This window comes from Comamonas sp. NyZ500 (assembly GCF_016772095.1).
In the GTDB taxonomy this organism is placed as follows: domain Bacteria; phylum Pseudomonadota; class Gammaproteobacteria; order Burkholderiales; family Burkholderiaceae_C; genus Comamonas; species Comamonas thiooxydans.
Genome location: NZ_JAEIJE010000003.1, coordinates 396254 through 450840, shown reverse-complemented (window position 1 = coordinate 450840; position 54587 = coordinate 396254). Strand labels below are relative to the sequence as shown.

Below are 54587 nucleotides of genomic sequence, written 5' to 3'. Positions count from 1 at the left end.
AGCTGCGTCTGCAGGCGATCGCGCTCGGCCAGCAGGGCTGCGTTCTTGGGGGCCAGATCGGCCACGATGGCGTCGAAGCCCTTCCAGTAGGTGTCCTGGTCCACGCCCGTGCCAGGCAGCACTTGCGTGTTCACAAAGTTGTACAGCTCGGTGGCGACTTGCAGGCCGTGGACTTGGGTGCGATCAGTCATTGGAAACCTCTGGTTGTGATGTCTCGGGATTCAGGAGTCGTTGCCCATCACGGGCAGCATGTGTGGAGACTGTATTTGAATTTTTTGAGTACATAAATAGCCTAAATAGTTCAGAACTCATGATGTTTTTATATGGAGTCCCCGGGGTTTATGCGTTTTACGTACCAAAGGCGCCAGAGTTCGTCAGTTCTGACCGGTATGCGCGGCGGCTGCGGCGGTGACGGGCTCCGCAATGGATGGCAGAGCCTGAAGGAGGCGGCGCGAGGTTTCTCCCGAAGCAATAGCTTCAATCGCTTGCCAGGCCTGAGCTGGCGGCAGATTGGACGGTGTTTTTACGCGTCTTATCTTTGCTTTTGAAGTAAGTGCGCGCCATCAAATGACAAGGCTTTGTCTGTCATAAGTCGATATCCGCGCTCAGAAATGATTTGTTAATCTTGAAACAAATTGAGCATCTTCCGATATCGGCCAGCCAATCTTTACCAAGGAGCTCCTGATGGCGAATCTGAACGAAAGCCTGCAAGATCTGATGACCCTGGATGGCGCCATGTGCGCGGCAGTGGTGGATTACAACAGCGGCATGCTGCTGGGCAGCATAGGTTCCGGCGTGGACCTGGAGCTGGCTGCCGCCGGCAATACCGAAGTGGTGCGCGCCAAGATGAAGACCATGAAGTCCCTGGGTCTGAACGACAGCATCGAAGACATTCTGATCACCCTGGGCAAGCAGTATCACATCCTGCGCCCTGCCGAGAAGATCAACGGCATCTTCATCTACTACGTGCTGGACAACGGCCGTGCCAACCTGGCACTGGCCAGGCGCAAGGTTTCGGATGTGGAGTCCAAGTTCGTCATGTGATTCAGCCGGACTGAAGACACGCAACGGGCCTGGAGGCCCGTTCTTGTTTTTCGCGCCGGATTGATCAGGCCGCGATCAAGGGGGCGCGGAACTGGTAGCCCACTTTCTGCTGGGACTGCAGCGGCACGGCCACGGGCGTCGCCCTTTCGATGCGGCGGCGCAGGCGGTAGATGGTGGCGTGCAGGTTGTTGTCGGACTCGGCTGCGCTGGTATGGGCCAGCAGGCTGCGGATATGGTCGCGGCTGACGGTTTCGCCCTGGGCCTGCAAAAAGCACTCCATCAGCATCAGGTCGGTGGCGCCCAGCTCCACGCTCTGGCCATCGGGGGCGGTCAGCAGACTGCGGCGACTGTCCAGCTTCCAGGCCGTGGCCGTCCGGGCCGTGGTCATGATGCGCCGGTGCACGGCGCGCACGGCCAGTTCCACCTGCTCGAAGGTCACGGGCTTGGTCAGATACATATCTGCACCGGCGTTGATGACCTCGGCAAATACTTCGGGCCCCAGGCGCCCCGAGACAATCAGCACGCCGGCCTGGCTGCGCTTGCGGATGATGCGCAGCAGCTCGGTGCCAGCCACCCCGGGCAGCATCAGGTCCAGTACATAGAAATCAAAGCGATAGGGTGCGTCGTCGGTCAGCAGGTCGCTGCTGTCGCTGTATGCCGTGACCTCCACGCCCTGGCCGCGCAGATGCTGGGCCAGAAATTCGCAGTACTCGGTGTCGTCGTCGACCAGGGCAAGAGTGGCAGGCAGCATGGGCGGCGGACCTCATTCGGCAAGACCTTGGGGAATGACCAGGCGCATGATCGTGCCATGCGGGCTGTGCGGCAGAGCTTGTACTGTACCTTGGTGCAACTGCAAGACCGAATGCACGATGAACAGGCCCAGGCCGGCCCCGGGGCGGCTGTGGTTGCCGCGCGAGCCTTTTTCGAACAGACGCGGGAGCAGCTCCTCGGAAATGCCGGGGCCCTGGTCCACGACTTCCAGAATCAGCGCCAGCGGCTCGTCGGACTCGGAGATGCGCAGCTGCACCCGGGTATCTGCGGGCGCATAGGCCAGGGCGTTGTTGAGCAGATTGCGAAGCGTCAGCCGCATCAGCGCCGGATGCAGCTGTACGGTGCGTGCCGTGGTCAGCCATTGCACATCGATGCGCGGGCGCAGGTCGGCCGCAATATCGTGCAGCACCAGCTTGATCAAGGTCGGCAGATCGGTTTCGCTGGAGGCTCCGGCCTTGCCGCCAGCGGCCAAAATCGTGCCGGCGGTCAGGGTGTTGTCCAGTGTGCCTATCACCTGCTGCAGCACATGCTCGGCGCGCAGCAAGGCCCTGGCGGCGGGCGCGGCATCGGCCAGATGCAGATCTTCGATGGCCTTGAGCGTGGCCTGCATGGCAGCGGAGGCATTGTTCAGCGGCTGGCGGATTTCATGGGAGAGCAGCTGCAGCATTTCGTTGTGTTCGCTCAGCATGGCCGTGCGCCAGTCCAGCAGGGTACGCAACCTGTCGAGCTCGCCCGCGTCCTGGCGGCTGCTGCGCAGTTGCTCGTGCAAGGCCTGCAACTGCTCGCGCTGGCGTGCAATGACTTCACCACACGCATATTCACGTCCTATGTCGCTGAGCTGCATCAGCACCTCGTGCCGCCCCTGGGCATCGGCTGAGCCGGGCGTGAGCTGTATGCGGCGGTGGTGCTGAGAACCGGAATCACCGGGCCGTATGTCGTCATATTCCTGGTGCAAGCCCTGGGCGGCGGCGGTAAAGCGCGGGCCGTGGACTTGCCAGATCTGGGCTGGCAGCAGACCCTGCAGCGGCTGGCCGATGGGACTTGCGTCCTCTGGCATATCCAGCCATTGGCACCAGGCGGGAGTGGCCATGAGCAGCAGCCCTTCGGCATTCCAGAGCGCACAGCCCTGGCCGGAGCGGCCCAGCAGATCGGCCAGATGGGCGGCAGAAACGGGTGAAAAGCTCATGACGGCGGGCGGCAGCGGATTTGTAAATGTGTTTTGCAAATCATAGGTTTAACGTCTGGCTCTGCCCAAGAGCTCATGGCGCCGGCGAATAAGCGATATTCCTGCCTCAGGGAAAACGGTAAATTTTGATATAAACATATATAAACATCAAAGATTCACTGTCAACTTGTGACTTCTAAGTAAGATATATCGCAATGAAGTCGCATGCGGGACAGGCATGCAGCGCTGATTGATGACTTTTGTAGTGATAGCAGTCAGCGCTCTTGTTTAAAGAACTTTCGATAAAAACATTTGAGAAATCAAGACTGCTTGTGCGGTATGTGCTCTTGTATTAATAGTGCACGCTACCGCAGCAGGAGACAACACGGACCAGACAGGAGCAGCGGTCATGGACAAACTCAAGGCATTTGAGTCTTTTGTATCGGTAGCGACCAGGGGCAGCTTGACGGCTGCCGCCAAGGCCGAAGGTGTGGCGCCCGCCATCATGGGGCGCCGTCTGGACGCTCTGGAAGAGCATCTGGGCGTCAAGCTCATGGTGCGCACCACGCGTCGCATCTCGCTGACCCATGAAGGCAGCGCCTTCCTTGAGGATTGCCAGCGCCTGCTCTCCGATGTGTGCAATGCCGAGGCCAGCGTGTCGGCCGGCGGCGTCAAGGCCACGGGCCATCTGCGCATCACGGCGCCTGCCGGTTTCGGCCGCCGCCATGTGGCGCCGCTGGTGCCGCGCTTCCGCGACCTGCACCCCGATGTCACCATCTCGCTGAACCTCAGCGACCGCGTGGTCGATCTGGCGGGCGAGGGCTTCGATTGCGCGGTGCGCGTGGGGGATCTGCCGGACTCGGCCCTGGTCAGCGTGCGCATTGCCGACAATCGCCGCCTGTGCGTGGCCACGCCCGGCTATCTGGAGCGCCGTGGCACGCCCAAGCACCCCAGCGAACTGACCCAGCATGACTGCCTGACGCTGTCGTCCGACGCCTCGCAGACGCGGGGTTGGGCCTTCCGCATCCCGCATCCCGAAAGCGGCACCAGCGAGGTCGTGCACTTCAAGCCGGGTGGCCCGCTGGACTGCTCCGATGGTCAGGTGCTGCACGACTGGTGCCTGGGGGGCTGGGGCATTGCCTGGCGCAGCACCTGGGAGGTGGAGGCCGAGATCGCCGCCGGCCGCCTCGTGCCCGTGCTGGAAGAGTTTGCTGCGCCGCCCAACGGAATCTTCGTGGTCTTCCCCCAGCGCAAGCACATGCCGCTGCGCGTGCGCATGTGGATCGACTACCTCAAGCATCACTACAACCAGCCGGACTTCTTTCGTCTCGGCGTGGATCTCTGAGCGGGCCTGAAACGGTAGACAATGGACCGGTCGCCGTGGCCTGATAGGGGCCGCTGAACCCGTCCTTTTTTCTACTGTGAAGCCATGACCTTTGAAGCTGTTCTTGCCAGCGCCCATCTGCTGGCGATTCTGACCCTGGTGGTGTTTCTGACCAGCCAGGCCGCCCTGTGCCGTGTGGAATGGATGAATGCCGCCGTGGTGCAGCGTCTGGCCAGGCTGGACATGATTTACGGCATTGCCGCCATCGTCCTGCTGCTGACCGGCATTGCGCGCCTGCTCTGGGGCGTCAAAGGCATGGGAGCCTATACGGCCTCGCCGCTGTTCCATCTCAAGATGACATTGTTCGTCATCGCCTTTTTGCTCTCGCTCAAGCCCACGCTGACCTTCCGCCGCTGGAAGAAGACGCTGGATGCCAGCGGTCAGCTGCCGGCGCCCGAGGAAATCAAGCAGACTCGTAAATGGGTGATGTGGCAGGGCCATGTGGTGCCGGTGATCGCCGTGGTTGCCATCTTCTGGGCGCGCGGTATGTAGGCCTGTGCCAAGCTGTGCGAAAGGTAAAGGCCGCCGCAAAGCGGCCTTTCTCACGTCTGCAGCATTCAGAAGCTGCCGCGCAGCTTGAGCATCACATTGCGCGGATCGCCATAGTGGCTGTCGTTGACCAGGTTGCCAATCAAGGAGCAGCAGCGCTTGTCGAAGGTATGGCCGGCGAAACATGCGGATACCGCCCTGCAGCCTGTGAACCGGCCCTGGAACAAGGGTGTGGCGCCAGCGATTCGGCAGGACTTGAATCCGGCACGTAAAATCCCGCGATGCTCTCCGTCAAACAGGAATTGCTCGCAGCCCTGGCTGCTGAGCTCGAAACACTCTCGCCCGGCGCCGGCGCACGCGCTGCGTTTGAAAACCCCAAAGTGGCAGCCCATGGCGATTTCGCCTGCACGGCGGCCATGCAGCTGGCCAAGCCTCTAAAGGCCAACCCGCGCGCCCTGGGCGAGCAGCTCAAGACCGCGCTGGAGGCTACAGCCGCCTTCCAGCAGTGGGTGGATGCGATTGAAATCGCGGGTCCGGGCTTTCTCAACATTCGCCTCAAGCCTGCTGCCAAGCAGGAGGTGGTGCGCGAAGTGCTGGCGCAAGCCCAGAAGTTCGGCTACCAGGCCGATCGCGGTGAAAACATCCTCGTCGAGTTCGTCTCCGCCAACCCCACCGGCCCTCTGCATGTGGGCCATGGCCGCCAGGCTGCGATCGGCGACGCCATCAGCAACCTCTATTCCACCCAGGGCTGGAAGGTTCACCGCGAGTTCTATTACAACGACGCGGGCGTGCAGATCGACACCCTGACCAAGAGCACCCAGCTGCGCGCCAAAGGCTTCAAGCCTGGTGACGAATGCTGGCCCACCGACAGCGAAAACCCGCTGGCCAAGAATTTCTACAACGGCGACTACATTGCCGACATCGCCAAGGCTTTCCTGGCCAAGGAAACCATCAAGGCCGATGACCGCGAGTTCACCGCCAACGGCGATGTCGAGGATTACGACAACATCCGCCAGTTCGCCGTGGCCTATCTGCGCAACGAGCAGGACAAGGACCTGCAGGCCTTCAACCTCAAGTTCGACGAGTACTACCTCGAGTCCAGCCTCTATGAAAACGGTCATGTCGAGGCGACGGTCAACCGCCTGATCGCCAACGGCAAGACTTATGAGCAGGACGGCGCGCTGTGGCTCAGGTCCACCGACTACGGCGACGACAAAGACCGCGTGATGCGCAAGACTGACGGCGGCTACACCTACTTTGTGCCCGATGTGGCCTATCACATCCAGAAGTTCAAGCGCGGCTTCACCAAGGTGGTGAACATTCAGGGTACGGACCACCACGGCACCATTGCCCGCGTGCGTGCCGGCCTGCAGGCTGCCGATGTGGGCATCCCCGAGGGCTACCCCGACTACGTGCTGCACACCATGGTGCGCGTGGTGCGCAACGGCGAAGAGGTCAAGATCAGCAAGCGCGCCGGCTCCTACGTCACGCTGCGCGATCTGATCGAGTGGACCAGCAAGGATGCCGTGCGCTTCTTCCTGCTCTCGCGCAAGCCCGACACCGAGTACACCTTCGACGTGGATCTGGCCGTGGCCCAGAACAACGACAACCCCGTGTACTACGTGCAGTATGCCCATGCGCGCATCCAGTCCGTGCTGCGCGCCTGGCAGGAGGCCGGCGGTGCAGGTCTGGCGGCACTCAAGGATGTGGACCTGTCCGCTCTGGAAGGCCCGCAGGCCCAGGCGCTGATGCTGCTGCTGGCCAAGTACCCCGAGATGCTGACTGCTGCTGCCGAAGGCAACGCACCGCACGACGTGACCTTCTATCTGCGCGATCTGGCCTCCAGCTATCACAGCTACTACGACGCAGAGCGCATTCTGGTGGACGACGAAAAGGTCAAGCTCGCACGTCTGGCCCTGGTCGCTGCCACGGCCCAGGTGTTGCACAATGGTCTGGCGGTGCTGGGTGTGAGCGCACCCGAGCGCATGTAATCCCAGTTTCCTGTCCATCGATCACCTTGCCGGCCTTGCCTGTCAGGGGGCGATGGATCTGAGAATGGAATAACTGAAGCAGAAAGCGTTAAGCGACTGATATGAAGAACCAGCAACGCGGTGGAACCATCCTGGGGCTTATCTTTGGCATGGTCATCGGTCTGGCTGCGGCCCTGGCCGTGGCCATCTATGTGACCAAGGTGCCGGTGCCCTTCCTCAACAAGGGTGGAAACAACACTCAGCGCGATGCGGCCGAGGCCGAGCGCAACAAGAACTGGGACCCCAACGCACCGCTGCAGAGCCGCCAGCCTGCACCGCCCCCGGTGACACCACCAGTTCCCCCGAGCGACGTGACGGTGTCGCCGCCCACACCTGCGGTACAACCTACTGCAACCGGCGGAGTCACCACGCCGCCGCCACCCTCTACGCCGGAGAAGCCTGCCAAGCCTGCATCGGGTGATCCGCTGGGTGACCTGGTCAAGGAGCGCTCCGCCGCCGCCGACAAGGCAGACAAGGCGCGTGCAGACAAGGAAAAGGCGGCCGCGCAAACGGCATCCTCTTCGGACTCTGCGTTCAACTACTTTGTGCAGGCCGGTGCTTTCCGCGGCCAGAGCGAAGCGGAAGCGCAGCGTGCCAAGCTGGCCATGCTGGGCTGGGAGTCGCGCATCAGCGAGCGTGAGCAGAATGGCATCACCGTTTTCCGCGTGCGCGTGGGGCCGTTCAGCAAGCGTGACGATGCCGAGCAGCTCAAGGGCAAGCTCGACGGTGCGGGCGTGGACTCGACTCTGGTGCGCGCGGCCAGATAACAAGACCCCTGAGGCGCTGCGCGCCGGGGGACTGCAGCGTAGCTGCGGGGCGGCCCTTGCTTGAGGCCTCTGGCTTGTGCCATTGGTAGTTTTGACAAAGCTGAACTTTTTTGGGCCTGTTGGCTCTGATACTGCAGACCTGATACAGGAGTTTGTTTAGATGAAACGTCGCGAATTCTCTCTGGCTGCCTCGGCAGCTGCTGCCGGTGCCCTGAGTCTGGGTGCCTCCTCCAGCTGGGCCCAGGGCGCTGCGCCCAAGGAAGGCAAGGACTACATCAAGCTCGGCAAGCCCGCCAGCGTGAGCGCGCCGGCCGGCAAGGTCGAGGTGGTCGAGTTCTTCTGGTACAGCTGCCCTCATTGCAATGCCTTCGAGCCCCAGTTCGAAGCCTGGGCAAAGAGCCAGCCTGCCGATGTGGTAGTGCGCCGCGTGCCCGTGGCCTTCAATGCCTCTTTCGTGCCTCAGCAAAAGCTGTACTACGCTCTGGAGGGCATGAACCTGCTGCCCCAGCTGCACGCCAAGGTGTTCCGCACCATCCACGTGGATCGCAATCTGCTCAAGACCGACGACGCCATCTTTGACTGGGTCGGAAAGCAGGGCGTGGATCTGGCCAAGTTCAAGGAAGTCTACAACTCCTTCACCGTGGCCAACCAGGCGCGCAAGGCCGCTCAGCTGCAAAACGAATATGACGTGGAAGGCGTGCCCGCCATGGGTGTGGCCGGCCGCTACTACACGGACGGCACCAAGGCCGGCAATATGGACAATGTGCTGCGCGTGGTCAATGCGCTGGTCGCCTCCAGCCGCAAGGCCTGAGATCAGGCAGCAGACGTCAGTGACGTTTGACGCCCAGCAAGCCCGCCGTCGTGCGGGCTTTTTTGTGGGTGTTTTTTACGCAAGTTGCAAAAAGGGAATGACTACAATGGATGCAAGAAACGTGCCTTCCATGAAAAAAACACTCCTACCTCTTGCGCTGGCCTGCGCCCTGGCAGCAGCGACCGGCATTGTCCATGCCGAAAAAGCCGACAGCGCCAAGCCCATGAATATCGAGGCGGATGCGTTGCGTCATGACGAGCTGCAGCAGACCAGTGTCTTTACTGGCAATGTGGTGATGACCAAGGGCTCCATCGTGCTGCGCGGTGCTCAGCTCGATGTGCGGCAGGACGCCGAGGGCTATCAGTACGGTGTGATCAAGGCCGAGGCCGGCAAGCGAGCGTTCTTCCGTCAGAAGCGCGATACCGTGGCCGGTCAGCCCGAGGAGTTCATCGAGGGCGAAGGCGAAGTCATCGAGTACGACGGCAAGGCCGATATCGTCAAGTTCATCCGTCGTGGCGAGATGCGCCGCTACCGTGGCGGTCAGCTCAGCGATCAGGTCACGGGCTCCATCATCGTCTACAACAACATCACCGACGTCTATACCGTCGATGGCCAGAAGACCAGCGGCGGCCTGCCGAGCTCCTCCGTGGGACAGGGTGGCCGTGTGCGCGCCATCATGGCGCCCAAGGACGGCACCCCGGGGGCACAGCCCAAGCCTGCAACACCTGCCACGCAGCTGCGCCAGAGCATGACGCTGGGCGGTGAGAAAGCCGACGAGAAGAAATGAGCGAGCCGACTTTCTCCAGCAGCCGCAGCGGCGAGTCCGACAGCCGCCTGGAGGCCAAGCATCTGGCCAAGTCCTACGGCAGCCGCAAGGTGGTCAAGGATGTGTCCCTGTCCGTGCAAAAAGGCGAGGTGGTCGGTTTGCTCGGCCCCAACGGTGCGGGCAAGACCACATCGTTCTACATGATCGTGGGCCTGGTGCGCAGCGACGGCGGCGAGATTTTCATCGACGGCCAGCCGGTGGGCGGCATGCCGATTCACCAGCGTTCGCGCCTGGGCCTGTCCTATCTGCCCCAGGAAGCCTCCATCTTTCGCAAGCTCAGCGTGGAAGACAATGTGCGCGCCGTGCTGGAGCTGCAAAAGGACGAGCAGGGCAAGACGCTGACGCGCGACGAGATCGAAAAGCGCCTCACGGGCTTGCTGCAGGAGCTGCGCGTAGAGCATCTGCGCCAGTCACCGGCGCTGGCGCTGTCCGGCGGTGAGCGCCGTCGCGTGGAAATTGCCCGCGCCCTGGCCACGCAACCGCGCTTCATTCTGCTTGACGAGCCGTTTGCCGGCATCGACCCGATCGCGGTGATCGAGATCCAGCGCATCATCGGCTTCCTCAAGGAGCGCGGCATCGGCGTGCTGATCACCGACCACAACGTGCGCGAGACGCTGGGCATCTGCGACCACGCCTTCATCATCAGCGACGGCCATGTGCTGGCCGAAGGCACGCCCGAGGAGATCGTGGAGAACGCCGATGTGCGCCGCGTCTATCTGGGCGAACATTTCAGAATGTGATGACCCCCACGCTCCCTCACTTTGTGTGGTCGCTGTCCCCGGAAGGGGCCCTGACCGGCTGCGCCGGGGTTTGCCCTGGGGCGGCCCGGCGGCAAGTCCATAGCACTGCGCGCGTTTGCGATGATTGTCTGGGAGCCGCGCCTCGATGAAGCCAGGTCTCTCGCTACGCGTTTCGCAGCATTTATCGCTTACGCCGCAGCTGCAGCAATCCATTCAGCTGCTGCAGCTCTCCACCCTGGAGCTGGCGCAGGAAGTCGAGCAGATGCTGGTCGACAACCCTTTTCTGGAACGTGCGGGCGATGAGGCAGAAACTGCGGGGGATGCTCCTGTAGATGTAGCTGCTAGCGCCAGTGAATACAGCACTTCAGATGGTATTCATGCTGAAAGAGATGCATCGCAAGCGCAACAAGCTACTGAAACGGTAGCGGAGACATCAAACCCCGAAACCCCGGAAACGCTGAACTGGGAGGCCGACGGCATGGACGGCCAGGACGGGGAATGGGGCGGCGAATCCAGCAGCGAGTGGGATACGCCCTCGGCCAGCAGCTCCACGCGCAACCGCGACGGCGATGACGAAACCGATGCCATCGATCTGGCGCGCGAGCACCAGAGCCTGACCGACTTTCTGCACCGTCAGGCGCTGAGCCTGCATCTTGGTGCGGCGGACATGGCTGCACTGCGCTTTCTCATCGAGTCGCTCAGCGACGACGGCTATCTCGAGGATTCCCTGCAGGAGTTGGCGCAGAGCCTGGCTGGCGACGACTTGGAGGAGCGCGAGGAGCTGGAGCAGCACTTTGCCATTGCGCTGAAGCTGCTGCAAAGCCTGGAGCCCGTGGGTGTGGGCGCGCGCGATCTGGCCGAGTGCCTGCAGCTGCAGCTGCGCGATCTGATCCGCACGGCCGAGGACGAGGGCACGACCGAGGCGCATATGAGCCGGCTGCTGCTGGCGCAGGCCATCTGTGCCCAGCCCATGGACCTGCTGGCGCGGCGCGATCTGCGCAAGCTCACCAGCCTGTGCGGTGCGCGAGAGGAGCAACTGCGCGAAGCCATGGCCCTGATCGCCAGGCTGGAGCCGCGTCCGGGGCGCCGCTTTGTCGACGTGGAACGCCATATCGTGGTGCCCGATGTCATCGTGCGCCCGGTGCGGTCCGGCTCGGGCCGGGTGGACTTCTCCGTGCAGCTCAACCCCGAGGTCATGCCGCGTCTGCGCGTGCACGACATCTATGCCGGCGTGCTGCGCCGCCACAAGAACAGCGACGGCCATGCGGCGCTGCAGCAGCAGCTGCAGGAGGCGCGCTGGTTCATCAAGAACATCCAGCAGCGCTTCGACACCATCTTGCGTGTTTCCGAAGCCATCGTGGAGCGGCAGAAGAACTTCTTTGTGCATGGCGAGCTGGCCATGCGCCCGCTGGTGCTGCGCGATATCGCCGACACCCTGGGCCTGCACGAGTCCACCATCAGCCGCGTGACCACGGCCAAGTACATGGCCACGCCCCAGGGCACTTTCGAGCTCAAGTATTTCTTCGGTTCGGGCCTGGGCACGGAAACCGGCGGCAGTGCTTCCAGCACGGCCGTGCGTGCGCTGATCAAGCAGTTTGTCGATGCCGAAGATGCCAGAAAGCCGCTGTCGGACGCCAAGCTGGCCGATATGCTCAAGGAGCAGGGCATCGAGTGCGCGCGCCGCACCGTTGCCAAATACCGCGAGCAGCTCAAGATACCGACGACCACGCTGCGCAAGGCGCTGTAGGGCACCGCAGAAACAAGAAAGCCGCTGATGCATCGCACAGCGGCTTTCTTGTTCTGCATTTAGGGCGGGAGCCTTGATAAGGCATTCCTCAAGCAAGGGGCAGCGAGCAAGAGCCGCCCTTGCGGCGATGCTGCCGTCCCCCTTGGGGGCGCCCGGCCAGGGGAAGGCGCGTAGCGCCTCAGGGGGTTATCAAGAAACCAACCACCAGATAAACCAGACCAGCACGCCGATCATCAGGCCGAACTTGAGGATCTTGTAGAAGGTCGGATTCCAGTCACGGAAGGCACGGCGGTACTTGCCCGCATAGAACGAGATCTTGAACAGCTTGCTGATCATGCCGCGCGGATCGCCCTCGTTGTTGGGCGAGCTGGCGGCGGCCACCACGTTCTTGCCCAGCCAGTGATTGAGCCACTGGGCAAAGCCATTGGTCATGGGGCGCTCCACATCGCAGAACAGCACGATGCGATTGCCTTCCGAGCGGTTCTCGGCCCAGTGCATAAAGGTCTCGTCGAAGATCACGCCTTCGCCTTCGCGCCAGCTATAGGGCTGGCCGTCGACCTCGATCATGCAGCGGTCGTCGTTGGGCGCCAGCACGGCCAGGTGATAGCGCAGCGAGCCCGCATAGGGGTCGCGGTGCAGATTGAGCTTGGCGCCGGGCGGCAGCTCGGCAAACATGGCGGCCTTGACGCTGGGAATCGATTTCACCAGGGCCGTGGTCTTGGGGCAAAGCTCCATGGCCGAAGGGTGAGCGTCGCCGTACCACTTGAGGTAGAAGCGCTTCCAGCCGGTCTTGAAGAAGGAGTTGAAGCCTGCGTCATCGTTATTGGCGGCGGCCTTGATCTGCATGTTCTTTTGCAGATTGACGGCTTCCTCGCGGATCTCGCGCCAGTTGGCCTGCAGCGGCGCCAGCTCGGGGAAGGTGCTGGTGGGCAGATAGGGCGTGCGCGGCACCTTGCTGAACATCAGCATGAAGACGTTGAACGGCGCTGTGAACGTGGAGTGGTCAAACAATTGCTTGACCACCTTGTGGCGCACCTTGCCGCGCAGATGCATGTACAGCCCGCAGCCAAAGAAGAGCAGCACCAGTGCCAGAACGATAATTTTTGCCATAAGGGCCAATTTTACCGGGGGCACCCCGGCGGCCACCATGGGGGCAGGTCAAACAGAACCGGGGTAGGGGAATATCAAAAGCAATAGCTGCCGGCGCTTGACGGCCAGGCGCAGCAGCCGGTCGGGATCAGATACTCAAGGCAGGGCCAGCACGGCGCAGTTGCACAGATCCGCGCTCTCGAACGCCGTTGTGTCGCCCGCTTTGAGCCCCGGCACGGGGAACAGGCGCACCGTCAGCGGCTTGTTGAGGCGAAACGCCATGGTGCCCGTATCGCGCATGACGGCGGCGATCTGCTCGGCGCTGCTGTCGCCCGGCACAGGCACGGTATCGAGGCCGATGCCGCAGACGCTGCTGTAGGTCAGCAGGGCGCGGATATCGAATTCGTCATTCAGACTGGCCTGGGCCAGGCCTTGGTCCTCGGTCACGGCCAGCATCAGGCCGCTGAAGCCGATCTGTGTCACGCCGTTGACCGATTTGAAGACGCGGGTCAGCAGGGCCGAGGCTTCCACCGTGCCGCTGGCGCCGAAATAGGGCACGCCCAGCAGTTGGTAGACATCGACCATGGAGGCGCAGGATTTGGACGGCGCGGCCGAGGTGTCCATGCCCGCGATATGCCAGCCCTCGGCCAGTTTCACGCCGTCGGCACAGCGCTGGATGGCAGTGGCATGCTCGTTCAGGGCCTGGCTCAGGCGCTCGAATGCGAGCCTGAACCACGCCGCGTGATCGAGCTGCAGGCGCTGCTGCTGCAGCTTCTGCAGTTCAGCCACCATGAGGTCTGGCGTTTCCAGACCCAGCACCAGAGCGCCGTGGTGCTGGCCGCGGTGGTAGCTGGCCGGGAAATAGGGAATGCCGGGCGCGCAGTTGAAGTTGACCGTGAAGTTGAAATTGCCTTCGCCGCGCGGCGTGGTGCACGCGATCTGCTGAATTGCCTGCACGCTGCTGGCCAGCAAGCCGGTCTGCAGAAAGCCATGTTCATCCAGATCGATGTTCACGCAGGCGTTGCACAGGTCGCCATAGGCGGCAATCAGCTGCGGCAGCAGGGCCACTTCCTGCGCATTGCGCGCCTCGCCCACGGCAAAGCGGATGCGGCGTTTGCCGGTGTTGATGGCCTTGAGCGTTTCGGCAATGCGCTGCAGGCCGGCGAGGGCGCTGTCTGCGCTGGAGACATCCAGATATTCGCCGAACGGGTTGCTCACGATGCGGATGGACTGCACCTGATAGCCCCGGGCCTCGATGGCATCGGCCACGGCATCGCATTGCTGCTTGGCCTGGGTCAGGCCGGCCTGCCACTGTGCCTCATCGGCGCTCAGGTTGACAAAGGCGGTGACGGTGCGCACGCGCACCAGTGGGTTGAAGCTGATATTCATAGCAGTATCCGTAGGCGGGAGAATGGCTGGCGGCCATTTTGCCTCTGAATATGCCGATCACAGCAGGCGCGTGCCCAGCGGCACCTGCTTGTCGGGCACGCACAGGGCCACGGCTCCCGTGGCATCGTGAAAACCGGTCACAAGACATTCGCTCATCAAGGGACCAATCTGCTTCTTCGGAAAGTTGACCACGGCCACCACCAGCCGTCCTATCAGCTCCTCGGGCCGGTAGTGTGCCGTGATCTGCGCGCTGGACTTGCGCTGGCCCAGCTCGGGACCCAGGTCCACCAGCAGCTTGTAGGCGGGTTTGCGGGCCTCGGCAAATACCTCGGCCTGCAGCACGCGGCCCACGCGCAGCTCCACCTTCATAAAGTCGTTCCAGCTGATTTCTTCCATGTCGTCATTGCTCCTTGGCCTGGCATCATGCCTTGGGTCCTGCGAGCATCTGTAGAGCAACGCTTATCGTGCGCGGGCACCGGAAAAGGCCTAGCGCGTATGCTTATGCCCTGTAAAGCGCACAACAGGCTCCCGTGAGCGTCCGGCGCCTGCGCCGTTGCTGGCGCGCACTGATTTCTATGAACCAACTGCATTTGTTTCTGCCCTGCGCCGCCGGCGTCGAGGGCTTTCTGGCCGACGAGGTCCACGCCATCACCGGCGCCAGCGGGCAGGATCTGCTCGTGGGCCGGGGCGGCGTCATGCTGCGCGGCATGTGGCGCGATGCCATGCTGCTCAATCTGCACAGCCGTCTGGCCCAGCGCGTGCTGATCGAGCTGTCGCACACCATGTACCGCAGCGAGAACGATCTGTACCGTGCCGCCAGCGAGGTGGCCTGGGAGATCTGGTTCACGCCCAAGGAAACCTTCAAGATCGAGGTCACGGCCCAGCACAGCCCGCTGACCAGCCTGAACTTTGCGGCGCTCAAGGTCAAGGACGCGATCGCCGACCGTTTTCGCGCCAAGCGCAACGGCGTGCGTCCCAGCGTGGAGACCCACCACCCCGATGTGCGCGTACATCTGCACCTGACGACCGACGGCGCCACCATCTATATCGACACCTCGGGCGAGGCGCTGTTCAAGCGCGGCTGGCGCGAGGACAAGGGCGATGCCCCGCTCAAGGAAACCCTGGCCGCGGCCATGATTGCTGCCTCGGGCTGGAACCCGCATGGCGACAATCCCCAGCCGCTGTACGACCCCTGCTGCGGCAGCGGTACCCTGGTGATCGAGGCCGCGCAGATCGCACGCAGGATTCCGGCCGGCATTCTGCGTCGCTTTGCGTTCGAGAAGCTCGTGCCTTTTCAGCGCCATGTCTGGGAAGCCATGCTGGATGAGGCAGAGAGCCAGATCCTGCCCGAATCGCCGGTGGGCATTTACGGCTCGGACATCGCTTTCCGCATGGTGGACTTTGCCCAGCGCAATGCCGAGCGTGCGGGTGTGTCCGATACCGTCAGCCTGCGCGGTGGTGATGCCTTGCAGCGCATGCCGCCCAGCGAGCAGCCCGGCATGATGCTGCTGAACCCGCCCTACGGCGAGCGTATCGCGGCCGCCGGCAGCGCAGGCCGCAATGCGGCCGAGCGCATGGGCCAGGTCGAACGCGCAGGCCGTGAAACCGCGCAGACCGAGGACGGCGGCGAATTCTTCAACCAACTGGCCAGCCACTGGAAGAAGAACTACAGCGGCTGGAGTGCCTGGATGCTGACGCCCGACCTCAAGCTGCCCAGCAAGATGCGCCTCAAGGAGTCGCGCCGCACGCCCATGTGGAACGGTCCTATCGAGTGCCGTCTGTTCCGCTTCGACATGGTCAAGGGCGCGGTCAAGCCACGCAAGCCCGCGGACGATGCTGCTCAGAGCGGCAAGCCGGAAGGCCGGCCTCAATGAAGATCGCTCCCCTGCGCTGGCCGGCCTGCAACGCCGGCTACGACGGCCCTTTGCCGCGTCCCATGATTCTGGACACCAATGTGGTGCTGGACATGCTGATCTTTGACGACCCGGATATTCCCGCCATCCGCGAGCTGGTTGCCCGTGGCGAGGTGCGCTGGATTGCCGACGAGGCCCAGCGCATCGAGCTGGGTCGTGTGCTGCACTACAGCCAGATCGCGCCGCGCGTCAGCTACTACGGCAAGACGCCCGAAGGCGTGATGGCGGCGTTTGATGCAGCCGTCGAATATGTGTCCGCCGCACCCAAGATTCGCTTCACCTGCACCGATCCCGACGACCAGCATTTCCTCGATCTGGCCAGCCAGCACAAGGCCTTGCTGGTCAGCAAGGACAGGGCCGTGCTCAAGCAGCGCAAGCGCGTGGCAACGCACTATGGCGCGACGGTGGGCAATGTGGTGGTGATGGAAGAGGAGCGGCTGGCCGCCTAGTGTGGCGAAGCAAGGCGTGCACCCCGGTATTGACTGGCAGCGCTACTTGGAGCTGCTGTGTCAAACAGGCTCTTGCACCTGTTTTGGCCTGAGTATTGCCTCCGTTGCCTGCTTGTTGGCTCAGTCGAAAAACCGCATGCCCGCATAAGGCCGCAAGCGGCATTGCGCCAGGCGGCTTTCCAGCGAACCAACATGGGCTTCGAGCTGGTGGCCGTCCGGGTCCAGAAAGTAGAAGGAATCGCCTTCGCTGTGGTTGCTCTTCCACTCCCGGACCCCGCATGACCTGGCATGCTCCACAAAGTGCGCGAAGTCCTGCTGAGCAAGGGTGAATGCGTAATGGGTGTAGTCAGAGCTGCAGGCCTGTCTTCGCTGTTCGTCTGACGACAGGCACAGCCACAGATTGCCGAGTCCCAGATAGGCACCCGTATCCCACTGCGCGCGTAGACGAAATCCCGGCACCTGCACGTAGAAGTCAACGCTGCGCTGCAGGTCCGCGACGGCAAGCGTGAGGTGATTCAATCCGGTAAGCATGGTGGCGATGGGCAGGCTTGGAACAAGCCACCCAGTGTGCCATTGCCTTGCATCCGCTCTGTCCCTGCATGGCGCAGTCCTCGCGGGCCAGCAGGAGCTGCGCACCGCCTGTGTTGCGCCCACGGCATCCAAGGCGCCGCTCCTGTCGGCATCGGGCCTGCCGAATCCGTCGCAGTCCGTCAAACCTTGCATTGCCCCATGGAATCCGCAGGCGTTGACGGCCGGAGCCAACGAAGCGCCGGCCCATGGTGTGGCGGCCGAACCACCCATGGCTGGCCCGGATTTGCCCATGCGGATTAGGATTCATGCCGCAGGGACGACCTTGCCGGACCATGCGATGCATGGCCTGTATTCCTGCCGGGACGGCCTGGCCATTTGATCTTCAAAGAGGTTTTCTATGGCTTGGGTTTATCTGCTGGTGGCCGGCGTTCTGGAAGTGGTCTGGGCCTTCACCATGAAGCAGTCCCATGGTTTCACCAACCTCAAGTACAGCGCCATCACCATCGTGGCCATGATCGCCAGCTTCGGTCTGCTGTCGGTGGCCATGCGCACGCTGCCCCTGGGCACGGCGTATACGATCTGGACCGGAATCGGCGCCGTGGGTGCATTCCTGGTGGGCGTCACGGTGCTGGGCGAGCAGCTCAGCGCCATGCGCGTGGGAGCGGCCGTCCTGATCGTCAGCGGTCTGGTGCTGATGAAGCTGTCAGCGGAGTGAATGCCCGGGCTTCGTCCCGGACAGTGCTGCAGTTCCATGCGGAACTCGCTCTCGATCTCCTGGTGTGAATGGATGCGGGGGACGAACGCGTGGGGTGAAGCGCATGGCGCGACAATAACGGGATGACATCCTCCACGACGCCCCTGCATCCCAGCGCAGCTTCGGCCCGCAAGGCCCAGCCCAAACTGACCACGCTGGACAAGACCCGCATTGACGACACACGCATCAAGATCGTGCGCCCGCTGCTGACTCCGGCACTGCTGGAAGAGTGGCTACCCGTGACCGAAGAGGCGCAGCAGCTGGTCGAATCCAGCCGTGCCGCCATCTCGCGCGTGCTGCATGGCCAGGATGACCGGCTGGTGGTGGTGGTCGGACCCTGCTCCATTCACGATCACGATCAGGCCATGGATTACGCGCGCCAGCTCAAGGTCCAGGCCGATGCGCTCAAGGACGATCTGCTGATCGTGATGCGGGTCTACTTCGAGAAGCCGCGCACCACCGTGGGCTGGAAGGGCTATATCAACGATCCGTACCGCGACGGCAGCTTTGCCGTCAATGAAGGTCTGGAGCTGGCGCGCCGCCTGCTGCTCGATGTGCTGGCGCTGGGCCTGCCTGCGGGCACGGAATTCCTGGATCTGCTGTCGCCGCAGTTCATCAGCGACCTGGTCAGCTGGGGCGCGATTGGCGCGCGCACCACGGAGAGCCAGAGCCATCGCCAGCTGGCCAGCGGTCTGAGCTGCCCCGTGGGCTTCAAGAACGGCACCGACGGTGGCGTGAAGGTGGCCAGCGATGCCATTTTGGCCGCCCAGTCCTCGCATGCTTTCATGGGCATGACCAAGATGGGCCAGAGCGCGATCTTCGAGACACGCGGCAATCAGGACTGCCACATCATCCTGCGCGGCGGCAAGGCTCCCAACTACGACGCGGCCCATGTTCAGGCTGCATGCGAAGTGCTGGAAAAAGCGGGCTTGCACCCGCAGGTGATGATCGACTTCTCGCATGCCAACAGCAGCAAGCAGCACCGTCGCCAGATCGATGTATCAGCGGATGTGGCCGAGCAGATTGCCGGGGGCGACACACGCATCACCGGCGTGATGATCGAAAGCCATATTCACGAAGGCCGTCAGGACATTGTCGAAGGGCAGGAGCTGCAATACGGTGTCTCGCTCACCGATGCCTGCATCAGCATGGAGCAGACCACTCCGGTGCTGGAACAACTGGCAGCCGCCGTGCGCGCACGGCGCCTCAAGGCGGCCTGAGGCCGGGCACACGAAGCTGGATGAACAAGAGGCGCCGTGGCGCCTCCTGTTCTTTTCAAGGGGAGAGTCCTTTTGGACATCGGGCGGAATGCCCGTATCTTCAAAGCTCCAGCGTCAGCTTGAGCATATCCTTGTGCTGCACGCCGCGCTCCCACAGCGGGGTGGTGTAGTTCTGCAAAAAGAAGTCGCGCTCGATGTCGGTGACGCGAAACCCCAGGCGTTGATAGAACAGCAGCTGGTCGCCAAAGCTGCCAGTTCCCACTTCCAGCTGTTGGACGCCGCGTTCGCGCATCTCACGGATGGCGCGCTGCAGCAGGGCCGAACCTATGCCCTTGCTCTGCCAGGCCGTGGATACGGCCATATTCATCAGCTCCCATCGGTGAAGGCCGTCGCCCTCGGGGACCAGCACGCATACGCCGATCAGGGCGCCGAGGCCGCTGGGCGTGAACTGGGTCGTCTGGCGCGCTCCAAAACAGGTGGAGCCGGGCAGATAGCGCTTGACGCGCTCGCGCGAGGGGTCGGCCAGCAGCAGCAGATGCCAGGGGGCTTCTGCGGGGTTCATGGTGGTGATATGCCAGGAGTCGGTCGTGCCCGGGCCGGCCAGCGTGGAGCTCATGCGCGCACTCCCTTGCGGCGGAAGGCGGGCGCTGCATATCGGCCGGGCTGGATGTCGGCATTCACTCGATGGGACGCAAGCCCGTCCATCTGCTGCAAACCACAATCTCGCGCCATTTCCACTTTCCACCTGCGGGAGTTGTGAGCCCGCCACAAATATTGTCAACAGGCCATAGCGTAGCAGTCGGAGGGCAAATTCGGTGACGTACTGGTGAAAAGTACAGCGTTCTGCGGCAATTTTGATGCAGGAATCTCGCAAATATTGATCTGCACAGGCCTTGCAACTGCGTGAGCAGGTACTTCAAGGCAGTGCATTGACGAGGCTGACGCCCTTTGCGCAGGACGGGCTTTGCAAAAGCGGAGATAGTGGTTTATACTTAGCTTCAAGGGTTAACCCTTAAGGTTTAACCCGCGAATGACAGCACATGAGATGCGTGCTGTCCATCGCTTGAAGTGCATCTCTTGATTTCATAGAAAGCTCATCATGCGCCAAGCTATCAACTCCCTGATCGAATTCATCCAGGAAGCTCGCGAGTTCCATCTGGATCTGGCCAACCAGTAATCACGCACTGGTTCGAGAAACAGCCGCCGCTCAAGGCGGCTTTTTTTCGTCCCGAAAGAGATGATCAGGCCGCCAACAGGCCCTGTTTCTCTATGAAGGCGACCACCTCGTCCAGACCTTCCAGTGTCTTGAGGTTGGTCATCACAAAAGGCTTGAGCCCCTTGGGCGTGGTGCGCTGCTTGATGGTGTCGCTGCGCATGATGTCCAGATTGGCGCCCACATGGGGGGCCAGGTCGGTCTTGTTGATGACGAAGAGATCGCTCTTGGTGATGCCGGGGCCGCCCTTGCGCGGAATCTTCTCGCCTGCTGCCACGTCGATCACGTAGATGGTCAGATCGGACAGCTCGGGGCTGAAGGTGGCAGCCAGGTTGTCGCCGCCCGATTCGATGAAGACGATGTCGGCATCGGGGAAGTCCTTGAGCATGCGGTCAATGGCTTCCAGGTTGATGGAGGCGTCCTCGCGAATCGCCGTGTGCGGGCAGCCGCCGGTTTCCACCCCCATGATGCGCTCGGCAGGCAGGGCACCGCTGATGGTCAGCAGGCGCTGATCCTCCTTGGTGTAGATGTCGTTGGTGATGGCAACCAGGTCCCATTTGCCGCGCATGGCCTTGCAGAGCATCTCCAGAATCGTGGTCTTGCCCGAGCCCACGGGCCCGCCTATGCCCACGCGCAGCGGCGGCAGCTTCTTGGTGCGGTTGGGGATATGGTGCAGTGCGGTCGACATGGTGAGTTCTTTAGTGAATGAGAGGGTTGCGATCAGCGGGCCTTGCCGTAGGCACGCTCCACCTTGGCAATGCGCAGCTCGAAATGCTGGTACCACGTGGTGTGACCTTTTTCCTGGGCGATCTGGTGTTCGGCGTTGTGCTTCCATTGACGGATGGCTTCCTCGCTTTCCCAGTAAGACACGGTGATGCCGAAGCCTTCGGCATCGCGGGTGCTTTCAGCGCCCAGATAGCCTGCTTGCTGGCTGGCCAGCTCCACCATGCGGTCGGCCATCTCGCCATAGCCCTGGTCCGCCGGGGTGCGCAGGGAGGTGAAGATGGCGGCGTAGTACGGTGGCTGGGGTGTGGCGGCAAACAGTGCAGACATGGCGGACGAAGGTTCAGCTACGGAAAAGTCGAGAATACTGGTGTTCATGCTGGGCCGAGAGAATGGCCAGCATGGGCGAAAAAGCCTGTCTTGCGTTGTCCGGCAACGCCAGCGCGTATTCGACGGCGGCGGGAATCTCGGAAGTCAGTCGCGCCAGGATGCGCTGGCCGGCGCTCTGGCCCAGGGGCACGGCTTTGATGGCGGCCTGAACCATGTTCTCGGCCCAGCCAAAGGCATAGGCCAGCAGCGCATCGCGCGGCGTGGCTCCGGTGCATTGGGCCGCCAGCGAGAAGGCGATGGGGTAGCTGGCATCCTGCGCGGCCAGCCAGTGGACGCAGGCCAGCGGGACTGCTTCATCGGCGTAGCGGTTTTTCAGCCACTCGGTCAGCGAGCGGCCCATCTGCTCGGTCTGCAGGCGCAGCTCGCTGGTTTCGCGCGTGACTCTTACCCACTGGTTGAGGCTGACGATGCGCGCCAGATCCTCGCTTTTCCAGGCCGGCATGGCCTGCGCAATCACGGCCATGTCCCCGCGTGACTGGGTCAGATGCAGCTGCTGCACCAGCCAGCTGGCAGCCTCTGCCTCCGTTGTGACCAGCGTCGCATTGATGGCCGCTTCAAGCCCTTCCGAGTAGGAAAAACCGCCGATGGGCAGGGCCGGCGAGGCCAGCCACATCAGCTGCAGAAAGCTCTGCGCGCCCAGAGCCAGCAATGGCTCAGTGGGCGTGGTCATGCGAGTGTCCATGGCCGTGATGATGGTGGCTGTGGCCATCATTGGTCACATGGCCGCCATAGGCGCCTCCTTCGGGCTCGAAAGGCAGGTCGGCTTCGACCACCGTCATATGCATGCTGCGCAGCATATCGGCCAGCACATGGTCGGGTTCGATCTTCAGGTGGTCGGGCTGCAGCTCGATCGGCACATGGCGGTTGCCCAGATGGTAGGCCGCGCGCATCAGGTCAAACGGCGTGCCATGCTCGGCGCAGGCCGTGATCTGCAGCACTTTTTGCGGTGCGGCCAGCACGCGGATCAGGCTGCCGTCTTCGGCCACCAGCACATCGCCGCCGCGCACGGCCTGGCCGCGTGGCAAGAAGACGGCCAGCTCGCGACCCTGGCTGTCGGTGGCAGCAAAGCGGCTCTTCTGACGCACGTCCCAATCCAGTTCCACGGACGCGGCGCGTTTGAGGATGACGGTGGAAAGGCCCTGGCCCTGGAGCAGCAGTTTGTTGGCAGTGAGCATGGTGAATTCACAATGAAATAAAAGGCCCGAACCAGATTGGCGCGCATGTTGCATGCCCAGCGCATATCAGTGATTTTGATGGACAACTCTTTTGGAAACTTCGACAGAAATGGCAGCTCCGACCTCTTTGCATGATGCGCCTGCCGACTGGCAGGGCTGTGGCGCAGCCTATGTGGCGGTGTATGGCACTTTGCGTGCCGGTGGCATCAACGATATTGCAAGGCTCCAGCCAGGCGTTGCCTGTGTCGGCAGGACCCAGCTGACCGGCACTTTGCATGACCTCGGCTGGTACCCGGGCCTGAGGCTGCAAGGCTCGCAGGCCGTGCTGGCCGAGGTCTACCCCATGGACGCAGCGCTGGAGCGGGCCATGGACCGCATCGAAGGCCTGTGGCCCGAAGACCTGGGCGAATACGCCAAACGCATTCTGACCCTGCCCGTGATGCTGACCCAGGGCGGTCAGCAGTCCATCACCGTGCTGGTCTACGAAGCCTTGCCCGCCACGGTGAGTGCTGCGCCGCAGCTCGCCGTCAGCGACTGGCTGGCCTGGTTTGAGGGCAAGGGCATGCAGCATCCGGATTCGGAGTTTCAGCTCAACACCGCTCAGAACAGAAAGTAGCGCTGTGCCATGGGCAGGCTGACCGCGGGTTCGCAGGTCAGCAGATCGCCATTGGCGCGCACGGCATAGGTCTGGGCATCCACCTCCATATGCGGCGCCAGATCGTTGTGGATCATGTGCTGCTTCTTCACATTGCGTATGCCCTTGACCGCCGACAAGGTCTTTTGCAGCCCGAAGCGCTGGCCGATGCCGGCGGCAAGCCCTGCCTGGGAGACAAAGGTCAGCGAGGTCCTGGCAAGCGCCCCGCCAAAGCTTGCAAACATGGGGCGGTAATGCACGGGCTGAGGCGTGGGAATGGAGGCGTTCGGATCGCCCATGGCCGCCATGGCGATGCTGCCGCCCTTGAGTATGCAAAACGGCTTGACGCCAAAGAAGGCGGGCTTCCAGATCACGATATCGGCCCACTTGCCCACCTCGATGCTGCCCACCTCGTGGCTGATGCCATGGGCAATCGCGGGATTGATGGTGTACTTGGCGATGTAGCGCTTGATGCGGAAGTTGTCGTTGCGCGCGCCGTCGCCGCTCAGGGCGCCGCGCTGCAGCTTCATCTTGTGCGCCGTCTGCCAGGTGCGCAGAATGACTTCGCCCACGCGACCCATGGCCTGGCTGTCGGAGCTGAACATGCTGATGGCGCCGATGTCGTGCAGGATGTCCTCGGCAGCAATCGTTTCCTTGCGGATGCGGCTTTCGGCAAAGGCCAGGTCTTCGGCAATGCCGGCGTCCAGGTGGTGGCAGACCATGAGCATGTCCACATGCTCGTCCAGCGTGTTGATGGTGTAGGGGCGCGTGGGGTTGGTGGAGCTGGGCAGCACATTGGCCTCGCCCACCACCTTGAGGATGTCGGGCGCATGGCCGCCACCCGCGCCTTCTGTGTGGAAGGTGTGAATGGTGCGGCCCTTGAAGGCGGCCACGGTGTCCTCCACAAAGCCGGACTCGTTGAGCGTGTCGGTGTGGATGGCGACCTGGGTGTCGGTGTCTTCGGCCACATCGAGACAGTTGCTGATCGCTGCCGGCGTGCTGCCCCAGTCCTCGTGCAGCTTGAGGCCGATGGCACCGGCACTGATCTGCTCGTGCAAGCCGCCGGGCAGGCTGGCATTGCCCTTGCCCAGAAAACCCAGATTCATGGGGAAGGCGTCGGCGGCCTGCAGCATGCGTTCCATATGCCAGGGGCCTGGCGTGCAGGTGGTGGCGAAGGTGCCGGTGGCCGGGCCGGTGCCGCCGCCGATCATGGTGGTCACGCCGCTGGTCAGTGCTTCTTCGATCTGCTGCGGGGCAATGAAATGGATATGGGTGTCGATGCCGCCTGCGGTGACGATATTGCCTTCGCAGGAGATGATCTCCGTGCCCGGGCCGATGATGATGCTCACGCCCGGCTGGGTGTCGGGGTTGCCGGCCTTGCCTATGGCCACGATGCGGCCGTTCTTGAGGCCGATGTCGGCCTTGACGATGCCCCAGTGGTCCAGGATCAGTGCATTGGTCAGCACGGTATCGACCGTGCCACCTCCGTCAGGGCCGGTTCCCGTCCCGTCGCGTGTGCGCTGGCTTTGCGCCATGCCGTCGCGGATGGTCTTGCCGCCGCCGAACTTCACTTCCTCACCATAGCCGCCAGCGGCCAGGGTGTAGTCTTTTTCGACCTCGACGATGAGCTCGGTGTCGGCCAGGCGCAGACGGTCGCCCACGGTGGGGCCAAAGGTTTCTGCGTAGGCTCGTCGGTCCATGGTGGCCATTGAGGAATCTCCGATTCAGGTATTCAGCGCAGGGACTGCTGCTGGGCTGCCGGTGGCAGGGCGGCGGGGCTGGTGCCGAGCAGGTCGCGCAATGTGCCCAGTGCCAGGGCCAGCAGCAGTGCGGCGCAGCAGCGGTAGGTAAAACGGCTCCAGTGCGCGGCAGCGCGGCGGAAAAGCCGGTCCACCAAGGCTGCGCAGACAAAGCACCAGAGCAGGGACGAAGTCATGAATCCCGCGAAGAAGACCCCGTAATCGCTGGCGCCGGGCTGGGCCACGCCCACCGCCCCCAGGGCGCTGCCCATGGCGGCCCAGTAGGCCAGGTTCTGCGGGTTGGTCAGCGACAGGGCCATGCCGCGGCGCAGGGCCTGTTTCTGCGTGGCGGCGGCGGTGGCCGAGGCATCGAGCCGGTGTTCGGTGCGCGCGGCCTGCCAGCTGTCCCAGGACAGCCAGAGCAGGTAGGCAGCGCCCGCCAGACCAATCGGCCAGCGCAAGGCGTCGACCTGCATGACCAGACCAATGCCGGCCAGGCCCAGCAAGGCCCAGCTTGCATCACCCACCAGGGAGCCCAGCTGCACGGCCAGCGCCGGGCGATAGCCGCCGCGCACACCTTGGCGCACGGTCTCGGCAAACACCGCTCCGGGCGCTGCATTGAACACCAGGCCCAGCACAAAAGCAGAAGCAAACAGCATCAGCATGGCAGGTCAGTCCCTGGCATTTGCGGGTAATGCGCCCTGGACCAGACCGCGAAAGCCATAGATCTGACGGTCGCCGCCGATCTCGACCAGCTCCACCGTGCGCTGCTGGCCCGGCTCGAAGCGCACGGCCATGCCGCTGGCAATGTTCAGTCGCATGCCGTGGGCGGCGGCGCGGTCGAAATCCAGACCCGCATTGGTTTCGGCGAAGTGGTAGTGCGAGCCGACCTGAATCGGCCGGTCGCTGGCATTTTTCACCACCAGCGTGAGCGTGCGGCGGCCGGGGTTGAGTGCATGGCTGCCCTCGTCAAGAATCAGTTCGCCGGGGATCATCTTTCACTTCCTTGCGCAAAGGCCTTGTGCTGCGTTGTGCCAGGGTGTTTCATATCAGGCCAGTTTTGTCAGCATGAAAGCGCCGAGCGCGGCAGTGGCTGCACCGCCGAACCGGGCCAGCCACTGGTGGCGCTGCATGAGGGCATGACCGAGCACCATGCCGGCGATATGCAGTGTGGCCGAGCCCAGAGCAATGCCCAGCAGTGCACCGACAGCAGCCAGGCCGCTGTCTCCGGCCAGCTCAAAGCCGTGCGCAGCGCCATGGAAGAAGGCAAACACCGCAGCCAGGGAGGCGGCGGCGGCCCAGGGCATTTTTTGCTGAACCAGCACCAGCAGGCCCAGCACCAGCACCGATGCGGCAATCATGGGCTCCACGCCCGGCACCCACAGGCCGGCAAAGCCGGCCACGGCCCCCCCCACCAGAAGGGCCACAAAGGCCGCAGGTGCACGCCAGGCCGTGCGCAGGCCGGGCATGGTCAGCGCACTCCAGGCACCCACGGCCAGCATGGCGGCCAGATGGTCAGCACCGGTAAACGGGTGGGCAAAGGCATGACCCAGGCTGTCGAGAAAGTGGTGATGGCCGCTTGCATCGGTGCCCATATGTGCGAGGGCGGACAGGGGCAGTGCAGTCGCCGCGGCGGCTGTGGTGGCAAGGAGCTTATTGAATTTCATAGCTATCTGCGCTTGATGGATAAGGGTTTGATGGCTGAAAGGCTTGAAGCCTCTGAATGCTGCTTCAGGCGATGGGCTCATGCACGGTGACCAGCTTGGTGCCATCGGGGAAGGTGGCTTCGATCTGGATGTCGGGAATCATTTCGGGGATGCCCTCCATCACATCGGCGCGGGTCAGCACGCTGCGGCCTTCGCTCATGAGCTGGGCCACGGTCCTGCCATCGCGTGCACCTTCCATCACAAAGGCACTGATCAGCGCCACGGCCTCGGGGTAGTTGAGCTTGAGGCCACGAGCCATGCGCCGCTCGGCCAGCAGGGCCGCAGTGAAGATCAACAGCTTGTCTTTTTCGCGTGGTGTCAGTTCCATCTTCTTCAATCCCTCAGTCGGCACGCGCATCCGGCAGGGCTGAATGAACGCGAGGAGTCAGTCTCATGCCCTTTTATGTAGCAAGTGCCATGCCAAAGGCCAGTATTTATTGCCAGCCTGCAGGCAAGCCGCCGCAGGTGTTTTGCACCTTGTTGGTGCTGTCGGCACGCAGTTGTGCACCACGGCGTATCGGTGAGGCAGCGATGGTGCTTTATGGTGCATTGTCGATCCGTGGCGGTGCATTGCATGGCACGAACTTTGCTGTTCTGGTGCATGTACAAAAGACCATTGAATAGGGGATTCGCTCAGGGCCTGGGTACCACGGCAAGACTCGGAGTGCTGGCCTTGGGCGGTACGCTGTGGATGGCTTCAGCCGTACAAGCGCAAACAGCCGAGGAAGGCGACAAGGTATTGCCCGAGGTGAGGGTGAGTGCCATGGTCAAGGGACAGGCACTGGATGAGGCGCAACGCGCGTTTTCCGTCACCGAGTTCAGGCGCGACGAAATTCGCGAGCAGCCCAGACAGGAGGTGGAATCGTTGTGGAGCCAGGTACCTGGCATGCATGTCAATCACTACCAGCTCAGCGGTGTGGCCAACGGGCTGGTGCTGCGCGGCTTTGGCGGCGGCGGCCACGGCGGCGATGTGGCGGCCACACTGGATGGAATCCCGCTCAACGAAGCCATGTCGCATGCGGATGGCTATTTCGATCTCAATGTGGTGGTGCCGCTGGAGCTGGACAAGGTCAATGTCTATCGCGGTCCCGTGTCGGTGCTGCAGGGCAATTACAACCGCGCAGGGTTGCTGGAGCTGCGCACGCGGCGCAACGGCAGCTATGCGGAGTTCGATGTCAGCGCCGGCTCGCATGGCATGTTCGATGCACAGGCCGCTCTCGGGCGCGAGCTGGAAGGCGGGGATCAGCTCAACCTGGCGACTCAGCATGCACGCGGTGATGGCGCGCGGCCCAGCGCGGGCTATGAGCGAAGCACCATCAGCGGTACCTGGAAGCATCATGTGCATGAAAAGCTCGATATCTCGCTGTCCGGTCGCTGGCATGAGGCGCGTGGCGACTCGCCCGGCTATCTGACTGAAACGCAATGGCGGCAGGACCCACAGGGCAAGGACAGCCGCGTGGTGGGTGATGGTGCCAACAAGCACTTTGGCACGCTGCGCCTGGATGCGCAGTACGCACTGGATGCCGATACCCGTCTGCTGGGCTTTGTCTACGGCACGCAGCAGGATTTTGTGCGCTGGTTCACCCGCCCGCGCAGCACCACCTGGATGCAGCGCGAGGAGCGCTATGACCGCAGCGTGCTGGGAGTGGGCCTGAATCTCAGCGGCAAGTCGCTTCTGGCGGCGCGCGAGTTGAACTGGATGCTGGGCCTGGAGCAGGTGCGCGAGTCCACCGACTATGGCTACTGGGATGGATTGCTGGATCGCCGGCGTACCGGCCCTGCACTGAATGATCGCAATACGCGGCTCGACAACACGGCGATCTACGGCCAGGCTGGCTGGCAGCCAACGGCCTGGTTGCAGACCACGGCGGCCTTGCGCTGGGACCGTTTTGACGGCCGCTGCCGTCTGCTGGGAGCGGAGGCCGGTGGCGATGAATGCAATCGCATGCAGGGCCGCAGCCATGCCAGCCCCAAGCTGGGAGCACTGGCGCAGCTCAATGCCCGCACAGCCGTGCGTGCCAGTTGGTCGCAAGGCTTTGCGCTGCCCAGCGACTTTGCCAAATACGCGCTGCGCAACAGCGATCTGCACGCCAATGTCTTTCGCCAGAGCGAGCTGGGCGTGGAGTGGAAACCATCAGACCATTGGCTGATCGATGCCTCGCTCTACCGCATCAGCTCCAGCCATGAAATACGCAGCACGGCACCTGGTGAGTATGAAAACCTGGGCGCGACCGTGCGCAAGGGCGCCGAGCTGCAGCTGCACTGGCTGCCCAGCCGCGATTGGCATGTGGAATGGGCTTATGGCCACAACCGCTCCGAAGTCACGCAGAACGCGGATGCCGCACTGCTGGGCCGGCGCGTGGTGGCCGTGCCCGAGTACTCCAGCACCTTGCATGCGCGCTGGATGCCGCGCAGCGATGTCACCGTGCATGGATTGCTGCGCCATGTGGGGCGTGCGCCCATCAACGCCAGCAATACCGAATGGGCCGGCAGCTATCGCTGGCTGGACCTGGGTCTGCAATACCGATTGCCCGCAAGCCTGGCGCGTAATGCCAGCCTGAGCCTGTGGCTGCGCAACGCCGCCAACACCCGCTATGCCAGTACCACCACCATGATTGCCGGCCAGCGTCTGGTTGCCCCCGGCGCGCCGCGCAGCGTGCAGCTGGGCCTGCAATTTTCCTTATGATTTCCGGAGCTTCCATGTCTGTTTGCAGCACACGTAAAAACATCATCGCGCGCATTCTGTGCACCACGGCCGCAGCCTGGCTGCTATGCGCCCATCCGGTCTCTGCCCATAACGTCTGGCTGGAGCCTGATGCGCAGGGCGGCTATGTCTTGCAGTTTGGCGGTCATGAAGGCAGGACAGAAGCCTTCGATCCGGCCAAGCTGCAGCGTGTGCATGCCTATGACCTGCGCGGACGTGAAGTGCCCAGCGCCATACAGAATGTGCAGGGTGGCATCCGCATCAAGCCCGATGCCAGTGCTGCGCTGATCGCTGTGGAACTCGATAACGGCTATTTCAGCAGTACGGGGGCCGAGGGCGCCATGCTGCCTTTGCCCATGGACCAGAACCCCGGTGCGGTGCGCGGCGTGCATGCGCGCAAGTTCCACAAGACCGTGGTGCGCTGGGGCGCCGTCGTGCAAAGGCCGCTGGGGCAGATGTTCGAGGTGGTGCCGCTTCAGGGGCAGTCTCCCCATGCCGGTCAGCCGCTCAGGCTGCAGGTGTTGCTGCATGGCAAGCCGCAGTCTGGCGTGAGGCTGTCCTGGGGTGAGAAGGGCTCTCCCACGATGACGGACGCGCAGGGGCTGGCGACCATGACGCCTGCTGTCGGCAGCAATACGCTGCAGGCCATACTGCGTCAGCCTGTGCAGGGCGACCCCATGACCACCGAGAACAGCTACGAGTATCTGCTGCGCTTTGCCGTGCATTGATGAAACTGCGCTCCGTCGGCCTTCGCACCGGAGAGCAGATTCTGCAAGGCATCCGCGAGGCGAGGATTTGGCGTGCAGATGAGCAAGCTGCATGTCTATGCGGTGCAGGACGGCAAGGCCTGCAAACAACTCGATCCGCGTTGCTGCAGGCTGAGACCAAGACTGCTCTCGATCCGTGGACTGGCAAGCTGCGCAGCGCGGCCTTGCCGGCATGCCTGCAGCCGGTCAGCGGTGACAGGCTGCCGTGCACTTCAATAGTGCCGGCTGGTTTGCGCGGTCTGCATCTGGTGCATGCGGCACTGCAATGGTGCCTGCATGTGGCCGATGCTGATCGCACAAAGTTGCATTCGGCCTGTGCTCGGCAAAAAAGCGGCAGCAGCGCCGCCGTATGCAGTGAGCAAGCCATGGCGGGTGGTGCTGGCACGGTAATTGCACTTCAGTTTTTGCGGTCAAAGTGACCGAACAAAACCTCCTGGGAGTGCTGAAATGAATCGTCGCGGAACCCTCACAACACTGGCTGCATCCATGGCTCTGGGCCTGGGCTTGACTTCTCAGGTGCTGGCTGCAGACACCATCAAGGTGGGTGTGTTGCACAGCCTCTCGGGAACCATGGCCATCTCCGAGACCGTGCTCAAGGACACGGTGCTGATGGCCATCGACGACATCAATGCCAAGGGCGGCGTGATGGGCAAAAAGCTCGAGCCCGTTGTGGTGGACCCGGCCTCCAACTGGCCGCTGTTTGCCGAAAAAGCCAAGCAGCTGATCACCCAGGACAAGGTGGCCGTGGTCTTCGGTTGCTGGACCAGCGTGTCACGCAAGTCCGTGCTGCCGGTGTTCGAGCAGAACAACGGCCTGCTGTTCTACCCCGTGCAGTACGAGGGCGAGGAACTCTCCAAGAACGTCTTCTACACCGGCGCCGCACCCAACCAGCAGGCGATTCCCGCTGTCGAGTACCTGATGAGCAAGGAAGGCGGCGGTGCCAAGCGCTTTGTGCTGCTGGGCACGGACTATGTGTACCCACGCACCACCAACAAGATTCTGCGTGCCTTCCTCAAGTCCAAGGGCGTCAAGGATTCCGACATCATGGAAACTTACACGCCCTTCGGTCATAGCGACTACCAGACCATCGTGGCCGATGTGAAGAAGTTCTCCACCGGTGGCAAGACGGCCGTGATCTCCACCATCAACGGCGACTCCAACGTGCCCTTCTACAAGGAGCTGGGCAATGCGGGCCTCAAGGCCAAGGACGTGCCGGTGGTGGCCTTCAGCGTGGGTGAGGAAGAGCTGCGCGGCGTGGACACCAAGCCTCTGGTCGGTCACCTGGCGGCATGGAACTACTTCATGAGCGTGAAGAACCCGTCCAACACGGCCTTCATCAAGCAGTGGGGCGACTACGCCAAGGCCAAGAACATCGCGGGCCACAAGGACAAGCCGCTGACCAACGACCCGATGGAAGCCACCTGGGTCGGCATCCACATGTGGAAGCAGGCCGTGGAGAAAGCCAAGAGCACGGATACCGACAAGGTGATCGCGGCCATGGCCGGCCAGACCTTTGCCGCACCCAGCGGCTTCACGCTGAAGATGGACGAGAAGAACCACCATCTGCACAAGCCCGTGATGGTCGGCGAGATCAAGGCAGACGGCCAGTTCAGCGTGGTCTGGAAGACCAAGGGCCCGGTCAAGGCCCAGCCCTGGAGCCCCTTTATCGAAGGCAACGACAAGAAGAAGGACGAGCCCAACGGCAAGAGCTCCTGATTCGCTCCCTAGGACTGGAGAGGTCTGGTGGGTTCTCCAGTCCTGAAAAGACAGCTGCTTGCGCTTTATTGGCAATGGATGCAGCGCTAAATATCCGAGATTTTTTATGAAACTACTGCGCAAGTCATGGCGGCTGGTATCGGCCGCCGGGCTGGGCTCCTTGCTGAGCTTTGCCAGTCACGCACTGACGACCGAGCAGGCCTATGCCATGGCGGCGGCAGACGACTCCGAGCAGCGCGTGCAGGCCATCAATCAGGCCGTGCTGGCACCCGATGCGCAGAGCGACGGCGGTCGCCTCGCTGCCTATCTCAAGGCGCTGTCCGACGATGAAGTGCGCGTGTCCCAGGGCCGGGCCTATGTGGTCAGCGGCGATGCGGTCAGCGATGCGGCGACCGGCGCAGACGTCAAGCTCCCGCCCGATGCCGAGGAGGTCGTCAGCAACAACTATCTGCGCTCCGTCATCGACACGGCACAGGCCGCGCTGGCGCTGGGCAGCAGCGATGTGCAGGCGCGCCGCAAGGCCGCCGAGCAACTGGCCTCCGAGCCGGATGCCGAGCGCCTGCCGCTGATAGAAAAAGCGCTGGCTGCTGAACAGGACGGGCAGGTCCGAGCCTTGCTGGAGCGCAGCCTGGCTGCCAGCCTCCTGGGCAGCGACGACGCTGGGCAGCGCCTGAAGGCGGTTCAGCAGCTGTCGCATCAGCAGACGCCGGAGACGCAGTTGCTGCTGAACCAGCGCCTGTCCGAAGAGTCCGACCCCGGCGTGCAAAAAGCCATCAAGGCCGCGCTGGCCGGCATTGCCGAAGGCCTGGCCTGGGGGGACAGGCTGGGGGCGATCTTCAGCGGCATCAGCCTGGGTTCCGTGCTGTTGCTTGCGGCGCTGGGTCTGGCTATCACCTACGGCCTGATGGGCGTCATCAATATGGCGCATGGCGAGCTGATCATGATCGGTGCCTATGCCACCTATCTGGTGCAGCTTCTGTTCCAGCGCTGGCTGCCCGAGGCCTGGTTTGGCGGGTATCTGGTGGTGGCGATTCCCGTGGCCTTTCTGGCCTCGGCGCTGGTCGGTGCGGTGCTGGAGCGTGGCGTGATCCGCTTTCTCTACGGTCGCCCGCTGGAGACGCTGCTGGCCACCTTTGGCATCAGCCTGGTGCTGCAGCAAACCGTGCGCAGCCTTTTCGGGGCGCAGAACGTGAGCGTGGAGAACCCCGTCTGGATGAGCGGCGGCATTGCGCTGCTGCCCAATCTGACCCTGCCTTACAACCGCATCGCCATCATCGTCTTTGCGTTCACCGTGCTGGCGGGTGTGGCCTTCATGATCGCCAGAACGCGGCTGGGCCTGTTCGTGCGCGGCGTGACGCAGAACCGCGCCATGGCCTCCTGTGTGGGCGTCAACACGGCACGCACCGACACCTATGCGTTTGCGCTGGGCTCGGGCATTGCCGGGCTGGCCGGCTGCGCCCTGAGCCAGATCGGCAATGTAGGCCCGGATCTGGGGCAGAACTACATCGTGGACAGTTTCCTGGTGGTGGTGCTGGGCGGTGTGGGGCAGCTGGCGGGCACCGTCTATGCGGCTCTGGGCCTGGGCGTGCTCAGCAAGCTGCTGGAAGGCTGGACCGGTGCCGTGCTGGCCAAGATCGCCGTGCTGCTGTTCATCGTGGTCTTCATTCAAAAGCGTCCACAAGGCATCTTTGCCTTGAAGGGCCGCAGTGCGGAAACATGAAACACCCCCTGAGTCGCTTCGCGCCTTCCCTCGCTCTCGCATTGCTGCGCGCTGCGGGCAGGGGACGACACCCTCGCTGCGGGGCGGCCCTTGCTCGGTGTCTCGTACCTGGGCTGCGCCAGTTGCGCAGGCCATGTGCCTTGCTCGACATGAGGGAAAACTGACATGACAACCCAATCCATATCCATCGAACTGCCCAAGCCCGCGCCGCTGCTATCCGCCAAGGGCTGGACGGCATTTCTGCTGGCCCTGACCATGGTCTGCGCCGTGGCTCCCGCACTCAATCTGTGGGTGCCCGAGGACAGTGCACTGCACTTGTCCGACTACATGCTCGGCCTGCTGGGCAAGTTCATGTGCTATGCCATCTGCGCGCTGGCGATTGACCTGATCTGGGGCTATACCGGCATCCTGAGCCTGGGGCACGGTCTGTTCTTCGCACTGGGCGGCTATGTGATGGGCATGTACCTGATGCGCGAGGCCGCAGGCCCCGATGCATTGCCCGCCTTCATGGGGTTTCTGGACTGGAAGGAGCTGCCCTGGCACTGGGCGCTGTCGGGCAGCTTTGCCGCCACCGTGCTGCTGGTGTTTCTGGTGCCGGGCCTGATCGGCGGGCTGTTCGGCTACTTTGCTTTTCGCTCGCGTATCAAGGGCGTGTATTTCTCCATCATCACCCAGGCCCTGACCTACGCCGCCATGCTGCTGTTCTTCCGCAACGAGACCGGTTTCGGCGGCAACAACGGCTTCACGGGCTTCAAGACCCTGCTGGGTTTTTCCGTCAACTCGCAAGCCATGCATGTGCTGCTGTTCGCGCTGTCGGGGCTGGCATTGCTGGGCTGCTTTCTGTTCTCGCGCTGGCTGATACGAAGCAAGTACGGTCGTGTGCTGCAGGCCGTGCGCGACGCCGAATCGCGCACCATGTTCTGCGGCTACAACCCGCTGCCCTACAAGCTGTCGATCTGGGTCATCTCGGCCATGATGTGCGGCCTGGCGGGTGCGCTCTATGTGCCCCAGGTGGGCATCATCAACCCCAGCGAGATGAGCGTGGGCAATTCCATCGAAATGGCGGTGTGGACGGCCGTGGGCGGACGTGCCTCGCTGGTCGGCCCCATCATCGGCGCGTTTGCCGTCAATGGCGGCAAGAGCTGGCTCACCGTGGCCGCCCCCGAATACTGGCTGTACGTGCTGGGTGCGTTGTTCATCGTCGTGACGCTGTTCATGCCGGGAGGACTGATTCGCCTGCCGCAGCAGCTTCGCCAGTGGCGTGAGAAGCGCAAGGCCCAGGTCAAGGCGCCGTTGAACCAGACTGCAGCCGCAGCTGCCAAAACCGCTGCCGAACCGGCTTCTGCCGATGCCATCGAAGGAGTGCGCGCATGACCCCCGATCTGATGCAGGACGGCGAGCAGCGCCTGGCTTCCTACCAGCAGCGCGAAGCCGCGCTGCGCACCGAATCCGGCGGTCGCAACGCCAGTCTGGCGCGCCCCGTGGTGGCCGGCGAAGTGGATGTGACCCATGGCCGCATCCTCTATCTCGAAGACGTGCATGTGAGCTTCGACGGCTTCAAGGCCATCAACGGTCTGAGTCTCGATATCGCGCCCGGCGAGCTGCGCTGCATCATCGGTCCCAATGGCGCGGGCAAGACCACGATGATGGACATCATCACCGGCAAGACCCGGCCCGACAGCGGCACGGTGTTCTTCGGCTCCACCATCGATCTGCTGCGCTACAAGGAGCCCGAGATCGCCGCCATGGGCATCGGCCGCAAATTCCAGAAGCCCACGGTGTTCGAGCAGCTCAGCGTGTTCGAGAACCTGGAGCTGGCGCTTAAGACCCATAAGGGCATTGCCTCCTCCATGCTGTTCAAGCTCAGCGGCGCGCAAAAGGACCGGATTGCCGAGGTGCTGCACACCATTCATCTGGCAGGCAGCGTAACGCGCCAAGCCGGGCTGCTCAGTCACGGACAGAAGCAGTGGCTGGAGATCGGCATGCTGCTGGTGCAGGAGCCCAAGCTGCTGCTGCTCGACGAGCCTGTGGCCGGCATGACCGACGAGGAAACGGTGCGCACGGCCGAGCTGTTTCTGACGCTCAAGGGCAAGCATTCGCTGATGGTGGTGGAGCACGACATGAGCTTTATCGACACCATCAGCGAGAAGGTTACGGTGCTTTGCGATGGCTCGGTACTGGCCGAGGGAACGCTGGCCGAGGTCCAGGCTGACGAGCGCGTGATCGAGGTGTACCTTGGGAGGTAACCCCCTGAGGCACTTCGCCTGGGCGGCCCCGCGCCTTCCCCCTCTCTCTACGCGCTTCGCGCTAAGGGAGGGGGGCGACTGCTTCGGTGCGCGGCGGCGCTTCCTCGCTGTCTCTTTGATTGGGCAGCGCCAGTTTCAAACGCCATGCGCTCCGCAGATAGTCAAATTAGATAGCTGCTTGCGCATGCTGTGTAAGCGTTAGAGGTCGGAAATGCTTAAAGTTCAGAACCTGCATCAGTACTACGGCGGCTCGCACATCCTGCGTGACGTGAATTTCACGGCCGAGATCGGCAAGGTCACGGTGCTGCTGGGCCGCAACGGCGTGGGCAAGACCACCTTGCTCAAAAGCCTGATGGGGCTGGTTCCCATCAGAAGCGGCGGCATTGAATGGCAGGGCCGCGATATCGCGCGCAGGACGCCCTATGAGCGCGCGCGCAGCGGCATCGGCTATGTGCCCCAGGGGCGCGAAATCTTCTCGCGGCTGTCGGTGGAAGACAATCTGCGCATGGGTCTGTCCTATTGCTCGGCAGACACCCGGATTCCGGGCGAGCTGTACGAGCTGTTCCCCGTGCTGGGGCAGATGCTGCACCGCCGTGGCGGCGATCTCTCGGGCGGGCAGCAACAGCAGCTGGCCATTGCGCGCGCACTGGCGCCGCAGCCCAAGATCCTGATCCTGGACGAGCCCACCGAGGGCATACAGCCCAGCATCATCAAGGACATCGGCCGCGTGATCCGCATGCTGGCCAATCGCGGAGACATGGCCATTCTGCTGTGCGAGCAGTACTACGACTTTGCCGAGGAGTTGGCCGACCACTATGTGGTGATGGAGCGCGGCGAGGTGATCGCATCGGGCCCGGGCAGCGAGATGCAGCAGAAGAATGTGCGCTCGCTGGTGGCGATTTGAATATCGGGCGAAGAAAAAAAGGTGCCGCAAGCGGCACCTCAAAGCCTCAGGCCATGCCCGGAGGACAACTCATTTCGTCAATACGCTGCGCCGTGCGCGGCCAGCACCGGATTGCCCTGTATGGCAGTGCTGGCGCGGCCGTCCGCGCCCAGAGGGACTTCGCCCACCAGCGTGGTGCGGTAGAGCTGGCGATCGAACTCCAGTGCAAAGATATCCTGTGGTGCCACATGGGCCGTGGAGCGGTTGTCCCAGAAAGCCAGCGAGCCGGGTTCCCACTTGAAGCGCACGGTGAACTCGCTGCTGACGGCATGCTCCCAGAGCAGCTCCAGCAGCACGCGCGATTCGCGGGTGGAGAGTTCCACGATGGACTTGAGAAAGCCGGGGCTGATGTAGAGCACCTTCTCGCCGGTCTCGGGATGGATCGTGACCAGCGGGTGTTCGCTGATCAGGGTGTTGTCGCGCACCAGATCCAGATATTCCTGCGATGCCGTGGCTCCCTGCGGGGCGCTGAAGCGGTGCTCGCCACGCAGGCCTTGCAAAAAGGCCTGCAGCGGTCTGGAGAGCGCTTCGTAGGCAGCTGCCAGATTGGTCCATTGCGTGTCGCCGCCATAGGGCGGAATCGTCACACCGCGCAGAATCGATGCGGCAGGCGGGTTGTGGGCTGCCGTCACGTCGGCATGCCAGCCGGTCCAGGGGCGCTGTTCGGCCTGGCCGCTGTGGCGGTTGGCCTTGCGGTGCTTGGCAATCGAATACAGCTCGGGAAAGCCTTCGACATGACCGAAGACGGGGTGGCCGGGCGTCAGCTCGCCAAACTGGCGCGAAAAGGCGATCTGCTGCTCGTGGCTGAGGTGCTGGTCGCGAAAGAAGATCACCTTCCAGCGCAGCAATGCCGAGCGGATGGTGTGCACTTCGGCGGCACTCAAGGCCTGCTTCAGATTGACGCCGCTGATCAGCGCTCCGATATGCGCCGACTGCGGCGTGATGCGGATATGCGGAGTGATGTTGCTTGCGGAGCTCAGGCGTTCGTCCAGATGCTGCAGCGGAGCGTGGGGCAGGGGCATGTTCATGGGATTTTTCCTGATGAGAGCGGGGCTTCAATGCGCCTGGGCAATACGGGAGGCGCTGGGCGGCAGCAGGCCGAGCTCGGTGAGAAGCGCATGGCTGCGTTCGACCTGGGCATGCAGTGCGCGAGCCGTGTCCTGCGGGCCGAGGAAGATGGGCTCCCACTGGTTGAGCGCCACAAACTCCTTCCATTCCCGGGTTTCGGAAACCTTGCGCAGCGCATTGACCCAATACGCTTGTTGCGCGGTGCTGGCACCGGGGGCCGTCATCACGCCCTGAAACGAATCGCTGACATAGTCGATGCCCTGCTCCTTCCATGTGGGCGACTGGGCGAACACGCCTTCAAGCCGCTTGTCGGCGGCAATCGCCAGCACGCGCACGCGGCCCGACTGCAGGTAGGGCAGCAGGTTCGGCGTGGTGGCCGAAACCACATCGAGATGGCCGCCGGCCAGCGCCACCATGGATTCGGCGGAGGACTTGTAGGGAACGATGCGCAGCTTCTGGATATTCACGCCGCCCTGCTGCAAGGGCTGGGCCACGCCCAGATGGATGTGATTGCCCAGCGTGGTGGCAATGCCGATGGAGTATTTCTCGGGGTCCTTGCGCAGCTGGGCGATCAGGTCCTGGGCATTGCGCAGCGGCGAATCCGCACGCACGACCACCGTGGTGAACTCGCGCAGCAAGGTCACCAGCGGCGTGCCTTTCTGCAGGTTGGCGGGCAGGGCATTCTGCGCCAGGCTGTTGCCGTAGCTGGTGCTCAGCGTCATCAGTGTATGGGCGTCGCCAGGGTGGCGGTGCAGGCTTTCCAGCGCGGCGATCGCATGCGCGCCGGACTTGTTGCTGACCACGAACTGCGGTGCATGGCCATCGCGTGCCAGCAGCTCGGTGAGCTTGCGGGCCGCCTGATCCAGCGCCGCGCCGGCCCCGCTGGGGACAATGAATTCCGTGGACTTGCTGGGCTTCCAGGCCTGTGCCGCTGCGCCGCCGGATTGCGCGGCAGCAGGGCCAGTTGCCAGCGTGCAGCACAGCACCGCCATCGATGTCAGCCATGGGGCCAGAGTGCGATGCAGGTGGGAATGCGTTACGGTACTGGCCGACATGAATGCTCCTGAAATCAATCGCCATGCGCTTTGCGGGCTGGCGTGCTGAAGACTGTAGAAGCGTGCCAGCCTTGCAACAACGAATGAATTTTCATGAGTTAGTAAGCAAAAGAGCTGAGCTACCCGGGCCTGAGCGGCAGGCCTGCTTGAAGAGGCAAGAACGAAAATGACCTGGCATGCGCAACTGGCGCTGAACTATTCCCTGCAGGGCGGCAAGACCTCGGTGCATTTCACGCACGATGGTCCGCTGCGCATCCTCAAAAGTCTGTATCCCGAGGGGCCAGCCATCTGCCACAACGTGCTGGTGCACCCGCCCGGCGGGCTGGTGGGCGGCGATGTGCTGGACATTGATGTCCATGTTGCAGAAGGTGCGCATGCGCTGGTCACCACGCCTGGTGCCACGCGTTTTTACAAAAGCAACGGGAAGCAGGCCATGCAGCGTACCCGGCTGCGTCTGGACCCCGGCGCGAGGCTGGAGTGGCTGCCGCTGGAGGCGATCGCTTACAACGCCTGCGATGCCGTCAACCACCTGGAGTTCGCGCTTGCCGAAGACGCGCAGCTGCTGACCTGGGATGTGACGGCACTGGGCCTGCCGCTGGCCGCCCAGCCCTATGAGTCCGGCAGGTTTGAGCAGCACATCGAATGGCCGGGCCGTTTCCTGGAGCGCGGCGTGGTCAACGCGCAGGATGAGCTGCTGCTCAACGGCGATCTGGGGCTGGCCGGGCATCGCTGTCTGGGCAGTCTGATCTTTGCCAGCGGCTCAGCCATGGCGCGCCATCAGCGCGAAGCCTTGCTGGAAGGCACGCAGGGGCTGCTTGAGGAGGCTGCCCCGGCAGTGTTGAGCGGAGTGACGGCTCCCAATGAAAACATGCTGATTCTGCGCAGTGCATCACCTGTGGTTGAGCCTGTGATGATGCTGTGGAAAACCGTGTGGAGTTTCTGGAGAAAAGAACTCTGGGGGCTGCAAGGTGGCACGCCGAGAATCTGGTCCATGTGAGCCAGTGAGCGGCCGGTCTGCGGCTGCTGTAGCCCGGCATCCCTAATAGTTTTGGCGCTGTGGCAGGCCCGGGTTTCAAGGCGCCGATCGGCCGGTGCACCGGGCCAGCTCGGACCGGCTCCAGTCCAGTCGCTCGCGCAAGCGCGCACAGCCGGCATTGGCGCTACTGGCGGCTTGCGGGTCGCGTTCCATGCAGCGCTCCTCGATCATGGCCAGGCTGGCGCGTGTGTAGCGGTATTGCTCCTGCGAGCAACTGCGCGTGCCGGCCTCGGCTCGCGTTCCGCCTTGCGCGAGCGTACCGGGCGGCACGGCCGTCCAGTCCCGGTTGTGCCAGGGCGAGAAGGAGGCTGAAGGCGTGATCTCTATGTCATTCACGCGTCCTTCCAGGCCGGGAAATGTGGACAGCATGGCGGCTGCCACCAGGGCCGGGTCGCTCATGCGTCCCAGGGCGGTATCGCAGTCCATCACATCGGGATTCAGGCCCGGCGGCAACAGCCTCAGCACGCCATAGATGCGGGTGGCATCGGTTTCCAGCTCCTTGACGCTGCGTCCGTTGCTGCCTGGCACCAAGCCCATGCCGACCAGTTGGTACTGCGTGTCGCGCAGGGCGGTATCGGGGCCGGTGTGGATCTCGACCTCGCCCGAGGCCCGGCCCGCGAACATGAGCAGCCTGAAGGCATCCGTGGAGAACAGCGCCTGCACCTCCAGATGGCAACGGGCCGGGGCGGCGGGACGCAGCACGCTTGACCAGTCCTTGGCTGCGTCGCGGTGGACCAGCATGGCCGTGCGCGGCAGCATCTCCACGGCTATCCGTGCCTTGTCCAGGTTTACGGTGGCCGCCACGCTGGCGTCGATGGAGTCGACCGTGGGAAATTGCGCCAGTGCCTTGAAGCCGGGCTGCATCACGGACAGTCTGTCGTTGCCGACCACACCGCCTGTGGCGATCTCCAGGCGCCCGTCCGCAAAGCGGTAGTAGCTGGGCACTTCGTCGGTCTCGGTATAGCTGCCGTGGCGCGTGGAGACGCGGTAGCGGATCTCGCGTCCGCCCATTTCCATGAAGGGGCGCAGCGTCTCCAGCAGGTCCTGGCGTGTGGCGGCATCGTCCTGGCGCAGTGTGATCTCTACGCGTGTCGAGCCATAGCCCAGCAGCTTGTCGAACGCATGGCGCATGACGGCCTGATTCGGAAAAGTGATGACTGCCCCCACCATGCCCGCCAGGGCCGCGACGCCGCCCAGCACCAGCGGCCAGGTCGAACGCTCGTCAGCGCGAGTGCCAGTCATGGCGCTCCAGATGGCTTGCGCGCCATGGCTCAGCCAGGTGGTGGCCATGAAGGCGATGAGCGCTGCAGTCGGCGCCCACACAAGAATCAGCAGTATTTGCAACAGGCCCATATGGGCAGTGATTCTAGGCAGAAGCCATGCATGGCCTGGCTGCAGCAGCTCGCCTGGGGCTGCCCGCCTACCCGCCTGGGGCAGCCCGCCGGAGACGCTACAGCGCCAGAACGATTCTGGACTCCTGCGTCCTGGCGCGCGAGCAGCAGCTCATCATCTTGGTGCAGGCCGTGCGCTCGGCACGGGTCAGCACCATGTCGCGATGATCGATATCGCCTTCGAGCACCGGCACCTCGCAGGAGCCGCACAGGCCTTCGCGGCAGTCGCACTCGATATCGATATTGGCACTGCGCAGCGCATCGAGCAGGGTTTCATCGTTGCGCACCTGCAGCGTGATGCCGGATTCGCGCAGCTCGACTTCAAAGCCGTGCTCCTTGTCCGGGTCCAGCGCTCCCAGGGTGCTGGAGAAATGCTCCACGCGCAGACTGTCCTCGGGCCAGTGGCGACTGGCCTGGGCCAGCCCGTCGAGCATGCGCTGCGGACCGCAGGCATAGATCTGTGCGCCGGGCCTGACCTCGGCCAGCAGTGCCGCGTAATCGGCTCGCCGGCCTTCCGCGCCCACATAGATCTTCAGACGCTCGCCATGCATTGCCTGCAATGCATCCAGGAGCGCCATGCGCTCGCGCTGGCTGCAGCTGTAGTGGATTTCATAGGGGATGCCCAAAGCCTGGGCGCGAGCCGCCATGGCCGCAACCGGCGTGATACCTATGCCGCCTGCGACGAGAATCAGCTGCTGCGCGCCTTCGTCGAGCCTGAAGTGGTTGCGCGGGCCGCGCATCTGCACCTTCATGCCGGCCTGCAGTGCCCCATGTATCCAGGCCGAACCGCCACGGCTGTGCTCCTCGCGCAGCACGGCGATCTCGTAGGTATCGGCTTGCTGAGGATCACCGCATAGCGAGTACTGGCGCGAGATGCCGGTGTCGCCGCAGTGCAGGTCGATATGCGAGCCCGGGGTCCAGCGTGGCAGCTCGCGTCCGTCGGGCGCCTTGAGGCGCACGCGCAGCACGTCCTGCGCAATCAGCTCGGTGCTGTCCACCAGCATGCTGCGGCTGACGCCGCCTTGCGAGGATTCGCCGATGCGCACCGGCTGTTGCTCGGCCAGCACGGCGGGGTTGGCGCGCTCGGGGTTGCGGCTCACATCCCATTGAACCCACAGATGTTCGGGGCCGCGGAACGAGGTGTTGGGCACATAGGTGAAGCGTTGCTCTGCCAGCTGCATATGGGGCAGGCGGCGCGTGAACTCTTCAAGGAAGATCTGCATTTCCATGCGGGCCAGATTCTTGCCCATGCACTGGTGGGAGCCGTAGCCGAAGGTCAGGTGATCGCTGGCATTGTCGCGGTGGATGTCGAACAGGTCGGCATCGACAAAATGCTGCTCGTCGTGGTTGGCCGAAGAGGTGACGATGAGCAGCTTGCTGCCGGCCGGAATGGCCTGGCCGCCGACCACCACATCCTTGGTGGCCAGGCGCCGCCAGGCGGCTACCGAGCCGTTGTGGCGCAGGCATTCCTCCACGGCATTGGGGATCAGCGAGGGATCGGCGCAGATCTCCTGCCAGACCTTGGGGTGCTGCAGCAGCAGCTTGACGGCATTGGCCGTGGCGTTGGCCGTGGTCTCGTGGGCGGCGACGAGGCCGGCCATCATCATGGAGTGCAGATAGGAGTCGGTGACGACATCGGGCAGTTCCTTCTGCTTGCGAATGCCGTATTGCATCCAGCCTTCGGCATCGGGGTTGGCGCGCATCTTGTCGAGAATCCGGCCCGCGTGTTGCCAGAAATTGCCCACGGCATGGGCCACGGCCACCTGCTCCTCGGCCCGGGGGCGCCCCCAGGTGTTGACGGTGTGGGCAATGCTGTACTGGCGCAGCGTGTCCATATCGTCTGCGGGCACGCCCAGGAAATGCATGGCCACCGTCAGCGGCACTTCCCACAACATTTGGTCGACGAGATCGGCGCGGCCGTCGTCGATGAAGCGGTCCACATATTCGCGGGCCAGCCGGCGCACCATGGGCTCGTGGTGCTTGAGCTCTTCGGGCGTGAAGGGCTGCATCAGCGCGCGGCGGCGCGGCATGTGGGCGGGCTCGTCCTCGTTGACCAGAGTGCGGTTCAGCGCAAAGCCGTAGCTGGCGAGCACGGCATTGGCCTCATCGCCTGTGGGCGTGATCTTCTCCAGCGCGATCGAGGGACTGAAGGTCAGGTTGTCGCGGAAGATGGCCTTGATGTCGTCGAAGCGCGTGACCACCCAGTAGCCCAGCTGCGGGCTGTAGAACACGGGCTCCTGTTCGCGTGCCCAGCGCACATACTCGGGCGGGTCCTGCTGGTAGCCGTCGGCAAAGGGATCGAAGCCGGCGGCCCCGTGGCTGATGGGGCAGCCCGTAGGGCCGCTCTGGCCGGTGGGCTTGCCGAACTGGCTGTGATCGATGGGGCAACGGCTGGGGGTGGAAACGGTCATGGCTCGCTCGCAAACGCAAAGAGGCAGGAGATGGCATAAGCCATCGGACGAGAGCGCAGAGGCGGCCTGCCGCCAGCCTCTGCGGCATGGATCAGCGGGGCAATCAGTCCAGCGTGATGTTCAGATCCTTGATCAGCTTTTGCCAGCGTGCGCTTTCGCTGTGGATCAGTGTCTGGAACTGCTCGGGCGTGTTGCCCACCGGCTCCACGCCAAAGTCGATGAGCTTTTGCTTGACGGCAGGCTCGTTGATGGCGGCGACCACCTGCTTGTTCAGCGCCGTGATGACATTGGCCGGTGTCTTGGCCGGGGCCACCATGCCGACCAGGGCCGCAGCCTGCACGCCGGGCAGGCCCAGTTCGCCGAAGGTGGGCACATCGGGCAGCTGGGGCAGGCGCGTGGCATTGGCCACGGCCAGGGGGCGCACCTTGCCGCCCTTGATGAAGCCGGCGCCGGCGGCCAGGTCCACCATCATCACGGGAATCTGACCGCCTGCCACATCGGCCAGCGCCGGAGCCGCACCGCGGTAGGGCGCATGGGCGAGCTTGAGGCCGGCCTCGGACTTCAGCAGCTCCATGGCCAGGTGATGGGGGCTGCCCGCACCGGCGGAGCCGTAGTTCACGCCCTCGGCGCTGGCCTTGGCGGCGGCAATGAACTCCTTGGCGGTCTTGGCCTTCTCGGCGGGGCCGGCCACCAGAATCATGGGAAAGCGGCCCATGAGCGTGACGGGCGTCAGATCCTTGCCGGGGTTGTAGCTCAGGCTCTTGTAGAGCACCGGGTTGAAGATCAGCGTGCCGTTGTCGGCCGACAGCACGGTATAGCCGTCAGCCGGTGCGCGCGCGGTCTCCGAGGCGCCGATGGCCGTGTTGCCGCCCGGGCGGTTGTCCACGACGATGGGTTGATGGGCCTGGGCGCCCCAGGCCTGGCCTATGGTGCGGGCCAGGAAGTCCGAGCCGCCGCCTGCGGCATAGGGAACAATCCAGCGCACGCTCTTGCTCGGGTACTTGTCCTGGGCCGCGGCGGTGCCTGGGGCTGCGGCCAGCCAGAGCATGCTGGTGGCCAGAACCGAGGCGGTGAAGAGGCGTTTTTTCATTGAGGGTGTCTCCTGGGCTGTGGTGTTGTTTGCCTGCGGGTTAACCAAGCTTCACTCCGCCTGCGATTCCGCTTTAATACGGAAATTGTTTTGCGTAATTTTTATACGCATTGCGTAAATATGCTTCAAGGGATTACCCGAGAGCCAGCACGAGACATGCGTGAAAATGTCTTCAACGGCTTATGAGACAGGCGCAACCAGCTATGAAAATCGAGAAGAAGACTTTGGCGATGGCGAAGCGGCAAGCAGCCAGCCCCGCAGCAAGAGTGGCGTCGCAGAATGCCCGGCAAGAGCCGGATCAACGTCGCCAGCGTGTGCAGGCAGCGGAGACCTGTCTGGCCGTGCTCAAGGCACTGGCCGGGCTGGGCGGTCGTGCCAGCCTCACGGCCATCGGAGCTGCCGTCGATGAAAGCCCGGCCAAGGTGCATCGCTATCTGGCCAGCCTCATGGCCGAGGGCCTGGTGGAGCAGGATCGTGGCGGCACCCAGTACGCGCTCGGACGCGAGGCCATCCATATCGGCCTGGCTGCGATGCGCCAGAACGATCCTGTGCGCATGTCCGAGCCGGCCCTGCAGCATCTGCGCGAGTCCCTGCAGGTCACGAGTTTTGTCGCGGTCATGGGCAATATGGGCCCCACCATCGTGCGCTTTGAAGAGCCCAGCCTGCCCATTACCGTCAATGTGCGTGTGGGTTCGGTCATGTCCATGCTGTGGTCGGCCACGGGGCGGGCATTCTTTGCCTTCATGGAGCCGCAGCCCGAGGTCGAGGCGCTGCTGGCGCGCGAGCTGGAGGCAGCCAGCCCCGAGCATCGCCGTCTGCTGCATGCGAGCAAGCCTCTGGAGCAGCTGCGCAGCGAGATTCGCGCAGCCGGCTGTGCGGCGATCCGGGACCTGAATCTGCCCGGCATCAGCGCCGTTGCGGCGCCCTTGCTCGACTACAACGGTCATGTGGTGGCCGTGCTATGCGCGCTCGGGGCCAGCGGCGGCTTCGACCCCGATCCGCAGGGCCGCATTGCCCAGGCTGTACGCGAAGAGGCGCGCAGTATCAGTGCTTCGCTGGGCTACCGGGCCTAGGTCTCAGGCCCCGGTCAGCACAGCCGGGGCTCCGAGGCGCAGGGATAGCTGACGGGCCTGGGCCTGCAGTTTCTGGGCCGGCAGACCAGCGGGGTCCAGCGTCAGCGTGACCGAAGGGCCGATGGCGGCAATCGCCAGCACCAATTGGCCGAAGCCGTCGAACACCGGCACCGCCAGCGCGCTTACGCCCGACAGCAACTGGTTCTCGACCACGCTCAGGTGGTTGCGGCGAATGGCGTCCAGCTCCTTGGCAAACGTCGGTTCGTCCAGGCTGTGGCCTTCGGCCTGCAGCAGCGGTGCGATACGGGCCGGGTCGCCGAAAGCCGCAAAAATCTTGCCCGTGGCGGTATGGCGCAAGGAGGCCGGCGTGCCGTGGCGCATGGCCACATAGACATGGGTCGGGCCTTCCTCGACGCGGATGATGGTCGGCCCCTGGCCGCTCCACATGGAAACCGACACGGTGTAGCCCACCTCTTGCGCCAGGGCGGGCAGCTCGGCAATCGCCATGCGCACGGGATCTGCCTGCTGCAGGCTGATGAGTCCCATCTGAATGGCCAGCGGCCCCAGGCCGTAATGGCCGCTGACGCGATCCTGCTCCATCAGGCCCAGCTTGCAAAAACTCACCAGATAAGGATGGGCCTTGGCTGCCGTCATCTCCGCCTCGCGTGCCAGATCCTTGAGCGCCATGCGCCGGCCCGTGCGCGCCAGCACCTTGAGCAACTGGCCGCCGACTTCCACGCTCTGTATGCCGCGCGGTGCGCGCGCGGGTTCGTCGTCACTGGATTCAAGCATCAAACGGGCGTCGGTCGAAGAAGAGTTGGCATGAGGCATGACGGCATTGTGACGGTGGAAAAGCGGCTGGAAAGTCTCAAGGGTTTTTCACTATGACAAATCGATTGTGCAATGTTGAATTTATATCTAGCATTCAGAAATTCGATAAAGCTGAATGCATTTGTTTAAAACAAAGAGATTGCAACGATGAGCACCAAGACCTTTGCCTCCGCCGCCGACCTTGAAGTCAAGAAGGTGAGCTTCGACAAGCTCTCCGAACATGCTTATGCCTACACGGCCGAGGGCGACCCCAACACCGGCATCATCATTGGCGACGACGCCGTGATGGTCATCGACACCCAGGCCACGCCCGTCATGGCCGAGGACGTGATCCGCCGCATCCGCGAGGTCACGGACAAGCCCATCAAATACGTCACGCTGTCGCATTACCACGCGGTGCGCGTGCTGGGTGCCTCGGCCTATGGCGCCGAGCACATCATTGCCAGCCAGGACACCTACGACCTCATCGTCGAGCGTGGCGAGCAGGACAAGGCCAGCGAGATCGGCCGCTTTCCGCGCCTGTTCCAGAACGTCGAGAGCGTGCCCGAGGGCATGACCTGGCCGACCATGACCTTCACCGGCAAGATGACGCTGTGGCTGGGCAAGCTCGAGGTGCAGATCCTGCAGCTGGGCCGTGGCCACACCAAGGGCGATACCGTGGTCTGGCTGCCACAGGACAAGGTGCTGTTCAGCGGCGATCTGGTCGAGTTCGATGCCACGCCCTATGCCGGCGACGCCTACTTCCAGGACTGGCCGCAGACGCTGGATGCGATTGCCGCCCTCAAGCCCGAAAAGCTGGTGCCCGGCCGCGGTGCGGCGCTGCAGAACGCCGCCGAAGTGCAGGCCGGCCTGGCGGGCACGCGCAACTTCATCAGCGACCTGTGGGCCGAGGTCAAGGCCGGCGCCGATGCGCGCCAGGACCTGCGCAAGGTCTACGAGGCAGCCTTTGCCAAGCTGCAGCCCAAATACGGCCATTGGGTGATCTTCAACCACTGCATGCCGTTCGACGTGACGCGTGCCTATGACGAGGCATCGGGCCACGCCGACCCGCGCATCTGGACTGCCGAGCGCGACCGCGAGATGTGGCTGGCGCTGGAAGGCTGATCGCCTCCTGGGCCGCCCGGCTGGCAGTCTCTTGCGCAGGCGCGGCGGTCTACGGCGAAGCTATCTAAAACAGGAGCTGCTTGTGCTTGATTTGTAATGAATTCAAATAGAAAAAACATTGAATTCAATGCCTGGAGAGCGGTAGCAGCTATCAAAAAAAACAGAGTTTGAATCCGGTCGCAAAGAGCCGGAGGGGCGGCTTTTGCCCCAAGAAACAGATCCACGCTTTTCAAGGTTTGCGCACCGATGAACGCCATGTCCACCACCGCCATTTCTCTTGACGCCCTGCGCGGCAGCGCCGCCGACATCCAGTCCATCCAGATTCCTTATCGGCGTCATGCGGACCAGGATGCCGATGCGCCGGCTCGCCACCCCGTGGTGGTGGTCGGCGCCGGGCCCGTGGGCCTGTCGCTGGCCATCGATCTGGCCCAGCGCGGCCAGCCGGTGGTGGTGCTCGACAACGACTGCAAGCTGTCCACGGGCTCGCGCGCCATCTGCTTTTCCAAGCGCACGCTGGAGATCTGGGACCGCCTGGGCGTGGGCCAGCCCATGGTGGACAAGGGCGTGTCCTGGAATCTGGGCAAGGTGTTTGCCAGGGATCAGTCGCTCTACCAGTTCGACCTGCTGCCCGAAGCCGGCCACGAGCGCCCGGCCTTCATCAATCTGCAGCAGTACTACGCCGAAGCCTATCTGGTCGAGCGCGCCCTGCAGCTGCCGCTGATCGATCTGCGCTGGCACAACAAGGTCACGGCGCTGGCGCCGCGCGAGGATGGGGCGGAACTGACAGTGGAAACGCCCGAGGGCGAGTACCGGATCGATGCCCAGTGGGTGCTGGCCTGCGACGGATCGCGCTCGCCTTTGCGCGGCCTGCTGGGCCAGGAAAGCCACGGCCGCATCTTCCGCGACCGCTTTCTGATTGCCGATGTGAAGATGCATGCGGACTTCCCGACCGAGCGCTGGTTCTGGTTCGATCCGCCGTTCCATCCGGGCCAGAGCGTGCTGCTGCACCGCCAGCCCGACGATGTCTGGCGCATCGACTTCCAGCTGGGCTGGGAGGCCGATCCCGAGGAGGAGAAAAAGCCCGAAAACATCCTGCCGCGCATCCGCGCATTGCTGGGCAAGGACGCGCACTTCGAGCTCGAATGGGCCAGCGTCTACACCTTTGCCTGCCTGCGCATGGACCGCTTCGTCCACGGCCGCGTGGTCTTCGCGGGCGACAGCGCGCATGGCGTCTCTCCCTTCGGCGCACGCGGCGCCAACAGCGGCGTGCAGGATGCCGAGAACCTGGCCTGGAAGCTCGACCGCGTGCTGCGCGGTCAGGCCGATGCTGCGCTGATCGCGAGCTACGGCGCCGAGCGCGAATACGCGGCCGACGAGAATATCCGCAACTCCACGCGCGCCACCGACTTCATCACGCCCAAGAGCGAGATCAGTCGCCTGTTTCGCGATGCGGCGCTGGAGCTGGCGCGCGAGCATGAGTTTGCGCGTCGCATCGTCAACAGCGGTCGTCTGTCGGTGCCGGCCACGCTGCATCATTCCTCGCTCAACACGCCGGACAGCGAGGTCTTCGCAGGCTCGCAACTGCCCGGCGCCGTGCTCAGCGATGCGCCCATGCGCCGTCCCGGCAACAGCCAGACCACCTGGCTGCTGCGCGCCCTGGGCCCGGACTTCACGCTGCTGCATTTCGGCCCCACGCCGGCTTGGGCGCGCGAGCTGACCGGTGTGCTCAATCTCTCCATTGCCGCCGAGGGCGATGCTGGGGCCACGCAAGCCGATCTGCTGGATGCCCAGGGTCTGGCCGCGCAGCGCCTGGATGCGCGCCCCGGCACCAGTTACCTGCTGCGCCCCGATCAGCATGTCTGCGCGCGCTGGCGCCGTCCCGACGAGGCTGCCGTGCGTGCCGCGCTGCAGCGCGCCGGCGGTTGAAATGAAGGCTCCCCCTGAGGCGTCCTCTCTTGCTACGCGGGAGGGTGCATGCGGGCAACCGACGACAGCCTCGTTGCGGTGCGGTCGGCCCAGGCCCTTGCTTGCTGTCCCTGGTGGAGTGCAACACCCTCTGAGGATTCCTCCCCTTTTTTAGGAGACTGCCATGCTGCTGTCCACTCACCCGAATCTGCAGGCCTGCGACGATTTCTATGAAGCCCTGATCGCCACGCATCAGGGCCTGGAAACCGCGCAAAGCCACGCCCTCAATGCCCGCCTGGTGCTGCTGCTGGCCAATCACATCGGCCATCAAGAGACCTTGCTGCATGCGCTCGAACTGGCCCGCGCCAGCGCAGGATTCGCTCCTGCCGGTGCGGACCCGGCCGAGCGCGGTGCCGTGACACCGGTTGCCCCGGTACACGCTGCCGCTTGAGATGCAGCAAGCCGCCGGCCTGGCGGCAGCTGCGCCATCCCCTAAAGGCCCCGTCACCAAAATCTATCCAAGGGGCCATGAATCAAGGAGACAAGGATGATGCAACGTAAACAGTTTCTGGCCGCACTGGCCTGCTCGACGCTGGCATGGGCTGCAGGGCCGGCCGCCATGGCGCAGGAAAAGCCCCTGGAATGGGTCATAGGCTACGCCGCAGGCGGGGGCTCCGACGTGGTGGCCCGCGTGATTGCCGAAGCCATGGGCCGCAATCTGGAGCGCCCCATCGTCATCAACAACAAGCCCGGTGCGGGAACCAATATCGCGGCCGAGTACAGCGCGCGCTCGCATGACTACGGCAACCTGATGTTCACGGCCGACTTCGCCACGCTGGCTGCCAATCCGTTTCTGTTCCGCAAGCTCAACTACAACGCCGAAAAGGACTTCAAGCCCGTGGGCATGCTGGTGCGCTTTCCCATGCTGCTGGTGGTCAACAACGACGTGCCGGTCAGCAATCTGAGCGAGTTTGTCGCCTGGGCCAAGCAGCAGAAGACCGGCGTGAGCTGGGGCTCGGCCGGCCTGGGCAGCCCTCATCATCTGGTTGGCGAGCTGTTCCGCGAAGAAGCCGGTCTGGGCAATATGACCCATGTTCCTTATCGCGGTGCTGCGCCCGCAGTGCAGGATGTGATCGGCGGCCAGATACCTGCCATGTGGGCCGATAGCGCCACCATTATTCCCTTCCTCGGCGAGAAAAAGCTCAAGGCCATAGGCGTGGCCAGCCCGGCCCGCATCGATGTGCTGCCCAAGGTCGCCACCTTGCAGGAGCAAGGCCTCAAGGGCTTCGAAGGCTATGCCTGGCAGGGCATCGTCGTGCCCAAGGGCAGCTCGGCCGAGGTGGTCAAGAAGTTCAGCCAGTCGCTGCAGTTTGCGCTGGCCGACACGCGCACCAAGGCCCGTCTGGCAGCCATGGGGGTCGAGCCCATGCCCGGCAGCTCCGAGCAGATGGAGAAATTCGTCAGCAACGAACGCAGCAAATGGGGGCGTGTGATCACGGCCAACAACATCAAGCTCGATTGAGAGCCGGACTCAGTGGGCCGCAGCCTGGGTGACGGACAGGCCCGGGCGCTGCGGGATATGCGTTTTTGCAGATGCAGCGCCGTGCCAGCCGTGGCAGACTCCGGGCCATGTCCGAGCCCACTCTTCTCGTTGCCGACGATCACCCGCTGTTTCGCGCAGCGTTGATCCAGGTGCTGCACGACCGCTTTCCGCAATTTCGCATTGTGGAGGCGGCCAGCGCCCAGACCTTGGGCGCAGCGATGCAGGAGAATCCTGAAATCGAGCTGGTGCTGCTGGACCTGGCCATGCCCGGCGCGCGCGGCTTCTCGTCCCTGCTGCATCTGCGCGGCGAATATGCGCAGGTTCCGGTGATCATCATCTCGTCCAATGACGACCCTCGCATCATCCGTCGCGCCCAGCAGTTCGGGGCGGCAGGCTTTATCTCCAAGTCTGCGGCTGCAGACGATATGAGTGCCGCCATTGACGATGTGCTGAGCGGGGATATCAGCTTTCCCTCCATGGTGGCCGAGCGCTCGGAGGCCGATGCGGCCCTGGCTGCTCGTCTGGCCCAGCTCACGCCCCAGCAGTTTCGCGTGCTGCTGTGCATTGCCGACGGGCTGCTCAACAAGCAGATCGCGCACGAACTGGGCCTGGCCGAGAACACCGTCAAGGTCCATGTGACGGCGATTCTCAAGAAGCTCGAATGCTATTCACGCACCCAGGCGGCAGTGCTGGTCAAGAGCCTGGAAAACGATCACGAGGTTTGATTGCCCTGGTGCCTCAAGAGTCATCTGTCTTGATAGCTTGCTGCGCTTTGTTGGCCATGGATTGAGGCCTTTCTGACCTCGTTTCTGTGCAGCTTGCCGCTGCAAACTGTCGTCGCAGTTCGATGGCTACAAGTGCGCGAAAAACTCCGGCGTTGCATCCCAGCGATCGTGCATGCCATCGACATACGTGACGGGAATTCGCGAAAGCTCCTCTTCCGACAGCTCTTCCAGGCAACCGATATTGATGCCGTACATCTGGCCTATCGGTGTGTCGTGGCCCACACCAAAGACGCGGATGCCGCAGCGCCTGCAGAAGAAATGCTGGTTCTTTTGCGAGCCAAACACATAGAGGGTGAGTTCCTTCTCACCCGTAATAAGGCGGAAATTTTCGGGGCTGGCGATGGCGGGCCAGAACCGGCTGCGCCTGCAGATGGAGCAGTTGCAGCGATAGCTGGGCTGGCTCAGGTCCAGGCCGACTTCAACCTGAACCCGGCTGCAATGGCAGCTGGCACGATAGGATTTCAGCATCTGGCGACCCCCTGTGTTGAGACGGGCTGCCATCGGGATGTCAGCCTTGATCGAAGCTTAGATAGTTCAGATGCTCCTGGCTACGCCAGACCGCACACCATGCGTTGATATCGCTGCCGTGGGAGAAAAAGATCTCCCAGCAATGATCGACCTCGTCCTGAAAAACCTGTCTCGCCGCATTGATGAAGCGATGACAATGGGCTTGGAGCGGGCCTTCGGCATCTTGCGCATCGATCAGCCAGAGGAAATCCTCTTGCCAGTCGGCGTCGCACGATACTTCATGCACGGATTTCAGACGCAGCCTGCTGACCACACCGGGCCAATGAGCGAGATCGATCCGGCAGCGCACAGCTAGGCGGTCGTCAATGCCGCTGCCTCCGGCATAAAAGCCCAGCGCATAGTGCAAGTCTTCCTCTGCAGGCGCAAAGCCGATCAGATTGGCAATGAGTGACATGGGCTTTTCCACGCACATGTCTTTGCTGCTGTGTCGATGAGCCAGGCTGTCATAGTCGCGCATGTCTTCTGCAAGCGTCTAGGGAAGAGCAGGCATGCAGAGGTGTGTCTCCTCATGCAGCATGGGTTCGTCCTCCCAGGGAGGACAGAACGGCAGGAGCGATCAGCCTGTGCATGGGTTTGACGGGCAGCATGTAGAGACGGCCCAGTGCGTTCTTGACATGCACGACGGTGGTGACGGTGATGACGGCGTCCAGGGAGCTGATGTCGCTTTTGCGGTGAATGCTGAGCACGACCTTCAGATGCTTGTCGTCGTCGCCGATCAGGGCTTCATCAAAGGTGTTTTCGAACACCGTGAAGATGCCGACCCTATCGCCGGGGCCGTAGCTGGCTGCTGGTTTTCCGGGCTTCAGGGCCGACAAGGTGCCCAGGTTCTTGAGCCCCACCAGACCGCCGACCAGATTGCGCGCACGCATGCAGATTTCAATCCAGCGCGGCGTTTTGCGCGCGGCAAGAATGAAGTGCTCCAGTGCAGACAGACTTGTGGCGTCCGAGACGATGCTCCAGGAGTCGTGAAAGCTGGCCCCGGCCAATCGCTGTGCGATGCGGCTGCCGGGCGGAACGGCGGATTCAACGGGATGATGGTGCATGCTGTCTCTGTCAGGGTTGAACGGCCCGCGTGCCTGAAAGCCGCAGAGGCTGATGCAGCATATCGAAGAATCCGCCACTCGGCTTGTACAGTCATGGCGTGCAGACCGCTTTTACTCCTGAATTCATAGCTGTAGCGCAATGCACTGAAGGCGCTGCAGCTGGAAGTGACTTTGGCTTTCAGGCGCTCCCGCCTTCTCGTCCGCGCAAAAAGGTCTGGCTCATCAGCGCCCGCAGCGCCGGCGGCCTGACCGGCTTGGCCAGAAAGCCCCAGCCGCGTTCAGCAGCCTGGCGGCGCAGGGTGCTATCGCCTTCAGCGGTCAGCAGGATGACCGGAGGCTGCTGCCCCCAGCGCTCGCAGAGCTGGGCATAGATATCGGGGCCGTAGAGCTGGCCCAGATGCACATCGAGCAGCACCAGTTGCGGGGCATTGCCGGGCGCAGCATAGGCCAGGGCTTCGGGGGCGTTGGCGGCCAGCGGCACATCGCAGCCCCAGCGCTCGAGCAGGGCGCAGGTGGCGTCGCGGGTGGCGGGATCGTCCTCCACATACCAGACTGTGCCACCCTGCAGCGGACTGTCCACGCGGGCGCTGGGAGAAGGCTGCTGCGATACCGGTGTCAATGCAGCGGCCTGGCCCAGTGGAACCTTGACCCAGAAGACGCTGCCCTTGCCCAGGGTGGAGCGCAGGCCGATCTCATGGTCCAGCAATCTGCCCAGGCGTTCCACGATGGCCAGGCCCAGGCCGGTGCCGCGGTCGTCGGCATGGCCTTCGTCGAGGCGGCGGAACTCTTCGAAGATTTCCTTTTGCAGGCTTTGGGGGATGCCAGGACCCTGGTCATGCACCTCGATGCGCACCTGGTCACCCTGGCGGCGACAGCCCACGACGATACGGCCCTTGCGCGTGTAGCGGATGGCGTTGGAGACAAAGTTC

At 63.3% G+C, this 54587-nt stretch carries 56 protein-coding genes and 1 pseudogene (2 of these 57 running past the window's edge); 30 read left to right on the top strand and 27 right to left on the bottom strand.

What is annotated here, in order from left to right; genetic code table 11:
- Positions 1-191, bottom strand: partial view of a malate synthase G gene (locus JAO85_RS07835; RefSeq protein ID WP_202787836.1) — the 5' end (the start) only. It extends 2002 nt beyond the left edge of the window; the window shows 191 of its 2193 coding nt (coding positions 1-191); the start codon lies at positions 189-191; its stop codon lies beyond the left edge, outside the window.
- A 493-nt stretch (positions 192-684) separates the two neighbouring features.
- Between JAO85_RS07835 and JAO85_RS07830 the strand changes: the two genes are divergently transcribed.
- Positions 685-1044, top strand: a complete 360-nt coding sequence (locus JAO85_RS07830) for a hypothetical protein (protein WP_003068180.1) — start codon at positions 685-687, stop codon at positions 1042-1044.
- Positions 1045-1108: 64 nt separating this feature from the next.
- Here the strand turns inward: JAO85_RS07830 and JAO85_RS07825 are convergent, their stop codons facing one another.
- The gene (locus tag JAO85_RS07825; protein ID WP_039050226.1) at positions 1109-1795 is read right to left on the bottom strand and encodes a response regulator transcription factor; all 687 of its coding nucleotides are present in this window, start codon (positions 1793-1795) and stop codon (positions 1109-1111) included.
- 12 nt (positions 1796-1807) lie between these two features.
- Positions 1808-3001 (bottom strand): sensor histidine kinase KdpD, encoded by a 1194-nt coding sequence (locus tag JAO85_RS07820; RefSeq protein ID WP_202787835.1) that lies wholly within the window; start codon positions 2999-3001, stop codon positions 1808-1810.
- A gap of 388 nt (positions 3002-3389) precedes the next feature.
- On the opposite strand from JAO85_RS07820, the gene JAO85_RS07815 reads away from it, so the two are divergent.
- The 8 genes from JAO85_RS07815 to JAO85_RS07780 all read left to right on the top strand — a co-directional run bounded on the left by JAO85_RS07815 (position 3390) and on the right by JAO85_RS07780 (position 11774).
- A complete protein-coding gene (locus JAO85_RS07815; protein WP_003060536.1) occupies positions 3390-4325 on the top strand; it encodes a LysR family transcriptional regulator in 936 nt (311 codons plus the stop codon).
- Positions 4326-4409: 84 nt separating this feature from the next.
- Complete coding sequence (locus JAO85_RS07810; RefSeq protein ID WP_087079791.1) at positions 4410-4856, top strand: DUF2214 family protein; 447 nt, start codon at positions 4410-4412, stop codon at positions 4854-4856.
- Between the two features lie 278 nt (positions 4857-5134).
- Positions 5135-6844 (top strand): arginine--tRNA ligase, encoded by a 1710-nt coding sequence (argS, locus tag JAO85_RS07805; protein WP_003068188.1) that lies wholly within the window; start codon positions 5135-5137, stop codon positions 6842-6844.
- A 101-nt stretch (positions 6845-6945) separates the two neighbouring features.
- Positions 6946-7650: an SPOR domain-containing protein gene (locus JAO85_RS07800; RefSeq protein WP_012840181.1), complete on the top strand. Its 705-nt coding sequence runs from the start codon at positions 6946-6948 to the stop codon at positions 7648-7650.
- A 160-nt stretch (positions 7651-7810) separates the two neighbouring features.
- Entirely contained in the window at positions 7811-8461 is a 651-nt protein-coding gene (locus JAO85_RS07795; RefSeq protein WP_003068192.1) for a thiol:disulfide interchange protein DsbA/DsbL, read from the top strand.
- Positions 8462-8591: 130 nt separating this feature from the next.
- Positions 8592-9248 carry a lipopolysaccharide transport periplasmic protein LptA gene (gene lptA, locus JAO85_RS07790; RefSeq protein WP_003068194.1) on the top strand — a complete coding sequence of 219 codons (657 nt, stop codon included), beginning with the start codon at positions 8592-8594 and terminating at the stop codon, positions 9246-9248.
- Positions 9245-10027 carry an LPS export ABC transporter ATP-binding protein gene (lptB, locus tag JAO85_RS07785; protein ID WP_012840179.1) on the top strand — a complete coding sequence of 261 codons (783 nt, stop codon included), beginning with the start codon at positions 9245-9247 and terminating at the stop codon, positions 10025-10027. The genes lptA and lptB overlap by 4 nt, the downstream gene beginning before the upstream one ends.
- 145 nt (positions 10028-10172) lie before the next feature.
- Entirely contained in the window at positions 10173-11774 is a 1602-nt protein-coding gene (locus JAO85_RS07780; RefSeq protein WP_202787834.1) for an RNA polymerase factor sigma-54, read from the top strand.
- A gap of 189 nt (positions 11775-11963) precedes the next feature.
- Here JAO85_RS07780 and JAO85_RS07775 read toward each other — a convergent pair whose 3' ends face one another.
- The 3 genes from JAO85_RS07775 to JAO85_RS07765 form a co-directional block, all read right to left on the bottom strand.
- Positions 11964-12884: an aspartyl/asparaginyl beta-hydroxylase domain-containing protein gene (locus tag JAO85_RS07775; RefSeq protein WP_080746150.1), complete on the bottom strand. Its 921-nt coding sequence runs from the start codon at positions 12882-12884 to the stop codon at positions 11964-11966.
- A gap of 135 nt (positions 12885-13019) precedes the next feature.
- Positions 13020-14252: a DUF711 family protein gene (locus JAO85_RS07770; RefSeq protein WP_039050221.1), complete on the bottom strand. Its 1233-nt coding sequence runs from the start codon at positions 14250-14252 to the stop codon at positions 13020-13022.
- A gap of 57 nt (positions 14253-14309) precedes the next feature.
- Positions 14310-14648: a tRNA-binding protein gene (locus tag JAO85_RS07765; protein ID WP_039050220.1), complete on the bottom strand. Its 339-nt coding sequence runs from the start codon at positions 14646-14648 to the stop codon at positions 14310-14312.
- A 179-nt stretch (positions 14649-14827) separates the two neighbouring features.
- On the opposite strand from JAO85_RS07765, the gene JAO85_RS07760 reads away from it, so the two are divergent.
- Both JAO85_RS07760 and JAO85_RS07755 read left to right on the top strand, forming a co-directional pair.
- Positions 14828-16126 (top strand): class I SAM-dependent RNA methyltransferase, encoded by a 1299-nt coding sequence (locus JAO85_RS07760; protein ID WP_003068206.1) that lies wholly within the window; start codon positions 14828-14830, stop codon positions 16124-16126.
- On the top strand, positions 16123-16614 hold the full coding sequence (locus JAO85_RS07755; protein WP_003068209.1) for a putative toxin-antitoxin system toxin component, PIN family: 492 nt from the start codon (positions 16123-16125) through the stop codon (positions 16612-16614). The genes JAO85_RS07760 and JAO85_RS07755 overlap by 4 nt, the downstream gene beginning before the upstream one ends.
- A gap of 120 nt (positions 16615-16734) precedes the next feature.
- On the opposite strand, the gene fos is transcribed toward JAO85_RS07755, so the two are convergent.
- Complete coding sequence (gene fos / locus JAO85_RS07750; protein WP_087864605.1) at positions 16735-17145, bottom strand: fosfomycin resistance glutathione transferase; 411 nt, start codon at positions 17143-17145, stop codon at positions 16735-16737.
- A gap of 34 nt (positions 17146-17179) precedes the next feature.
- Here fos and JAO85_RS07745 point away from each other — a divergent pair, with 34 nt between their 5' ends.
- The 3 genes from JAO85_RS07745 (at position 17180) to JAO85_RS07735 (ending at position 19119) form a co-directional block, all read left to right on the top strand.
- Positions 17180-17524, top strand: a complete 345-nt coding sequence (locus tag JAO85_RS07745; RefSeq protein ID WP_012840172.1) for a hypothetical protein — start codon at positions 17180-17182, stop codon at positions 17522-17524.
- Between the two features lie 18 nt (positions 17525-17542).
- Complete coding sequence (locus tag JAO85_RS07740) at positions 17543-17860, top strand: multidrug efflux SMR transporter (RefSeq protein WP_003068215.1); 318 nt, start codon at positions 17543-17545, stop codon at positions 17858-17860.
- Positions 17861-17982: 122 nt separating this feature from the next.
- On the top strand, positions 17983-19119 hold the full coding sequence (locus JAO85_RS07735; RefSeq protein WP_012840171.1) for a 3-deoxy-7-phosphoheptulonate synthase: 1137 nt from the start codon (positions 17983-17985) through the stop codon (positions 19117-19119).
- A gap of 100 nt (positions 19120-19219) precedes the next feature.
- On the opposite strand, the gene JAO85_RS07730 is transcribed toward JAO85_RS07735, so the two are convergent.
- From JAO85_RS07730 to ureE, 5 genes and pseudogenes are all read right to left on the bottom strand, one after another.
- Positions 19220-19735 (bottom strand): GNAT family N-acetyltransferase, encoded by a 516-nt coding sequence (locus JAO85_RS07730; protein ID WP_003068219.1) that lies wholly within the window; start codon positions 19733-19735, stop codon positions 19220-19222.
- Positions 19736-20360: 625 nt separating this feature from the next.
- Positions 20361-21020: an urease accessory protein UreG gene (gene ureG, locus JAO85_RS07725; RefSeq protein WP_003068221.1), complete on the bottom strand. Its 660-nt coding sequence runs from the start codon at positions 21018-21020 to the stop codon at positions 20361-20363.
- A 32-nt stretch (positions 21021-21052) separates the two neighbouring features.
- On the bottom strand, positions 21053-21385 hold the full coding sequence (locus JAO85_RS07720; RefSeq protein WP_202787833.1) for an antibiotic biosynthesis monooxygenase: 333 nt from the start codon (positions 21383-21385) through the stop codon (positions 21053-21055).
- A gap of 13 nt (positions 21386-21398) precedes the next feature.
- Positions 21399-22115, bottom strand: a complete 717-nt coding sequence (locus tag JAO85_RS07715; protein ID WP_202787832.1) for an urease accessory protein UreF — start codon at positions 22113-22115, stop codon at positions 21399-21401.
- Positions 22102-22620, bottom strand: a pseudogene (ureE, locus tag JAO85_RS07710) (urease accessory protein UreE); the annotation flags it as partial. The gene JAO85_RS07715 and the pseudogene ureE, both read right to left, overlap by 14 nt.
- A gap of 109 nt (positions 22621-22729) precedes the next feature.
- On the opposite strand from ureE, the gene JAO85_RS07705 reads away from it, so the two are divergent.
- On the top strand, positions 22730-23236 hold the full coding sequence (locus JAO85_RS07705) for a gamma-glutamylcyclotransferase (protein ID WP_039050216.1): 507 nt from the start codon (positions 22730-22732) through the stop codon (positions 23234-23236).
- Here JAO85_RS07705 and ureC read toward each other — a convergent pair.
- The 5 genes from ureC to JAO85_RS07680 all read right to left on the bottom strand — a co-directional run bounded on the left by ureC (position 23221) and on the right by JAO85_RS07680 (position 27027).
- On the bottom strand, positions 23221-24963 hold the full coding sequence (gene ureC, locus JAO85_RS07700; protein WP_202787831.1) for an urease subunit alpha: 1743 nt from the start codon (positions 24961-24963) through the stop codon (positions 23221-23223). The genes JAO85_RS07705 and ureC overlap by 16 nt on opposite strands.
- 23 nt (positions 24964-24986) lie before the next feature.
- Entirely contained in the window at positions 24987-25658 is a 672-nt protein-coding gene (locus tag JAO85_RS07695; RefSeq protein ID WP_202787830.1) for a LysE family transporter, read from the bottom strand.
- Positions 25659-25664: 6 nt separating this feature from the next.
- Complete coding sequence (locus tag JAO85_RS07690) at positions 25665-25988, bottom strand: urease subunit beta (protein ID WP_043003874.1); 324 nt, start codon at positions 25986-25988, stop codon at positions 25665-25667.
- Between the two features lie 54 nt (positions 25989-26042).
- Positions 26043-26660, bottom strand: a complete 618-nt coding sequence (locus tag JAO85_RS07685) for a HupE/UreJ family protein (protein ID WP_202787829.1) — start codon at positions 26658-26660, stop codon at positions 26043-26045.
- Between the two features lie 64 nt (positions 26661-26724).
- Positions 26725-27027 (bottom strand): urease subunit gamma, encoded by a 303-nt coding sequence (locus JAO85_RS07680; RefSeq protein ID WP_003068240.1) that lies wholly within the window; start codon positions 27025-27027, stop codon positions 26725-26727.
- Positions 27028-27092: 65 nt separating this feature from the next.
- On the opposite strand from JAO85_RS07680, the gene JAO85_RS07675 reads away from it, so the two are divergent.
- The 8 genes from JAO85_RS07675 (at position 27093) to urtE (ending at position 36756) form a co-directional block, all read left to right on the top strand.
- Positions 27093-27323 carry a hypothetical protein gene (locus JAO85_RS07675; RefSeq protein WP_087865468.1) on the top strand — a complete coding sequence of 77 codons (231 nt, stop codon included), beginning with the start codon at positions 27093-27095 and terminating at the stop codon, positions 27321-27323.
- Positions 27316-29385 (top strand): TonB-dependent receptor, encoded by a 2070-nt coding sequence (locus JAO85_RS07670; RefSeq protein ID WP_237734751.1) that lies wholly within the window; start codon positions 27316-27318, stop codon positions 29383-29385. Before JAO85_RS07675 ends, JAO85_RS07670 begins: the two co-directional genes overlap by 8 nt.
- 14 nt (positions 29386-29399) lie before the next feature.
- Entirely contained in the window at positions 29400-30131 is a 732-nt protein-coding gene (locus JAO85_RS07665; RefSeq protein WP_202787828.1) for a DUF4198 domain-containing protein, read from the top strand.
- Positions 30132-30617: 486 nt separating this feature from the next.
- Positions 30618-31886: an urea ABC transporter substrate-binding protein gene (urtA, locus tag JAO85_RS07660; protein WP_039050210.1), complete on the top strand. Its 1269-nt coding sequence runs from the start codon at positions 30618-30620 to the stop codon at positions 31884-31886.
- Positions 31887-31992: 106 nt separating this feature from the next.
- A complete protein-coding gene (gene urtB, locus JAO85_RS07655; RefSeq protein WP_202787827.1) occupies positions 31993-33606 on the top strand; it encodes an urea ABC transporter permease subunit UrtB in 1614 nt (537 codons plus the stop codon).
- A gap of 165 nt (positions 33607-33771) precedes the next feature.
- Positions 33772-34980 (top strand): urea ABC transporter permease subunit UrtC, encoded by a 1209-nt coding sequence (gene urtC, locus JAO85_RS07650; protein ID WP_039050208.1) that lies wholly within the window; start codon positions 33772-33774, stop codon positions 34978-34980.
- Entirely contained in the window at positions 34977-35852 is an 876-nt protein-coding gene (gene urtD, locus JAO85_RS07645) for an urea ABC transporter ATP-binding protein UrtD (protein ID WP_034377379.1), read from the top strand. Before urtC ends, urtD begins: the two co-directional genes overlap by 4 nt.
- Positions 35853-36063: 211 nt before the next feature.
- A complete protein-coding gene (gene urtE / locus JAO85_RS07640) occupies positions 36064-36756 on the top strand; it encodes an urea ABC transporter ATP-binding subunit UrtE (RefSeq protein ID WP_202787826.1) in 693 nt (230 codons plus the stop codon).
- 77 nt (positions 36757-36833) lie between these two features.
- Here urtE and JAO85_RS07635 read toward each other — a convergent pair whose 3' ends face one another.
- Entirely contained in the window at positions 36834-37823 is a 990-nt protein-coding gene (locus JAO85_RS07635; RefSeq protein WP_052263536.1) for a TauD/TfdA family dioxygenase, read from the bottom strand.
- A gap of 27 nt (positions 37824-37850) precedes the next feature.
- A complete protein-coding gene (locus tag JAO85_RS07630; protein WP_237734750.1) occupies positions 37851-38918 on the bottom strand; it encodes a tripartite tricarboxylate transporter substrate binding protein in 1068 nt (355 codons plus the stop codon).
- A 166-nt stretch (positions 38919-39084) separates the two neighbouring features.
- Here JAO85_RS07630 and JAO85_RS07625 point away from each other — a divergent pair, with 166 nt between their 5' ends.
- Positions 39085-39915: an urease accessory protein UreD gene (locus JAO85_RS07625; protein ID WP_202787825.1), complete on the top strand. Its 831-nt coding sequence runs from the start codon at positions 39085-39087 to the stop codon at positions 39913-39915.
- A gap of 75 nt (positions 39916-39990) precedes the next feature.
- Here the strand turns inward: JAO85_RS07625 and JAO85_RS07620 are convergent, their stop codons facing one another.
- The 3 genes from JAO85_RS07620 to JAO85_RS07610 form a co-directional block, all read right to left on the bottom strand.
- Positions 39991-41307 carry a hypothetical protein gene (locus JAO85_RS07620; protein WP_202787824.1) on the bottom strand — a complete coding sequence of 439 codons (1317 nt, stop codon included), beginning with the start codon at positions 41305-41307 and terminating at the stop codon, positions 39991-39993.
- Between the two features lie 97 nt (positions 41308-41404).
- Positions 41405-43756, bottom strand: a complete 2352-nt coding sequence (locus tag JAO85_RS07615; protein WP_202787823.1) for a cytochrome P450/oxidoreductase — start codon at positions 43754-43756, stop codon at positions 41405-41407.
- A 103-nt stretch (positions 43757-43859) separates the two neighbouring features.
- Entirely contained in the window at positions 43860-44846 is a 987-nt protein-coding gene (locus JAO85_RS07610) for a tripartite tricarboxylate transporter substrate binding protein (RefSeq protein WP_202787822.1), read from the bottom strand.
- A 230-nt stretch (positions 44847-45076) separates the two neighbouring features.
- Between JAO85_RS07610 and JAO85_RS07605 the strand changes: the two genes are divergently transcribed.
- Positions 45077-45919: an IclR family transcriptional regulator gene (locus JAO85_RS07605; RefSeq protein WP_039050264.1), complete on the top strand. Its 843-nt coding sequence runs from the start codon at positions 45077-45079 to the stop codon at positions 45917-45919.
- A 3-nt stretch (positions 45920-45922) separates the two neighbouring features.
- Here JAO85_RS07605 and JAO85_RS07600 read toward each other — a convergent pair whose 3' ends face one another.
- A complete protein-coding gene (locus tag JAO85_RS07600) occupies positions 45923-46750 on the bottom strand; it encodes an IclR family transcriptional regulator (protein WP_202787821.1) in 828 nt (275 codons plus the stop codon).
- A 147-nt stretch (positions 46751-46897) separates the two neighbouring features.
- Here JAO85_RS07600 and JAO85_RS07595 point away from each other — a divergent pair, with 147 nt between their 5' ends.
- The 5 genes from JAO85_RS07595 to JAO85_RS07575 all read left to right on the top strand — a co-directional run bounded on the left by JAO85_RS07595 (position 46898) and on the right by JAO85_RS07575 (position 52027).
- Entirely contained in the window at positions 46898-47854 is a 957-nt protein-coding gene (locus tag JAO85_RS07595; protein ID WP_202787820.1) for an MBL fold metallo-hydrolase, read from the top strand.
- Between the two features lie 255 nt (positions 47855-48109).
- Entirely contained in the window at positions 48110-49780 is a 1671-nt protein-coding gene (locus JAO85_RS07590) for an FAD-dependent oxidoreductase (RefSeq protein ID WP_202787819.1), read from the top strand.
- Between the two features lie 163 nt (positions 49781-49943).
- Positions 49944-50210 (top strand): DUF2783 domain-containing protein, encoded by a 267-nt coding sequence (locus JAO85_RS07585; RefSeq protein WP_003068276.1) that lies wholly within the window; start codon positions 49944-49946, stop codon positions 50208-50210.
- 96 nt (positions 50211-50306) lie between these two features.
- A complete protein-coding gene (locus JAO85_RS07580; protein WP_193752286.1) occupies positions 50307-51281 on the top strand; it encodes a tripartite tricarboxylate transporter substrate binding protein in 975 nt (324 codons plus the stop codon).
- Positions 51282-51388: 107 nt separating this feature from the next.
- Positions 51389-52027 (top strand): response regulator transcription factor, encoded by a 639-nt coding sequence (locus JAO85_RS07575; protein ID WP_003068280.1) that lies wholly within the window; start codon positions 51389-51391, stop codon positions 52025-52027.
- A 126-nt stretch (positions 52028-52153) separates the two neighbouring features.
- Here JAO85_RS07575 and JAO85_RS07570 read toward each other — a convergent pair whose 3' ends face one another.
- The 4 genes from JAO85_RS07570 to JAO85_RS07555 form a co-directional block, all read right to left on the bottom strand.
- The gene (locus JAO85_RS07570; protein WP_003068282.1) at positions 52154-52555 is read right to left on the bottom strand and encodes a GFA family protein; all 402 of its coding nucleotides are present in this window, start codon (positions 52553-52555) and stop codon (positions 52154-52156) included.
- 40 nt (positions 52556-52595) lie between these two features.
- Positions 52596-53009, bottom strand: coding sequence for a hypothetical protein (locus JAO85_RS07565; RefSeq protein WP_237734749.1), 414 nt, complete (start codon positions 53007-53009; stop codon positions 52596-52598).
- A 112-nt stretch (positions 53010-53121) separates the two neighbouring features.
- Positions 53122-53658: a DUF2867 domain-containing protein gene (locus JAO85_RS07560; RefSeq protein ID WP_202787817.1), complete on the bottom strand. Its 537-nt coding sequence runs from the start codon at positions 53656-53658 to the stop codon at positions 53122-53124.
- 178 nt (positions 53659-53836) lie between these two features.
- Positions 53837-54587 carry the 3' end of a PAS-domain containing protein gene (locus tag JAO85_RS07555; protein ID WP_054073692.1) on the bottom strand. Its footprint extends 1913 nt past the window's final position, so only the last 751 of its 2664 coding nucleotides appear in the window; its start codon lies off the right edge, out of view; it ends in the stop codon at positions 53837-53839.

Coding starts and splice junctions, on each gene's coding strand:
- JAO85_RS07830 (WP_003068180.1), top strand. CDS start 685: ATGGCGAATCTGAACGAAAGCCTGCAAGATCTGATGACCCTGGATGGC.
- JAO85_RS07825 (WP_039050226.1), bottom strand. CDS start 1,795: ATGCTGCCTGCCACTCTTGCCCTGGTCGACGACGACACCGAGTACTGC.
- JAO85_RS07820 (WP_202787835.1), bottom strand. CDS start 3,001: ATGAGCTTTTCACCCGTTTCTGCCGCCCATCTGGCCGATCTGCTGGGC.
- JAO85_RS07815 (WP_003060536.1), top strand. CDS start 3,390: ATGGACAAACTCAAGGCATTTGAGTCTTTTGTATCGGTAGCGACCAGG.
- JAO85_RS07810 (WP_087079791.1), top strand. CDS start 4,410: ATGACCTTTGAAGCTGTTCTTGCCAGCGCCCATCTGCTGGCGATTCTG.
- argS (WP_003068188.1), top strand. CDS start 5,135: ATGCTCTCCGTCAAACAGGAATTGCTCGCAGCCCTGGCTGCTGAGCTC.
- JAO85_RS07800 (WP_012840181.1), top strand. CDS start 6,946: ATGAAGAACCAGCAACGCGGTGGAACCATCCTGGGGCTTATCTTTGGC.
- JAO85_RS07795 (WP_003068192.1), top strand. CDS start 7,811: ATGAAACGTCGCGAATTCTCTCTGGCTGCCTCGGCAGCTGCTGCCGGT.
- lptA (WP_003068194.1), top strand. CDS start 8,592: ATGAAAAAAACACTCCTACCTCTTGCGCTGGCCTGCGCCCTGGCAGCA.
- lptB (WP_012840179.1), top strand. CDS start 9,245: ATGAGCGAGCCGACTTTCTCCAGCAGCCGCAGCGGCGAGTCCGACAGC.
- JAO85_RS07780 (WP_202787834.1), top strand. CDS start 10,173: ATGAAGCCAGGTCTCTCGCTACGCGTTTCGCAGCATTTATCGCTTACG.
- JAO85_RS07775 (WP_080746150.1), bottom strand. CDS start 12,884: ATGGCAAAAATTATCGTTCTGGCACTGGTGCTGCTCTTCTTTGGCTGC.
- JAO85_RS07770 (WP_039050221.1), bottom strand. CDS start 14,252: ATGAATATCAGCTTCAACCCACTGGTGCGCGTGCGCACCGTCACCGCC.
- JAO85_RS07765 (WP_039050220.1), bottom strand. CDS start 14,648: ATGGAAGAAATCAGCTGGAACGACTTTATGAAGGTGGAGCTGCGCGTG.
- JAO85_RS07760 (WP_003068206.1), top strand. CDS start 14,828: ATGAACCAACTGCATTTGTTTCTGCCCTGCGCCGCCGGCGTCGAGGGC.
- JAO85_RS07755 (WP_003068209.1), top strand. CDS start 16,123: ATGAAGATCGCTCCCCTGCGCTGGCCGGCCTGCAACGCCGGCTACGAC.
- fos (WP_087864605.1), bottom strand. CDS start 17,145: ATGCTTACCGGATTGAATCACCTCACGCTTGCCGTCGCGGACCTGCAG.
- JAO85_RS07740 (WP_003068215.1), top strand. CDS start 17,543: ATGGCTTGGGTTTATCTGCTGGTGGCCGGCGTTCTGGAAGTGGTCTGG.
- JAO85_RS07735 (WP_012840171.1), top strand. CDS start 17,983: ATGACATCCTCCACGACGCCCCTGCATCCCAGCGCAGCTTCGGCCCGC.
- JAO85_RS07730 (WP_003068219.1), bottom strand. CDS start 19,735: ATGAGCTCCACGCTGGCCGGCCCGGGCACGACCGACTCCTGGCATATC.
- ureG (WP_003068221.1), bottom strand. CDS start 21,020: ATGTCGACCGCACTGCACCATATCCCCAACCGCACCAAGAAGCTGCCG.
- JAO85_RS07720 (WP_202787833.1), bottom strand. CDS start 21,385: ATGTCTGCACTGTTTGCCGCCACACCCCAGCCACCGTACTACGCCGCC.
- JAO85_RS07715 (WP_202787832.1), bottom strand. CDS start 22,115: ATGACCACGCCCACTGAGCCATTGCTGGCTCTGGGCGCGCAGAGCTTT.
- JAO85_RS07705 (WP_039050216.1), top strand. CDS start 22,730: ATGGCAGCTCCGACCTCTTTGCATGATGCGCCTGCCGACTGGCAGGGC.
- ureC (WP_202787831.1), bottom strand. CDS start 24,963: ATGGCCACCATGGACCGACGAGCCTACGCAGAAACCTTTGGCCCCACC.
- JAO85_RS07695 (WP_202787830.1), bottom strand. CDS start 25,658: ATGCTGATGCTGTTTGCTTCTGCTTTTGTGCTGGGCCTGGTGTTCAAT.
- JAO85_RS07690 (WP_043003874.1), bottom strand. CDS start 25,988: ATGATCCCCGGCGAACTGATTCTTGACGAGGGCAGCCATGCACTCAAC.
- JAO85_RS07685 (WP_202787829.1), bottom strand. CDS start 26,660: ATGAAATTCAATAAGCTCCTTGCCACCACAGCCGCCGCGGCGACTGCA.
- JAO85_RS07680 (WP_003068240.1), bottom strand. CDS start 27,027: ATGGAACTGACACCACGCGAAAAAGACAAGCTGTTGATCTTCACTGCG.
- JAO85_RS07675 (WP_087865468.1), top strand. CDS start 27,093: ATGCCCTTTTATGTAGCAAGTGCCATGCCAAAGGCCAGTATTTATTGC.
- JAO85_RS07665 (WP_202787828.1), top strand. CDS start 29,400: ATGTCTGTTTGCAGCACACGTAAAAACATCATCGCGCGCATTCTGTGC.
- urtA (WP_039050210.1), top strand. CDS start 30,618: ATGAATCGTCGCGGAACCCTCACAACACTGGCTGCATCCATGGCTCTG.
- urtB (WP_202787827.1), top strand. CDS start 31,993: ATGAAACTACTGCGCAAGTCATGGCGGCTGGTATCGGCCGCCGGGCTG.
- urtC (WP_039050208.1), top strand. CDS start 33,772: ATGACAACCCAATCCATATCCATCGAACTGCCCAAGCCCGCGCCGCTG.
- urtD (WP_034377379.1), top strand. CDS start 34,977: ATGACCCCCGATCTGATGCAGGACGGCGAGCAGCGCCTGGCTTCCTAC.
- urtE (WP_202787826.1), top strand. CDS start 36,064: ATGCTTAAAGTTCAGAACCTGCATCAGTACTACGGCGGCTCGCACATC.
- JAO85_RS07635 (WP_052263536.1), bottom strand. CDS start 37,823: ATGAACATGCCCCTGCCCCACGCTCCGCTGCAGCATCTGGACGAACGC.
- JAO85_RS07630 (WP_237734750.1), bottom strand. CDS start 38,918: ATGTCGGCCAGTACCGTAACGCATTCCCACCTGCATCGCACTCTGGCC.
- JAO85_RS07625 (WP_202787825.1), top strand. CDS start 39,085: ATGACCTGGCATGCGCAACTGGCGCTGAACTATTCCCTGCAGGGCGGC.
- JAO85_RS07620 (WP_202787824.1), bottom strand. CDS start 41,307: ATGGGCCTGTTGCAAATACTGCTGATTCTTGTGTGGGCGCCGACTGCA.
- JAO85_RS07615 (WP_202787823.1), bottom strand. CDS start 43,756: ATGACCGTTTCCACCCCCAGCCGTTGCCCCATCGATCACAGCCAGTTC.
- JAO85_RS07610 (WP_202787822.1), bottom strand. CDS start 44,846: ATGAAAAAACGCCTCTTCACCGCCTCGGTTCTGGCCACCAGCATGCTC.
- JAO85_RS07605 (WP_039050264.1), top strand. CDS start 45,077: ATGGCGAAGCGGCAAGCAGCCAGCCCCGCAGCAAGAGTGGCGTCGCAG.
- JAO85_RS07600 (WP_202787821.1), bottom strand. CDS start 46,750: ATGCCTCATGCCAACTCTTCTTCGACCGACGCCCGTTTGATGCTTGAA.
- JAO85_RS07595 (WP_202787820.1), top strand. CDS start 46,898: ATGAGCACCAAGACCTTTGCCTCCGCCGCCGACCTTGAAGTCAAGAAG.
- JAO85_RS07590 (WP_202787819.1), top strand. CDS start 48,110: ATGTCCACCACCGCCATTTCTCTTGACGCCCTGCGCGGCAGCGCCGCC.
- JAO85_RS07585 (WP_003068276.1), top strand. CDS start 49,944: ATGCTGCTGTCCACTCACCCGAATCTGCAGGCCTGCGACGATTTCTAT.
- JAO85_RS07580 (WP_193752286.1), top strand. CDS start 50,307: ATGATGCAACGTAAACAGTTTCTGGCCGCACTGGCCTGCTCGACGCTG.
- JAO85_RS07575 (WP_003068280.1), top strand. CDS start 51,389: ATGTCCGAGCCCACTCTTCTCGTTGCCGACGATCACCCGCTGTTTCGC.
- JAO85_RS07570 (WP_003068282.1), bottom strand. CDS start 52,555: ATGCTGAAATCCTATCGTGCCAGCTGCCATTGCAGCCGGGTTCAGGTT.
- JAO85_RS07565 (WP_237734749.1), bottom strand. CDS start 53,009: ATGTCACTCATTGCCAATCTGATCGGCTTTGCGCCTGCAGAGGAAGAC.
- JAO85_RS07560 (WP_202787817.1), bottom strand. CDS start 53,658: ATGCACCATCATCCCGTTGAATCCGCCGTTCCGCCCGGCAGCCGCATC.